At 35.8% G+C, this 56,119-nt stretch carries 57 protein-coding genes, 4 tRNA genes and 1 pseudogene; 23 read left to right on the top strand and 39 right to left on the bottom strand.

Translation table 11 applies throughout. The features are described from left to right. Window positions 1–445: 445 nt before the first annotated feature. Complete coding sequence (locus tag T368_RS16540; protein WP_237022128.1) at window positions 446–1,204, bottom strand: hypothetical protein; 759 nt, start codon at window positions 1,202–1,204, stop codon at window positions 446–448. A gap of 176 nt (window positions 1,205–1,380) precedes the next feature. Beyond that, window positions 1,381–1,644 carry a hypothetical protein gene (locus T368_RS16535; RefSeq protein ID WP_237022127.1) on the bottom strand — a complete coding sequence of 88 codons (264 nt, stop codon included), beginning with the start codon at window positions 1,642–1,644 and terminating at the stop codon, window positions 1,381–1,383. A 350-nt stretch (window positions 1,645–1,994) separates the two neighbouring features. Here T368_RS16535 and T368_RS15325 point away from each other — a divergent pair, with 350 nt between their 5' ends. Next, the gene (locus tag T368_RS15325; protein WP_155116636.1) at window positions 1,995–2,162 is read left to right on the top strand and encodes a hypothetical protein; all 168 of its coding nucleotides are present in this window, start codon (window positions 1,995–1,997) and stop codon (window positions 2,160–2,162) included. Window positions 2,163–2,251: 89 nt separating this feature from the next. Here T368_RS15325 and T368_RS0103725 read toward each other — a convergent pair whose 3' ends face one another. The 14 genes from T368_RS0103725 to T368_RS0103670 form a co-directional block, all read right to left on the bottom strand. Continuing rightward, window positions 2,252–3,133: a homoserine O-succinyltransferase gene (locus T368_RS0103725; RefSeq protein ID WP_004086280.1), complete on the bottom strand. Its 882-nt coding sequence runs from the start codon at window positions 3,131–3,133 to the stop codon at window positions 2,252–2,254. Between the two features lie 18 nt (window positions 3,134–3,151). Beyond that, complete coding sequence (locus T368_RS0103720; RefSeq protein WP_004086279.1) at window positions 3,152–4,441, bottom strand: O-acetylhomoserine aminocarboxypropyltransferase/cysteine synthase family protein; 1,290 nt, start codon at window positions 4,439–4,441, stop codon at window positions 3,152–3,154. Window positions 4,442–4,470: 29 nt separating this feature from the next. Further along, the gene (locus T368_RS15320) at window positions 4,471–4,617 is read right to left on the bottom strand and encodes a hypothetical protein (RefSeq protein WP_155116635.1); all 147 of its coding nucleotides are present in this window, start codon (window positions 4,615–4,617) and stop codon (window positions 4,471–4,473) included. Between the two features lie 470 nt (window positions 4,618–5,087). Continuing rightward, window positions 5,088–6,017 carry an acetyl-CoA carboxylase carboxyl transferase subunit alpha gene (gene accA, locus T368_RS0103715; RefSeq protein ID WP_004086278.1) on the bottom strand — a complete coding sequence of 310 codons (930 nt, stop codon included), beginning with the start codon at window positions 6,015–6,017 and terminating at the stop codon, window positions 5,088–5,090. Continuing rightward, a complete protein-coding gene (locus tag T368_RS0103710) occupies window positions 6,017–7,270 on the bottom strand; it encodes a beta-ketoacyl-ACP synthase II (RefSeq protein ID WP_004086277.1) in 1,254 nt (417 codons plus the stop codon). Before T368_RS0103710 ends, accA begins: the two co-directional genes overlap by 1 nt. A gap of 46 nt (window positions 7,271–7,316) precedes the next feature. After that, window positions 7,317–7,556, bottom strand: coding sequence for an acyl carrier protein (acpP, locus tag T368_RS0103705; RefSeq protein ID WP_004086276.1), 240 nt, complete (start codon window positions 7,554–7,556; stop codon window positions 7,317–7,319). 192 nt (window positions 7,557–7,748) lie between these two features. After that, a complete protein-coding gene (locus T368_RS0103700) occupies window positions 7,749–9,302 on the bottom strand; it encodes a glycosyltransferase N-terminal domain-containing protein (protein ID WP_004086270.1) in 1,554 nt (517 codons plus the stop codon). A 24-nt stretch (window positions 9,303–9,326) separates the two neighbouring features. Further along, the gene (locus T368_RS0103695) at window positions 9,327–10,049 is read right to left on the bottom strand and encodes a zinc ribbon domain-containing protein (protein WP_004086268.1); all 723 of its coding nucleotides are present in this window, start codon (window positions 10,047–10,049) and stop codon (window positions 9,327–9,329) included. A 9-nt stretch (window positions 10,050–10,058) separates the two neighbouring features. Beyond that, window positions 10,059–10,802, bottom strand: a complete 744-nt coding sequence (locus T368_RS0103690; RefSeq protein ID WP_004086266.1) for a Nif3-like dinuclear metal center hexameric protein — start codon at window positions 10,800–10,802, stop codon at window positions 10,059–10,061. Between the two features lie 90 nt (window positions 10,803–10,892). Then, window positions 10,893–10,976 carry an acyloxyacyl hydrolase gene (locus T368_RS17060; protein ID WP_233714080.1) on the bottom strand — a complete coding sequence of 28 codons (84 nt, stop codon included), beginning with the start codon at window positions 10,974–10,976 and terminating at the stop codon, window positions 10,893–10,895. 7 nt (window positions 10,977–10,983) lie between these two features. Then, window positions 10,984–11,295 carry an acyloxyacyl hydrolase gene (locus tag T368_RS13155; RefSeq protein ID WP_051591318.1) on the bottom strand — a complete coding sequence of 104 codons (312 nt, stop codon included), beginning with the start codon at window positions 11,293–11,295 and terminating at the stop codon, window positions 10,984–10,986. 33 nt (window positions 11,296–11,328) lie between these two features. Beyond that, window positions 11,329–11,490, bottom strand: a complete 162-nt coding sequence (locus T368_RS15315; protein ID WP_155116634.1) for a hypothetical protein — start codon at window positions 11,488–11,490, stop codon at window positions 11,329–11,331. Between the two features lie 137 nt (window positions 11,491–11,627). Then, a complete protein-coding gene (dapE, locus tag T368_RS0103675; RefSeq protein ID WP_027338304.1) occupies window positions 11,628–12,824 on the bottom strand; it encodes a succinyl-diaminopimelate desuccinylase in 1,197 nt (398 codons plus the stop codon). Between the two features lie 202 nt (window positions 12,825–13,026). Next, window positions 13,027–14,097, bottom strand: coding sequence for an Mrp/NBP35 family ATP-binding protein (locus tag T368_RS0103670; protein WP_004086260.1), 1,071 nt, complete (start codon window positions 14,095–14,097; stop codon window positions 13,027–13,029). 129 nt (window positions 14,098–14,226) lie between these two features. Between T368_RS0103670 and T368_RS0103665 the strand changes: the two genes are divergently transcribed. Next, a complete protein-coding gene (locus tag T368_RS0103665) occupies window positions 14,227–14,940 on the top strand; it encodes a YebC/PmpR family DNA-binding transcriptional regulator (protein ID WP_004086258.1) in 714 nt (237 codons plus the stop codon). A 357-nt stretch (window positions 14,941–15,297) separates the two neighbouring features. Here the strand turns inward: T368_RS0103665 and T368_RS0103660 are convergent, their stop codons facing one another. The 5 genes from T368_RS0103660 to T368_RS0103640 all read right to left on the bottom strand — a co-directional run bounded on the left by T368_RS0103660 (window position 15,298) and on the right by T368_RS0103640 (window position 20,195). Beyond that, on the bottom strand, window positions 15,298–16,032 hold the full coding sequence (locus tag T368_RS0103660) for an outer membrane beta-barrel protein (RefSeq protein ID WP_004086256.1): 735 nt from the start codon (window positions 16,030–16,032) through the stop codon (window positions 15,298–15,300). Between the two features lie 276 nt (window positions 16,033–16,308). Continuing rightward, the gene (locus T368_RS0103655; protein ID WP_004086254.1) at window positions 16,309–17,916 is read right to left on the bottom strand and encodes a bifunctional anthranilate synthase component II/anthranilate phosphoribosyltransferase; all 1,608 of its coding nucleotides are present in this window, start codon (window positions 17,914–17,916) and stop codon (window positions 16,309–16,311) included. Between the two features lie 56 nt (window positions 17,917–17,972). Further along, complete coding sequence (locus T368_RS0103650; protein WP_004086252.1) at window positions 17,973–19,658, bottom strand: N-6 DNA methylase; 1,686 nt, start codon at window positions 19,656–19,658, stop codon at window positions 17,973–17,975. Window positions 19,659–19,967: 309 nt separating this feature from the next. Beyond that, a tRNA-Met gene (locus T368_RS0103645) sits at window positions 19,968–20,044 on the bottom strand. A 76-nt stretch (window positions 20,045–20,120) separates the two neighbouring features. Next, window positions 20,121–20,195: transfer RNA gene (locus T368_RS0103640), tRNA-Gln, on the bottom strand. Window positions 20,196–20,315: 120 nt separating this feature from the next. Here T368_RS0103640 and T368_RS0103635 point away from each other — a divergent pair. The 7 genes from T368_RS0103635 (at window position 20,316) to T368_RS17375 (ending at window position 27,396) form a co-directional block, all read left to right on the top strand. Beyond that, on the top strand, window positions 20,316–21,380 hold the full coding sequence (locus T368_RS0103635; RefSeq protein WP_004086250.1) for a bifunctional 3,4-dihydroxy-2-butanone 4-phosphate synthase/GTP cyclohydrolase II: 1,065 nt from the start codon (window positions 20,316–20,318) through the stop codon (window positions 21,378–21,380). A gap of 216 nt (window positions 21,381–21,596) precedes the next feature. After that, window positions 21,597–22,649 (top strand): hypothetical protein, encoded by a 1,053-nt coding sequence (locus tag T368_RS0103630; protein WP_230455614.1) that lies wholly within the window; start codon window positions 21,597–21,599, stop codon window positions 22,647–22,649. An 8-nt stretch (window positions 22,650–22,657) separates the two neighbouring features. Beyond that, a complete protein-coding gene (locus T368_RS0103625) occupies window positions 22,658–23,194 on the top strand; it encodes a hypothetical protein (RefSeq protein WP_004086246.1) in 537 nt (178 codons plus the stop codon). Window positions 23,195–23,203: 9 nt separating this feature from the next. Continuing rightward, window positions 23,204–23,752, top strand: coding sequence for a hypothetical protein (locus T368_RS0103620; protein WP_004086244.1), 549 nt, complete (start codon window positions 23,204–23,206; stop codon window positions 23,750–23,752). A gap of 18 nt (window positions 23,753–23,770) precedes the next feature. Then, window positions 23,771–26,551, top strand: a complete 2,781-nt coding sequence (locus tag T368_RS0103615) for a valine--tRNA ligase (protein WP_004086242.1) — start codon at window positions 23,771–23,773, stop codon at window positions 26,549–26,551. 200 nt (window positions 26,552–26,751) lie between these two features. After that, window positions 26,752–27,135 carry a toxin-antitoxin system YwqK family antitoxin gene (locus T368_RS13150; protein WP_004086240.1) on the top strand — a complete coding sequence of 128 codons (384 nt, stop codon included), beginning with the start codon at window positions 26,752–26,754 and terminating at the stop codon, window positions 27,133–27,135. A gap of 15 nt (window positions 27,136–27,150) precedes the next feature. Continuing rightward, window positions 27,151–27,396, top strand: a complete 246-nt coding sequence (locus T368_RS17375; protein ID WP_080628844.1) for a toxin-antitoxin system YwqK family antitoxin — start codon at window positions 27,151–27,153, stop codon at window positions 27,394–27,396. A 301-nt stretch (window positions 27,397–27,697) separates the two neighbouring features. Here the strand turns inward: T368_RS17375 and ribA are convergent, their stop codons facing one another. From ribA to T368_RS13140, 7 genes are all read right to left on the bottom strand, one after another. Next, window positions 27,698–28,279 carry a GTP cyclohydrolase II gene (ribA, locus tag T368_RS0103605; RefSeq protein WP_004086239.1) on the bottom strand — a complete coding sequence of 194 codons (582 nt, stop codon included), beginning with the start codon at window positions 28,277–28,279 and terminating at the stop codon, window positions 27,698–27,700. 221 nt (window positions 28,280–28,500) lie between these two features. After that, complete coding sequence (locus T368_RS16105) at window positions 28,501–28,650, bottom strand: DUF5989 family protein (RefSeq protein ID WP_004086238.1); 150 nt, start codon at window positions 28,648–28,650, stop codon at window positions 28,501–28,503. 176 nt (window positions 28,651–28,826) lie between these two features. Beyond that, the gene (locus tag T368_RS0103595; RefSeq protein ID WP_004086237.1) at window positions 28,827–30,125 is read right to left on the bottom strand and encodes an SGNH/GDSL hydrolase family protein; all 1,299 of its coding nucleotides are present in this window, start codon (window positions 30,123–30,125) and stop codon (window positions 28,827–28,829) included. An 18-nt stretch (window positions 30,126–30,143) separates the two neighbouring features. Beyond that, complete coding sequence (locus T368_RS0103590; protein WP_004086232.1) at window positions 30,144–30,521, bottom strand: hypothetical protein; 378 nt, start codon at window positions 30,519–30,521, stop codon at window positions 30,144–30,146. A 10-nt stretch (window positions 30,522–30,531) separates the two neighbouring features. Continuing rightward, window positions 30,532–32,403, bottom strand: coding sequence for a carbamoyltransferase family protein (locus tag T368_RS17055; RefSeq protein WP_004086230.1), 1,872 nt, complete (start codon window positions 32,401–32,403; stop codon window positions 30,532–30,534). A 5-nt stretch (window positions 32,404–32,408) separates the two neighbouring features. After that, window positions 32,409–32,960: a carbamoyltransferase N-terminal domain-containing protein gene (locus T368_RS17050; RefSeq protein WP_268902573.1), complete on the bottom strand. Its 552-nt coding sequence runs from the start codon at window positions 32,958–32,960 to the stop codon at window positions 32,409–32,411. Between the two features lie 94 nt (window positions 32,961–33,054). Beyond that, a complete protein-coding gene (locus tag T368_RS13140; RefSeq protein WP_210647619.1) occupies window positions 33,055–33,255 on the bottom strand; it encodes a carbamoyltransferase N-terminal domain-containing protein in 201 nt (66 codons plus the stop codon). 197 nt (window positions 33,256–33,452) lie between these two features. On the opposite strand from T368_RS13140, the gene T368_RS0103570 reads away from it, so the two are divergent. The 4 genes from T368_RS0103570 to T368_RS13135 all read left to right on the top strand — a co-directional run bounded on the left by T368_RS0103570 (window position 33,453) and on the right by T368_RS13135 (window position 37,597). Continuing rightward, window positions 33,453–35,201, top strand: a complete 1,749-nt coding sequence (locus T368_RS0103570) for an ABC transporter ATP-binding protein (protein ID WP_004086227.1) — start codon at window positions 33,453–33,455, stop codon at window positions 35,199–35,201. A 323-nt stretch (window positions 35,202–35,524) separates the two neighbouring features. After that, entirely contained in the window at window positions 35,525–35,968 is a 444-nt protein-coding gene (locus tag T368_RS0103565) for a hypothetical protein (RefSeq protein ID WP_004086225.1), read from the top strand. A 140-nt stretch (window positions 35,969–36,108) separates the two neighbouring features. Then, the gene (locus tag T368_RS0103560) at window positions 36,109–36,543 is read left to right on the top strand and encodes a toxin-antitoxin system YwqK family antitoxin (protein ID WP_080628842.1); all 435 of its coding nucleotides are present in this window, start codon (window positions 36,109–36,111) and stop codon (window positions 36,541–36,543) included. Between the two features lie 10 nt (window positions 36,544–36,553). Then, the gene (locus T368_RS13135; RefSeq protein ID WP_004086221.1) at window positions 36,554–37,597 is read left to right on the top strand and encodes a YihY/virulence factor BrkB family protein; all 1,044 of its coding nucleotides are present in this window, start codon (window positions 36,554–36,556) and stop codon (window positions 37,595–37,597) included. Window positions 37,598–37,778: 181 nt separating this feature from the next. On the opposite strand, the gene T368_RS0103550 is transcribed toward T368_RS13135, so the two are convergent. The 6 genes from T368_RS0103550 to eno form a co-directional block, all read right to left on the bottom strand. Further along, window positions 37,779–38,828, bottom strand: a complete 1,050-nt coding sequence (locus tag T368_RS0103550) for an outer membrane beta-barrel protein (RefSeq protein WP_004086219.1) — start codon at window positions 38,826–38,828, stop codon at window positions 37,779–37,781. After that, the gene (locus T368_RS0103545) at window positions 38,816–39,793 is read right to left on the bottom strand and encodes an outer membrane beta-barrel protein (RefSeq protein WP_004086217.1); all 978 of its coding nucleotides are present in this window, start codon (window positions 39,791–39,793) and stop codon (window positions 38,816–38,818) included. The genes T368_RS0103550 and T368_RS0103545 overlap by 13 nt, the downstream gene beginning before the upstream one ends. Continuing rightward, window positions 39,783–40,703 (bottom strand): hypothetical protein, encoded by a 921-nt coding sequence (locus T368_RS0103540; RefSeq protein ID WP_080628841.1) that lies wholly within the window; start codon window positions 40,701–40,703, stop codon window positions 39,783–39,785. The genes T368_RS0103545 and T368_RS0103540 overlap by 11 nt, the downstream gene beginning before the upstream one ends. Further along, on the bottom strand, window positions 40,687–41,487 hold the full coding sequence (locus T368_RS0103535; protein ID WP_004086214.1) for a hypothetical protein: 801 nt from the start codon (window positions 41,485–41,487) through the stop codon (window positions 40,687–40,689). Before T368_RS0103535 ends, T368_RS0103540 begins: the two co-directional genes overlap by 17 nt. A gap of 673 nt (window positions 41,488–42,160) precedes the next feature. Continuing rightward, window positions 42,161–42,298 (bottom strand): 50S ribosomal protein L34, encoded by a 138-nt coding sequence (gene rpmH / locus T368_RS14795; RefSeq protein WP_004086213.1) that lies wholly within the window; start codon window positions 42,296–42,298, stop codon window positions 42,161–42,163. A 157-nt stretch (window positions 42,299–42,455) separates the two neighbouring features. Then, on the bottom strand, window positions 42,456–43,730 hold the full coding sequence (eno, locus tag T368_RS0103530) for a phosphopyruvate hydratase (RefSeq protein ID WP_004086212.1): 1,275 nt from the start codon (window positions 43,728–43,730) through the stop codon (window positions 42,456–42,458). A gap of 288 nt (window positions 43,731–44,018) precedes the next feature. Between eno and T368_RS0103525 the strand changes: the two genes are divergently transcribed. Further along, the gene (locus tag T368_RS0103525; RefSeq protein WP_027338302.1) at window positions 44,019–44,810 is read left to right on the top strand and encodes a metal ABC transporter ATP-binding protein; all 792 of its coding nucleotides are present in this window, start codon (window positions 44,019–44,021) and stop codon (window positions 44,808–44,810) included. A 3-nt stretch (window positions 44,811–44,813) separates the two neighbouring features. Beyond that, window positions 44,814–46,160, top strand: a complete 1,347-nt coding sequence (locus T368_RS0103520; RefSeq protein WP_027338301.1) for an FAD-dependent oxidoreductase — start codon at window positions 44,814–44,816, stop codon at window positions 46,158–46,160. Between the two features lie 303 nt (window positions 46,161–46,463). Here T368_RS0103520 and T368_RS14465 read toward each other — a convergent pair whose 3' ends face one another. The 5 genes from T368_RS14465 to T368_RS0103490 form a co-directional block, all read right to left on the bottom strand. Beyond that, window positions 46,464–47,945, bottom strand: a complete 1,482-nt coding sequence (locus T368_RS14465; protein WP_004086209.1) for a tetratricopeptide repeat protein — start codon at window positions 47,943–47,945, stop codon at window positions 46,464–46,466. Window positions 47,946–48,001: 56 nt separating this feature from the next. Then, window positions 48,002–48,688 carry a phosphoribosylformylglycinamidine synthase subunit PurQ gene (gene purQ / locus T368_RS0103505; RefSeq protein WP_004086208.1) on the bottom strand — a complete coding sequence of 229 codons (687 nt, stop codon included), beginning with the start codon at window positions 48,686–48,688 and terminating at the stop codon, window positions 48,002–48,004. Window positions 48,689–48,703: 15 nt separating this feature from the next. Further along, a complete protein-coding gene (purS, locus tag T368_RS0103500) occupies window positions 48,704–48,952 on the bottom strand; it encodes a phosphoribosylformylglycinamidine synthase subunit PurS (protein ID WP_004086207.1) in 249 nt (82 codons plus the stop codon). Window positions 48,953–49,358: 406 nt separating this feature from the next. Next, window positions 49,359–49,435 (bottom strand) — tRNA-Pro (locus tag T368_RS0103495). A 187-nt stretch (window positions 49,436–49,622) separates the two neighbouring features. Beyond that, window positions 49,623–49,713: transfer RNA gene (locus T368_RS0103490), tRNA-Ser, on the bottom strand. Window positions 49,714–49,964: 251 nt separating this feature from the next. On the opposite strand from T368_RS0103490, the gene T368_RS0103485 reads away from it, so the two are divergent. The 8 genes and pseudogenes from T368_RS0103485 to T368_RS16510 all read left to right on the top strand — a co-directional run. Beyond that, window positions 49,965–50,375 carry an HAD family hydrolase gene (locus T368_RS0103485; RefSeq protein WP_004086206.1) on the top strand — a complete coding sequence of 137 codons (411 nt, stop codon included), beginning with the start codon at window positions 49,965–49,967 and terminating at the stop codon, window positions 50,373–50,375. Between the two features lie 11 nt (window positions 50,376–50,386). Next, window positions 50,387–51,682: a hypothetical protein gene (locus tag T368_RS13125; RefSeq protein ID WP_004086205.1), complete on the top strand. Its 1,296-nt coding sequence runs from the start codon at window positions 50,387–50,389 to the stop codon at window positions 51,680–51,682. Beyond that, a complete protein-coding gene (locus T368_RS13120; protein ID WP_034595111.1) occupies window positions 51,613–52,041 on the top strand; it encodes a hypothetical protein in 429 nt (142 codons plus the stop codon). Before T368_RS13125 ends, T368_RS13120 begins: the two co-directional genes overlap by 70 nt. Continuing rightward, entirely contained in the window at window positions 52,038–52,781 is a 744-nt protein-coding gene (locus tag T368_RS0103475) for a glycosyltransferase family 2 protein (protein WP_004086200.1), read from the top strand. The genes T368_RS13120 and T368_RS0103475 overlap by 4 nt, the downstream gene beginning before the upstream one ends. Next, a complete protein-coding gene (locus T368_RS16520) occupies window positions 52,778–52,936 on the top strand; it encodes a hypothetical protein (RefSeq protein WP_237022125.1) in 159 nt (52 codons plus the stop codon). Before T368_RS0103475 ends, T368_RS16520 begins: the two co-directional genes overlap by 4 nt. Window positions 52,937–52,950: 14 nt before the next feature. After that, the gene (locus tag T368_RS13115) at window positions 52,951–53,811 is read left to right on the top strand and encodes a radical SAM/SPASM domain-containing protein (protein ID WP_237022124.1); all 861 of its coding nucleotides are present in this window, start codon (window positions 52,951–52,953) and stop codon (window positions 53,809–53,811) included. A 211-nt stretch (window positions 53,812–54,022) separates the two neighbouring features. Next, a complete protein-coding gene (locus T368_RS16515; protein WP_237022123.1) occupies window positions 54,023–55,246 on the top strand; it encodes a cache domain-containing protein in 1,224 nt (407 codons plus the stop codon). Between the two features lie 470 nt (window positions 55,247–55,716). Then, window positions 55,717–56,100, top strand: a pseudogene (locus T368_RS16510) (methyl-accepting chemotaxis protein); the annotation flags it as partial. Window positions 56,101–56,119 lie beyond the last annotated feature (19 nt).

Here is a 56,119-nt window from a genome sequence, read left to right as displayed (position 1 = left end):
AAATAGAATCTCATGCGCTAGATTCTATACAAGGTGTTTTGACATAGTCTTAACATGACAAAGTTAAGAGATAATCTCATAGCTTTTGGCACTATGAGTTGTAGTTACTATGCTGTGTTTTGCATAGCCAATAGATACTATTTTTTAACTTGTTTTTCATTTTTAACCTTACCATGTTGAGATACATGTAAAAAAACTCACTCATGATTCTAAATCTTTAGAATCAACAACCTAAAACTTGAAAATTAAACTTTGGAATGTAGCCCATTTGGCTTACTATTAAGCTTATTTTAGCTTTTCTATAGCTTGTCATGTTAAGGTAGGCAAAACACTTTTTTAGTTTTTACTTTTTTTATGACATTATAAGACTTCTTTGTATTTATATAAATTTCATAATAATAGTTTATCGTTTAAAATATTAGTCATTTAATCTTCAATCAATAATCTAATTATAGACTAAGGATTCCAAAAGTCTCTCTTTTGCCTGTGGATATGCCTTAAATAAAGCTTCTAGTTGATCATAATTGCGTTTTTGTGTGCAGTTAATCTCCCAGAGATTTGGTGTCTCGCTAATAGCTACACTAGATTCTTTAGGGTGGTCTAGACTACCTTTGATAAGCACTTTTTCTACACCATTTAGCACACTCATAATAAAAAACCATAAGTCATCGTTATAAGGACAAAGTTGGCGGATATTCCCAATGTTAAAAAACTCGTTAGGGAAGCTTTTTGGTGGATAGAGAATGCCAGAGACGCCAACACCAGCAAGGGCTAAGTGCGGGCAGTCCTCTTTGATGATTGGCTGATATTGCGAAAATGGCACATTAAGCATATCTGCTATCAAATCATCATATACCATATTTGCGTGAATACAATTTGGATACTTCTTATAAGAAGTGAGCAAAAGAGAGATAAGGCTAGGATCATACATTTGATCATCATCAATGGTGATAATTAAATGTTGCGGATAGAGGTCTATCGTATAGAATAGCTTTTTATATGCACGCAGATTCTCTTGCACGAAATGAATGGTGATTAGGTCTAGCTTGGCAAAGATTCTAAGAATGTAGGGGATATTGTGAGTTGGAAACTCTTCTTCACTTAAGAATACTGCGACTTTAAAATGTTTATAGTTTTGTTGAAAGATTGAAAATAATGTATGATGAAGGTAACCAATCCTTGCAGGGAAAGAAGTGATACTCACAACAAGCGGCGGATGGTTTAATGGGTTATTTTCTGTGGTGTTTGACTTGGTTTTTATGTGTTTGTCATTTTCTAAGTTTAGCGTGTCTTTGGGGCTAGTTTGTTTGTCGTTTGGCTCATTGTATGGATTGTTATCTAGTTGGGTTGTGTGGGAGTGGTTTATAGCAGATTTAGCTACTATCTTTTGCTTGTTATGAAGTATGTTGTAGATGATCTTGTGGGATTCTGTATTATATTGCGTTTGGTTATCATGCTGGGGTTGCTGTGGGCTTTGATTTTTACAAGGCGTTTGCCCCCCCCAATGTATTTGCCGTATGCGATTTTTATAACAAACTTTGTGATTTCAAGGTTTCTAATACCTCTTCTTGTCATAAAAAACAGATGTGTTGCTCTTTTTTCACCAAGTAGAACTTTTAATGCTCTCTTAATAACTACTTTCATGTTTATCCTTTACAAAAATTTTAAATTTTGTCATTTTCGCATACGCTCTATAAGCCCATAACAAACACAAATGATAAGATTCTAGAATCTTATCCAAATGGGCGGGTGCAAGGATGCAAACTTTATAGAATCTGGATTCTAAAATAACGCACCCTAAACCCTGCACCCACCTAGTTTTGGTAGAGAATCTAGAATCTTGTCATTTGAAAAATCTTTTTTTAGAATTTGGGTTATTAGATGTTTCGCTTCGCTCAACATGACAATTACTAGAAACTAGATTCTAACCCTTGTCATACTGAGGCGTTAGCCGAAGTATCTAAAACCTTAGAATCTAAAAAGATCTTTCGCCTATGGCTCACACGAGCGAAGCTCTTGCCCACACTTGCAAAAATGATAAGATTCTAGAATCTAAACAAGATATTTCATGTATGACAATTACTAGATTTCAGATTCTAAAAATAATCTCTCATTGTAGCAAAAATGTGTTAAAAGGTGTGTGGGTTGCATTGACTGATTAAAGCGACATGATGATATTTAGGATTTTGTAGGTTTATTAATGCTTGCAGTTTTGCACGACTTTTACTTGATCTGTTTGTTGATATACACCCTATAACACAAAAGGTGTATCCTGATACACAGAAAAGTTAAGCCAATTTGCAAAAAGCACACTCGCACTTGACTTCCACGAGAGTATCGGCTCCCCATCTTCTCCAAAATAATCAAGCGGTTTTGCTATCTCTAAGCCTTTATTTATATCTCGCTCGTATTCTAATCGCAGCGTGTCCTTAGCATATTCTGGGTGGGCTAGGATATAAAAGTCTTTCTCATCTTTTAACGCACTAATGCCACAAATCTCACTCTCTAATAGAATTTTCAAGCTAGAGTTTCTAACCGCATTTTCATCAATCCCAGCGTGCCTTGAATGAGGCATTCTCACAATAGAATCTAGCCCATTTAAAAGCAAATCCTGCGTAATGATTCTGTGTGGAAACACACCAAACACTTTGCTATCTAACATAATCTTTGCAATCTTGTGAAAGTGATATAGCCCTGCCATAGCCCCCCAGCACAGATACATCGTGCTTGTGCAATGGCTTTTGAGATAGTCCATAATCTCTTGTATCTCATTCCAATACGCCACATTCTCAAACTCCAAATGCTCAATGGGTGCGCCTGTAACAATCGCTCCATCAAACCGCCGCCCTTTAACTTCGCTAAAATTCACATAGAATCTATCTAAATGGCTTTTGGGCGTGTTTGTGCCGATGTAACTTGCTGTGGATAAAAGCGTGATTTTCACCTGCAAAGGCGAGTTTGCAAGCAGACTTAGAATCTGATTTTCCGTCTCAATCTTTGTAGGCATAAGGTTAATTAAAAGCACTTCAAGCGTCCTAATATCTTGCGTTTTAGCCCTTTTTGCCCCCATAATAAAGGCATTTTGACTAAGCAAGGAATAGGCTGGAATATCTTCTGGGATAACAATGGGCATTTTCACTCCTTTTAGATTCTACTTTTCTATTGCCTGTTTTAAATCGGCAATCAAGTCTTTGCTAGATTCTAGCCCTATGCTTAGTCTAATCGTGCAGGGTGTGATACCCCCGCTTTGTAGCTCTTTTTCACTAAGTTGTGAATGCGTAGTGGAAGCGGGGTGAATGATTAAAGACTTTGAATCCCCGATATTTACCACCATCGCAAAAATCTCTGTGTTATTGCAAATCTTTTGTGCCGCTTCATAGCTTTGTGCTTCAAAGCTAATGAGTCCGGAGCTTTGAGAATCTGCGTAATATTTTTGCAAAAGGGCGTGATATGGGCTAGATTCTAATCCCGGATAGGCTACACTTTTAACCAAACTATGAGATTCTAAGAATCTTGCTACATCTAGCGCATTTTGACTATGCTTTTTAATGCGAAGCTCTAGCGTCTCTAACCCTTGCAATAGAATCCACGCTGATTGCGGGGAGAGTGTCGCACCGATATTTCTAAGCCATTCAGTGATAAGGCGAATGCTAAAGCAAGGCAGGGGCAGTGAAGCATAGACTAGCCCGTGATAGCTAGAATCTGGAGTATTAAAAGCAGGATAACGCGGGTTATCTCTAAGTAGCTCATTTAGCCCTACTCGCTCAATCACCGCCCCACCTAACGCACTGCCCTGCCCATTGACATACTTGCTAAGGCTATGCACGGAAATATCCACGCCAAAATCAAAGGGCTTGTGTAAAAAGGCAGTAGGCAGGGTGTTATCACAAATGCTTATAATGCCGTGTTTCTTAGCAATAGCGGTAATAGCAGTCGTGTCGGCGATTGAAATAATGGGATTTGAAATGCTTTCAAAAAAAATCGCCTTTGTTTTAGAATCTATCACAGATTCTAAAGACGCGATATTATCAATGTCAAATGTCCTAGCTTCAATGCCAAAGCGTTTCAGCGTATGTGTGAAAAGTGTCTGCGTGCCACCATAGATTTTATTCGCAAAGACGATATTATCACCACTTTCCGCACAATTTGCTATCGCATAGAAAATCGCCGCACTCCCACTTGAAGTAGGCACACCAAAGACACCGCCCTCAACCGCTGCAAGTCTCGCACCTAGCACATCAGTCGTGGGATTTGTCAAACGCGTGTAGATATTGCCTAGTTCTTTTAGTCCAAATCGTGCTGCGGCTTGCTCTAAGCTCTCAAAGCTATAAGCGGTATTTTGATAGATTGGCACACTCATTGTGCGTTGGGTATCATAGGTGTATCCTGCGTGCAGAGCGAGTGTGTCTTGGGTGTAGTTGGTGTGTTTTAAATTTGCCATTGTTGTTCTCCTTATTTTGTGTTTGTCTTTTAGGTGCTTTTTGCAGATTTGCAAGTGTGGATTTGTTGCTCCGCAACTGCATCTGCGGTGTCGGCTCGGTCATTTGCCTTTAGCAAACTCCCTTCGTCTCCACCTTGAAAACTACAAAACGAAGTTTCTTTAGAAAAATCACTCAAAAATACTGCCGCAAATGTTTGTTGTTGTAGTTTCTTTAGTCAAAGATACTTCTACAAAACTATTTTTCGCTTCTTTGGTGCTTGTAGAATCTTTGTCGATTTAGAATCTACATTTCTACTAGCTTTTACCTAAAAAACCTTGTTTTTGCTTTAAAGATTCTAACCTTGTGAGACTTTATTTATTTCACATTAAAGTAATATAGAATTATTTTTAAAAAATATTCTAAACTTTAAAATATAGAATCTTACTTTAGAAATTAAGTTCTAAATTAATAGGCATATTAACACAAAAAAATGAAAATACAATATGTAATATATAAAAAATTACAAAAAATATAAAGAATGTTACTTTTTTAATCTATTGAAATATGGCTAATTAGTTTCTGTGTGTTATTAAAAAAAATAAAAATGTGAGTAAATAGGGGGCGACTCAATAAGTCTAAATGAGTTTGTGATGTTTGCTATTTAAGCTATTGTTGAAAAGAGCCATAACGCATAAGCTTGTCATAGCGTTTTGCAAGATAGTTTGGAGTGTTTCTTATTTGTTCTAAAGATTCAAGAAAATAAGCCTTGATTTTTTCTGCAGCTGCTACTTTATCTCTGTGAGCGCCACTCAAAGGTTCTTGTATGATATCATCGATTAAGTTAGCTCTTTTTAATTCTTGTGGAGTTATTTTCATAGCTTTTGTTGCGGCTTCAATCTTTGTTGGGTCATTCCACAAAATCGCAGCACAACCCTCTGGGGATATAACGCTAAAGATAGAATACTCCATCATGGCTAACCTATCTGCTACGCCGATAGCTAAAGCACCACCGCTTCCACCTTCACCAATAACAATGGATATAGTCGGCACTTGTAGCATGGCAAAATCCTGCAGATTCTTTGCGATAGCTTCGCTCTGTCCTCTCTCTTCAGCTCCAAGCCCGGGGTAAGCCCCTGCAGTATCGACAAGCATAAGCACAGGGATATTAAATTTTTCTGCCATTTTTGCTATTCTCAACGCCTTGCGATAGCCTTCTGGGTGGGGCATACCAAAGTTTCTTGTAATCTTATTTTTTGTGCCACGCCCCTTTTCTTCGCCGATAACAATAACGCGTTCGTTCTCAATCTTTCCCAAAAAGCATACTATTGCCTTATCATCTCGAAAATGGCGATCGCCAAAAATCTCATAAGAATCTTGCATAATCAATTCAATATAATCAAGGGCGTAGGGTCTGTCTGGATGTCTTGCTAATTGTAATTTTTGATAGTCATTCAAATTTGCATAGATTTTTTTCATTTCATCTTGCAAGTCTTTTTGTAGAATTGACACTGCGGCATTATCATTTCGCAATGTCGCTGATTCTATATCTTCTTGTAATAGCTTTAAACGCTGCTCGAAATCTAAATATGTAGCCATTATTGACACTTTTTGAAAATCACAACACCATTTGTGCCACCAAAACCAAATGAATTACTCATAACACTTTGAAGTGTAGCGGAACGAGCGACATTTGGGACATAGTCAAGATCGCAGAGATCATCTTTTTCTTCTTGATTAATAGTTGGTGGTATTACGCCTTTTTCCATAGCCATAAGCGATATAACCGCTTCAATAGCGCCAGCCGCACCTAAACAATGCCCTATTTGTCCTTTTGTAGAGCTGACAGGTGGGATATCATTGTCAAATACACGCTTTAATGCTTGAGTTTCATGCACATCATTATAATATGTGCTTGTGCCATGTGCATTCACATAGTCGGGCTTAATACTTGCCATTTGCAAGGCTTGTTTCATAGCACGATACGCACCCTCGCCTTCTGGAGCAGGGGTTGTAATATGATTTGCATCACCACTTTCACCAAAGCCACATAACTCACCATAAATATATGCACCACGCGATTTTGCACTCCCATAATCTTCAAGCATTAATGCGCCTGCACCTTCACCCATAACAAAACCATCGCGTTTTTTGTCAAATGGTCTTGATGCTTTGCTAGGTGTATCATTGCATACACTCAAAGCTTTCATGGCTGCAAATCCACCAATGCCTATTTCACAAATAGAAGATTCTGCACCTACAACAAGCATTCTATCAGCACAGCCAAGCATGATAGTCTTAGCCGCTTCAATAATGCCATGTGTGCCTGCCGCACATGCGGTAACACTTGAGAGATTTGGTCCTTTAATCCTATGAGCGATAGATACAAAGCCGCCAAGCATATTCACAAGTGCAGATGGAATGAAAAAGGGGCTAATGCGTCTTACACCCTTTGTATGCCATGCAACAGCATTATTTTGAATGTTTTCCAAGCCACCTATGCCTGAAGCAGAGCTAATACCAAAGCGATCGGCAACATCTGGTAAAACTTCTAAGTTTGCATTCGCAAACGACTGCTTACCTCGTGTTATGCTATCTTGCAAGGCTTCCCTAGCAGATAACAAACCAAGCTGGATAAATCTATGTGCCTTTTTCACTTCTCTAGCATCAAGGACAGATTCTGGATCAAAGCCAACGACTTCGCCTGCAATCTGCACGGGAAAATCTGTAATATCAAAAGATTCTATTCTTCTAATGCCACAATTTCCCTTTACAATATTGTCAAATGCAACATCTTTATTTAGCCCTAAAGCATTCACCATGCCAATGCCCGTTACTACAACTCTTCGCAATATGGCTCCTTAAGCACAAATAAGTATAAAGTTTAAGTAACTCGACTTACTTATTCGCAAGAATATAATCTACAACATTTTGCACGGTTTTAATTTTTTCTGCTTCTTCATCTGGAATCTTAATATTAAACTTTTCTTCCAATGCCATGATAAACTCAACAACATCAAGGCTATCTGCATTCAAATCTTTTGTAAAATCAGACTCCGGCTTAATCTCATCTGCTGCAACTTTAAGCTCACTTGCTACTAAATCTTTCACTTGATTATAAACTTCGATAGAATCCATACCTAAACTCCTAATTTTAAATTACTTCTTAAGTCATATTGTAGTCATAACTCACTGCTTAAGAAAAGCAAAATTATACATAATAAGTGTTAATAATATCTATAAACTTAGCTATATAACAAAATATTATAATATTTTCTTGCAATGCTTATTTGTATATCAACTCTTATTGAATGTTTTATTAAGTCTAATTTATTCTAAAATACTCTCAATCATATTATGACACAAATCTTTATTAACCGAAGAAGTCATAAGCTGTTTGTAATGATGAAGTAACATTTGCAATGAATGAGAGTTATCTATCAAATAATAGTTTTGAATATATGCAAACAATGCTTTTTGATTAAAAATCTCTGTGCCACTTATTAGCACATTAGCGAAAGTGGCTGGTTCAAGCGGATTATGCCCCCCAACTTTTGCAAATGCCCCACCAAGTATCACAATATCGCTAATCGCATAGAAATTAATAAGGCAGCCCATCGTATCAACAAGCAAAATATCCGCATGAATCAGATCTAAGTCTAGTGTAGAATCATTTTGCAATTCACCAAGACACATGGTCTTTCCATATTGTTTGCAAAGCTGAAATACAGACTGAAACCGCTCTGGGTGTCGCGGCACAATGACTAATAGATTTTTTTTAGAATCTTTTTTTATTGTTGTATAGTCTTTAGTGGTGTTGTGAAGATGGGTTTTGCATTCATATTCTTTATTGTGATTGTTTATAGAATCTAGACTCTCTACCATTTGGGTGGGTGCAGGGTGCAAGGGTGCAAACTTTATAGAATCTAGATTCTTGTCATTTTGAGTGCGTAAGCACGAAAAATCTTGTTGAGATTCCATGCTAGATATTTCGCTACGCTCAATACAACAATTGCTAGAATCTATATTCTTTTCATTTTGAGTCTCCAAAAAAGGTGAAAAATCTTTTTTAGATTCTGTATTTTTAGACATTTCGCTTTGCTTAATATGACAAAGTTTAGATTCCATATTTTCTAAAACTTCACTATCACTTTCCCATAATGCCTTTGCCTTACTCCACGCATTTAGCACAAATTCTTCCTCGTTTGTATGTGTGCTTGCCGCAACAATGATTAAAGATTCTGGTTTTTTATACGCTATCTTTGGTTTTATAGGGTTTAATAGTTTGAGATTCCCGATTGTTTTTACATTTTTTGCCCCCAAACTCTTTAGCCTTTCTGTGTCTTCATCACTTTGAGATAATACAGAATCAACAAATGAAAAAAAATGTTTATAAAAGATTCTAAGCTTTTGATAGCGTTTTGTGCTACGCGTTGAGATTCTAGCATTAACTAATTTTGTAGTCGCCCCCTTATGCTTTGCATATACAAATAGCATAAGCCAAAGTTCGGCTTCAAACACAAAAAGCTTTTTACATGTCGGTGCAAATAATGGGATAAAGGTCTCAAAAGGCAAATAATCAATGCTAAGATTCTCATATTTTGCATAAAGGTCTTGTGCCTGTTTGTATCCAGTCTGTGTGATAACACTAAGAAATATGCTTTGTGTTTTGGGGATAGATTCTATAAGGGTTTGCAGGGACTGCACCTCGCCCACAGAACAAGCATGTAGCCATATATCATAGCTTTCTTTTGAGTGATTTTTGGGGATTAAAAAACGAAGTGGAATGCTTTTTTTATATTTTTCTCTTAATGATAAAACACAAAGCAAGGGCAATGCAAGAACATGCAAGAAACATAAAAGAGTGTAGTAAATAAAAGTCATTATGCCTTGTCTTTGGTTGGGTCTTTAACTCTTACTTTCAACTAGAGCAGAATCATAAAGAATGCGACCACAATGTGGGCAATGCACGATCTCATCGCCCCTTCTAACATCTGCAATATTTTTATCATTTAGCTTGATAAAGCAACCACCACAAGCCTCTTTATACATGGAGATAACGCTTGTATTTCCCGCCCATTTTCGAATCTTTTCATACAATCTTAACACCGTTGTTTCCATATCTAATGCAGCTTTTGTCCGTTTGGCACTCACCTCATCTTGTTGCTTTTTAATCTCTTGGACTGCTTCATTGCAGCCAGATTCCATGCTACTAATCTCTTCATCAAGCTTTATAACATTGGAATCAAGTGTAGCAATCTTATCTTTTGCCGCTTGTATGCCTTTCTCAAGGGCTTCAATCTCATTGTTAAAGCTTATGCTTTTTTCTCGCAATATACCCTCTTCCATATCAAGATTTTTCATCTCTTTTTCGCTTTTGCTTTCTTGGATTTTATTGCGAATGCGTTCAATATCTGCAGTAATCACAGCAAATTCATCATTATTTTTTGCAAGAGATTCTTCATTCCTTGCAATGAGTGCTTCTAGCTCTTGCTTTTCTTTTAAAGCTTTTGTTTTTTCAGATATTTTTTCGTTCATTGGGGCTTTTTTTTGCTCGATAAGAGGATCATATTTTGACACCTCTAAATCAAGGCGATTTACTTCAATGAGTTTTTCAAGATTTTTATTCATGCAATGCTCCTAAATATAGCAAAATGGATTGTGTGAATTTGTAATTATAGCTTGAATATGGTGTTTTTGTAAAGCTTTTGCTAGTAAATCACTGAAAATACACTCACTTTCAAAGTGTGGAACATCAATAAAGCTAATGCCCTCACTCGCAGCAATCATAGCATCATGATATTTAATATCGCCTGTGATAATGCAATCTCGCTTATTTGCGATTTTATAGGCAGTGGCATTACTCCCACATGTAATGTAGAGGTTATGTATCATATTATCTTTTTGCGTATAGCGAAGTGTATCTAATCCCAATATATTTTTTATATGCGTAGCAAGAGAATAGGTGCTTAATGGTGTGCTTGTGCTATAAATAAGGCTAAAATCTTTCTCACCATTTGGGGTAAAGTTTAGAGATTCTAAGCATAATTTTGTAGCAAAGGCTTTGTTTAAATGCGTTTTATCAAAGTTTGTATGCATGGCTATAACGCTAATTCTTTTTTGCAGACATATTTCAATAAGATTTGCAGGATATGTATCGGTTTGTATGGTCTTTAATGCTTTAAAGATTAAGGGGTGATGCACGATAAGCAAACTTCCATTTTCTATCGCATTAACCACTTGCATATCAAGTTCTAATGCGATATAGACTTGTTTGCACTCTATTTGCATATTGCCGATATTTAATCCACTATTATCCCATTCTGCTTGCATGATAAAAGGACTTATTGAATCGAGTATGTTATAAATTTCTAAAACTTTCATGTTTAACCGCCTATTGAAATTGTGAAATTAAGATAAGATTCTATAACCCAAATAATGCAAAATCTATATTTTATACTTATCATAAAATAGTTAAAAACTATATCCTACACTTGCGCCAAAGAAATTAAAGCCTTTGTTTAAAGGGGTTAAATCGCCATTTGAGTAATGTTTCACAAAAATCTCACAGGATATACCCCCCCCCCCCCCCCCCCTTATTTGCCACGGTATAATTATAACCAATAAAGACTTTTTCCCCAAAAGTAAAAGCAGAGTTCATGCGAGAATCTAAAAGTGTGCGAATGTAGATTCCAATACCAACTCCAGCGTAAAGGTTTGTGCGTGGTATTGATAATACAATATCTTGTGATACACCAAAGATTAATTGATTAAGGGCTTTTTCACTCCCACTACCAAGAAAGCCTTCAAGCTCTAAAACCATTCTAGCAGGTAATCCAAAAAATGTATTAGGCTGTCCATAATGCAAACCCAACACACTAAGGCGTGAGAATCCATTTTCTGAAAAATCCTATGCGAAAGTAAGCTTTAGCAAATGCTTTTTATCGTTAAAATTCGCATTATAATCTATCCAACGAGACTTTTCCTTGCTTACTTCATTATGAGCTTCATTATTTTCTAAAGCATACGCAAAAGCACAAATAGACATAAACAAAATAAAAACACATCTCATACACAAAACCCCAACAATTATTATTAGTTTAATTATTCAAAAAAGGCGGATTATAATTATATTAGGAAAAACTATAAAATACAGCTTAATCTTTACATGCCATTTTTACCAGCATCTTACTCTAAGCAAACAAGACTCTACATCCCATCTTGTAACAATCTCTTCAAAAATGTAGAAAAGATTCTCTCTAGTTGTTCTATATCCTGCAAGGATACCCTTTCATCTACTGCGTGGATTCTATCATTGCATAAGCCAAGTTCTACCACTTCTACGCCATATTCACTCAAAAATCTCGCATCACTTGTGCCGCCACTCGTGCTAAGTTCTGCTTGTATTTGTGCTACTTCGTGGATAGAATCTTGTAAAAGCGTGATTAAAACACTATCTTTTGTATGAAAACTTTTTGAGCTTTGTTTCAGCTCTAGTGTATAGGGAAGTCCATCTAATACAGAATCTACATGCGATTTCACACTCTCTAAGGTCGTCATTGTGGAATTTCGCACATTAAACATAATGACTAAATCATTAGGCGTTACATTCACCGCTTCGATGCCGCCTCTTATATCCGTTATCACAAGCTTTGATGCACTAAATACGCAATCTCCACTATCAAGATTTACCCCCGCTAAAAGCCCTAGCTTACTGCCGAGTAACTCCACTGGATTAATACACTTTTCAGGATAGGCGACATGCCCCTGTTTCCCTAGAATCTTAATCACACCATTAATAGACCCTCGCCTGCCGACCTTTATCGTATCCCCCGCAAACCTCGTGCTTGTAGGCTCTGCGACAATGGCGTATGTAGGTAGCATACCCTTTTCTTTTAGGATTTCTAGCATGTATTGTGTGCCATAGATCCCTTCACCCTCTTCATCACTTGTTAAAAGCACAGAAAAAATCATTTGAGTTTCATTCTCGCCTATAAAATCCTGCAATGCCTTGATAAAACAGGCGATACCGCCTTTCATATCCTGCGTGCCACGACCATAGATATAGCCATCATGTATTGTAGGGGTAAATGGCGGATAACTCCATTCACCCTTATTTTGACCGCTATTTTCTGTGTCGTATATATCCTTTGGCACAGCTGCCCCACCACCGGGCTTTACCACATCAATATGCCCTGCAAAGCAAAAATGATTCAATCTTTCCCAAGCACTCTTTTCATCATATCCTTTTGGAATCTTATAAAACAGCACATTTTTTACACCATTTTTTTCAATATGCAAAGCCTTAAATGAAGGTAAAAGTGTTTGTATATACTCATAGATTCCATGCTCTAGCGGCGTGATTGTAGGATATTGTATAAGTTTTTTTAGAATCTCTAATGCCATGTTTTGCTCCGTTATAAATTTGACTGATTCCAAACCTTGTGTTAAATCTTGCCTAGATTCTAATACATATTCAAAGCTATTCTGGGTTTTAATCAAAACAGAATTTTGCATTAGAATCCAATGCCATTTTGCACCCACCTTAAAGGTATAGAATCTAGGCTTTTGTATGTTTAGAACTATCTGCTTAAGTCATGCGAGAAATCTAACGCGGTTGAATTGTGCTATTATCTGCCTTATTTGATTCTAAAAATTCAATTAAACGCAAGGCACATTCCATATAGCTTTTGCTTGTCCTGCTATCAGGTTCAAAGAAGCTAATTGGCTTACCGCTATCACTTGCTGCTACAATGCTTGGCTCTAATGGAATCTTAGCTACAACTTCTGTGTGAAACTCTTGTGCTAACATATCGCTATTACCCTTTCCAAAAATCTCATAGGTTTTATTACAATCAGGGCATATAAAACCACTCATATTTTCAATGATTCCAAAAATTGGGATATTGCATTTTGCAAACATATCAAGCGCACGGAATCCATCATCAATGGCTACCATTTGCGGTGTCGTTACATTTATACCCGCGCCAACAGGCACACTTTGAGCTAGTGTAAGCTGTGCATCGCCCGTTCCCGGTGGCATATCAACGACCATAATATCAAGCTCTCCCCACTCCACATCTTGCAACAACTGCGTAATGATACGCATAACCACAGGTCCTCTCCATATAAAGCTCTGCCCTTTACCATAGATAGATTCTATACTTATCATTTTGACACCATACTGCTCTAAAGGTAAAAGCTTTTTGCCATCTTGGCTAGTCTTTGGCTCAACGCCATCTAGTCCAAACATACGCGGGACATTTGGTCCATAAATATCAGCATCAAGTAAGCCTACTTTTTTACCGCTTTTTGCGAGTGAAATGGCGAGATTCACGCTTGTTGTTGATTTACCAACACCGCCTTTACCGCTGCTTACCATTACAAAATGCTTGATTGATGGGGCTAGATTCTTAGGGGATTGCTCTGATTGTGCCTTTTGTATATTTGGCGTTACAATCTCTATGTCGATATTTGCAAGTGGCAGGGATTTTGTCTTTTCTAGAATCTCTTCTTTGACTTTTTTAATGACTTCTTCATTGCTTGATGGGATATTTATCTTAAGATAGCATACATTATTGTTTATCTCTATCTTACTTACAAAGCCAAAGGTTACAATGTCTTTCTCAAAGTTTGGGTAAATCACTTGTTTTAATGCGTCTTCGACCATTTTTTTCATATTTTTCCTTTATATTGTGTTGTGTGTGAAATTATAGCGTATTTGATAGAAGTTCATAGATTCTAAAACATTTAAATGCGTATGATATAATGTCGCCTTTTATTTTTAGAATCTAGCAGGGAGATTATTATGGGTAGAGCGTTTGAATATCGTAGAGCTGCAAAAGAAAAGCGATGGGGCAAAATGAGTAAAATCTTTCCAAAGCTTGCGACAGCTATCACAATCGCCGCAAAAGAGGGCGGACTAGACCCAGAAATGAATGCAAAATTACGCACGGCTATCGCTAATGCAAAGGCACAAAATATGCCAAAAGATAATATCGATGCGGCAATCAAGCGTGCAAGTGGCAAGGACGGACATTTTGAGGAAGTAAGCTACGAGGGCAAAGCCGCAAATGGTGTGCTTATATTTATAGAATGTGCGACTGATAATCCAACAAGAACCGTTGCAAACATAAAAAGCTATTTCAACAAAACGCCAAATGCAAGCTTGCTTACAAATGGGGCGATTGACTTTATGTTTGAGAGAAAGGGCGAGTTTCAAATCACTTTAAATGATGATAATGTTGATGAAGTAGAATTAGCACTTATTGATTGCGGACTTGATTTATTAGAGAAAAATGAAGAAGAAAATAGCTATACAGCATATTCTAAATATGAAGATTTTGGCGCATTAGCACTTGGTTTAGAGAATCTAAATATTGAAGTAAAATCCGCAAAACTTGTAAGAATCCCAACAAGCCCCATAACCCTTACAGAAGAGCAAATGCAAGAACTTGATAAACTGCTTGATAAAATCGAAGATGATGATGATGTGCAAGCGGTTTATACAAACCTTGCGTAAAGTTTTTTAATGCGATTAGCCTAGAAAAAGGCATGTATTTACATAATGTTATAGGCTTTTATGGCAATGTTTGCGGGGTTGATGAGATGAAAATAGAGTTACTATCTTATCCCATTTTAGAATGCAATATAATTTAGGGTCTTGTTATATTGAGCTTTTTAAAAAGGCGAAATATCTTAAAGATTAAAGTCTGTAAGAGATTTTTCGATACTTTCAAAATGACAATATTTTAGATTAAAACAAGGTTTTATATTTGAGAAGTTATAGTTTATATTTAGACTCTTAGGCGTTTATTTAAGAGCAAGGCATGATTAAAAGCATTATCTCATCAAATCAGCCTTTGTTTGCAATAAAAGTCTATTTCAGTTTTGGGCGATAATGTTTAAAAGCTTCCATACCCCAGTATCCACCTCTTTTATAAAGATTTAAATGATATGTGTATCCTAGCATTACCATGTATGTCTTTATCTCTTCTTTGTTTGGTATGCGTGAGCTTATATAATCTTGACTAAGAAGTGGAATCTTTGCACCAAATGTTATAGTGTGATTATCTTTGATATTAAATTGGAATCCAGCGTTAAAAGGCAAGGCAAAAAATGTGTGCATTCTATCACTTTGATTTCTAGCACCAAAAGTATTATTTGATATTGCAAAGTCAGGTTGCAGTGTAGTAGCACCCGCACCTAAGCCAAAATACACACCAAAAGAGCGAGTAAAATTATAGAAAAAATCCACATTTGCAGCGATTAATTGCTGATTTAGCGTTGTATCCATGCTGTAGCTATTACCACCGGTTCCTCCCCTGCCAGAGTTACTAAAAGTTTGCATATAGTTATAGCTTACATAATATTTAAAACCAAATTTATTGCCTAAAAAATGTCTATATCCAGCTTCAGCCCCAATTGTCCAACCAGCACCTGTGCCTATTCGAAAATTATTATTGAGTTTCCCACTTGTCAATGTGCTATCAGTAACTGATGCGCCCACATTTCCCCCTACAAATAGACTCGAAGCCCTATCATTCGCAAATGCGTTAAAACTTACAAGTGATATGCCAGACAGCATTACAAGATTCTTTAATATGTTATTCATACTATTCCTTTAAATTAAAATAATGAGTGATTGTAAAATACAAAAAAAAAAAAACAAGTCAAGCATATTTTAATAAATGGCTAAATATTAAAGTTTAAAGTAGAGAATAGAAACACATTTTATTATCGTGGGCTTTGTGTTATAAGTATGGGGGTGCAGCATTTATAGAAATATGTGCTGAATGGCTAAATGCGTGAATCTTGTGATACAAAATTTGTTTTTCTCAAAAAGAGGCAATATAGATTCTAATATGAGTAACTATATGATAAAACAAAATTACTTGCAGCTTTCTTCACATTGCATATTACTTTGCAAGCGAAAAGATTCTAAAAGATTTAATGCTTTTTTGCTTTGTAAATGCTCTCTTGCTAGATGAAATCCAGCTTCAATGCTATCAGCATAGCCATAGATATAAAGGCTTACACCAGCATTTAGGGCGACAAGATCGGCTTTTTTACTTGCCTTACCGCTTAGTATATCAAGTGTGATTTCTGCGTTCATAGCGACATCGCCACCGCGTAATTCTGCGTGATTAGCTAGTTCTATACCTAGCTTTTGTGGTGAGAAAATATAAGTGTGAATCTCTCCATCTTTTAGCTCACTAACTTGTGTTGCTGCACAAAGGCTTATCTCATCAATACCATCTAGCCCATGCACGACCATTGCCCTTTCAACGCCTAGAATCTTTAGGGCATTTGCAAGAAGTTCTGTATAATCTTTGCTAAATACACCTATAAGCTGATGTGTGGGTCGCAATGGATTACTTAAAGGACCAAGTAGATTAAAAAAGCTTTTAAAGCCTAGCTCTTTACGCACACCTTGCACATGTTTTAGGGCGTTATGAATATTTGGTGCAAACAAAAATGTAATGCCTAGCGTCTCATAACATGCCTTGCAAGTCTGCATATCCATATTGATATTAATGCCTAGATTTGTGAGTAAGTCTGCACTTCCGCTTTTACTTGTAATGCCGCGATTGCCATGCTTTGCCACTTTTAAGCCCATACTTGCTAATAATAGGGCAGTTGTCGTTGAGACATTAAAGGTTTTTCTCGCACTCCCACCTGTGCCGACAATATCAATGCGTTTAGAATCTTGTATTTCAAAATGCTTTGCCTTTGATATAAGAAGACTTGCGAATGCGGCAAGTTCCTCCCCGCTTGGTCCTTTGTGATAAAAGCTTGTGATAAGGCTGCCTAGTTGTGCTGGTGTGAGATCATTTTCTGCGATACACTCCATTAAATCATAGCTTTCTACAAAGCTTAGATTCTCTAAATGGGCTAATTTTTGCAGGTAAAGCTTTATAGGTATGCTTCGCCTTTTGTAGTGAATGAAGTTTAGAATCATCTTTTCACCATATTGAGTGCCAATAGATTCTGGGTGAAATTGTAAGCCAAAAAGTGGATATTGTTTGTGTGTTACTGCCATAACTTCGCCATCATCACTCACTGCATTGATGTGAAAGCAATCTGGTATTTGCTCTCTTTTAGCGACTAAAGAGTGATAGCGAGTGATTTGGACATGCTGAGGGATATTCGTAAAGATTCCATCTTCTGTGTGTGTGAGTGGAGATACCTTTCCATGCACTATATTTTTTGCATTGACAATAGGCACATCAAAGGCATAAAGAATAGCTTCATGTCCAAGACAGATACCAAGAATAGGATATTCACCTTTTAACTGCGTAATAATATCAAGGCAGATTCTAGAATCTTTAGGGCTATTAGGTCCGGGTCCTAGTATGATATGTGTGGGCTTTAACATGCGGATTGTTTCAATATCAATAGCATCATTGCGTTTCACAATGACACTAAAGCCTAGCCTTGCTACAAGCTGGTAAATATTATATGTAAAAGAATCATAATTATCAATTAAAAGTATCACTCTATGCTCCATTAGAATAAAGATAGAATTGTAACGAAATTTAAACAATTATATTTTTATGTTTGTTTTAAATCTTGCAATTTTGTCTCAAGCGATTCAAACTCATGCTTTAGAGATTCTATCTCTTGCATTCTCTCTTTACCTTCTAAAAGATAGCGTGGCGGTATAGAACTCGCTAGTAATTCATTAATATATACCATGCCCTCTCCACTTTGCTCATAAATCCTTTTTAAATGTGTAAAGCCCTCATTTGAAAAGAAATAGCAATAAAGTCCAATAGCTTTATTTTTATCTGCTAATCTTAGAATCAAAATCCCCGCATTTGCCACAGCGATATGATCTTTTATACATTCTCCAAGTATGGTAACTTTTGGGATAATGCTGCGAAGTGAGAGTAAAATATCATAGGGTTTTAATCGATATTTCTGTATCTTTTGCTTATCCCCACTCATCTTTTTATGACTAAACTTTGTGCTAAATCCACATACAGAAAAATCTGCTATGCCTACATCATAATATGTAATTTCAGAATCTTTACTACTCCCATGCACTCTTTGCCCACGAAAAATTGTTGCCCCCATATCAGCTAATAATAATTCATTTGTATGTATCATCTTAGAGGCAAGATAATAACTCGCTCTTAAATCATGCGTTTTTACATCTTTTATATTTGTGATTTTGGAAAATTCACTCTCTTTTTTTTGTTTAAATAGATTAGCAATTTCATCAAGATGTCTTAGTCGATTATATTTGCCATCTTTGGTGTAAAAATGTGGATTATTTGCGTTAATATGCAGAATCTCTTTATTATTATGAGAGATAACAAGCACAGAAAAATCACAGGCTTGGTGTGGGAAGATATTTTTAGGTAATTCAATAACAGCTTCTATCATACGCTCTTTTACAAGCTTATCGCGAAGCTTTTCTTCTAAAAAGCTTTTTTGCAAGGTTTGATTACGAACGATAAAAACTCCCCTTTGCTTTAAATGTGCTAGGGCATGTGTTAGAAATACTAATTCTGGGTAATTTTTAGCAAGTATGCCAATCTTACTGAATCTTTCATCACCTTTTAATTGTTCCACTCCCATGTGTGCGTAAAGCGGTGGATTGCAAATGACTTTATTAAATTGTCGCAAGATACTTCCCGCTTTAAAGACAGGTTGCTTTAAAATATCATTGACATAGAGTTTATAGTCTTTTATTTGTGTGAATCTTGCGATTAACCTTGCGATATTTGATAGCCTTTCATCTAACTCTTCTCCATATAAATGGATATTTGGATTAAGATTCCCTAAGGATAAAAAGATACTGCCAATACCATAGCATGGATTATATACCTCATCATTATCTTGTAAATCTAGCAGCAATGCTAATAAATCATTAACTTCTCGTGGTGTGGAATAATAATAAAGCTTATTTGTCGTGCGTTTCTGTGAGATAATATGTAGAAATTGCGTGATATTATGTAATTCTGTGCTACTTTGTAAAAGCGTTTTTAGAATCTTAGAGATATTTGCATTACTACTTATTGGCACATATAATTCTTCTCCTATGAGATTGTGTAATATTGCGTGAAAGTCTTCTTTAATCGTCTTTCTTTTGCTGGATTTTGCAATCACGTCTTCTAGCATTTTAGCATTTTCCCTCTTAAAGATAAAAAGCTCAAGCATAATGCTTACAACATCAAGCAAATCAGAATGATAGCGTTTGAGATAGTCAAAACAATCAAGCAATTTTTTCACAATATACCTTTTGGTCTTATGGGTTTGGTTTTAATGATTCTCATTTATATGATTTTAAATGAATGGGTAAAAACAAGAGTTGCATTATAGCTAAATTTTATGGATAAAGATTCTAAGGTAAAACTAAGATAATAAAGAAAAATAAATGCCCTACTTAAAATAAATACCTTACTTGGTGCCATCTTGTAAGGGGAGAAATAAGATAAAACGCCAGTAAAGTCAATTTCATTTTGAAAGGATTAACATGAGAACAATTTTCACTTGGAAAATCAGTATTATTGCATGAGAATAAGCTTCACTTGCAGAGAATGGTTGCGGAGGAGGGATTTGAACCCCCGACCTTTGGGTTATGAGCCCAACGAGCTACCTGGCTGCTCTACCCCGCGTTACTCAAAAATATCAAAGATAACTCCACATTAAGCAAATCTATTAGAAGTAAATTTATGTAGTAATTTGCATATTTGGCTGGGGTACAAGGATTCGAACCTCGGAATGCCTGGACCAAAACCAGGTGCCTTACCGCTTGGCGATACCCCAACGCTTTGCTTCTTTTGCTTGAAGTTAGAAGTTAAAGGCGAAATCATATCATAGTTTTGCTAAAAAGTCAAATAAAATTGATATAATTTTTAAAAATGTTATTACGGAGTATGTAATCTAATGTATCAAACGCGTATGAAAGACGCCATAGAGGCGATTAAAAAAGGTGAAATGATTATTATAATGGACGATGAAGACAGAGAAAATGAAGGCGATTTGGTAATGGCTGGAATCTTTTCCACACCAGAGAAAATCAATTTTATGGCACAAGAGGCAAGGGGGCTAATCTGCGTATCTATCACGCAAGAGTTAGCCCATAAGCTAGACCTGCCCCCAATGGTAAAAAGAAATGATAGCAACCACGAAACCGCCTTTACCATATCCATTGACGCTAAGGAAGCAAAGACGGGCATTTCTGCGTATGAGAGAGATTTGACAATCCGCCTAATGTGTGATAGTAACGCAAAGCCAAGCGATTTTGTGCGTCCGGGGCATATTTTCCCACTTATTGCTAAGAGTGGTGGCACACTTATCCGCACAGGGCATACAGAAGCCAGTGTAGATATTTGCCGCCTTGCAGGGCTTTCGCCCATTAGCGTAATATGTGAGATTATGAAAAAAGATGGCACGATGGCAGGGCGGGGGGATAAATTCCTGCTTGATTTTGCTAAGACTCATAATCTAAAGATTCTTTATGTCAGCGACATCATTCAATATCGCTTAAATTTTGAAAATCTCGTGCGTGAAACTTTACGAGAAAAAGCCGAGTTTATGGGGCAAAAATGCGAGAAAATCACATTTTTAGATCATTTGCAAAATTGCCATATCGCCTTTAGCTTTAGCCCACAGGCTACAACGCCACTCATTAGATTCCACAATACAAGTAGCGATATTGCCCTTTTGACAGATTCTAGTGAATGGCAAGCCCTGCAAAAAAGCATAGACTTACTTTCACAGCAAGGCGGCTATCTTGTATGCCTAAATAGTGAGAATATGGCAAATAGTGGAAATATCGCAAAAAATTGTGGCGATATGAAAGACTTTGGAATCGGCGCACAGATTCTAAAATCACTTGGTGTGAAAGACTTTACACTTCTTAGTTCTCATTGTGCCAACAACGCAAATAAAAGCTACAATGCCTTAAGTGGTTTTGATTTGCATTTGCAACAAAGCATTGAAGTATGAGGATGGAAGCCATAATTCTAAAACAACCTATCGTATTAAAATGAAATATCTACAAATTAAATTCTAAAAGAGTTAGCTTCATCGCCTTAAGCTACTCCAAATTTATATTAGCATTAGTAAATGGAGCGACTTTTGCTTTATGATAAATGGTATCCAAAATTTATATGGCTAAAACTATGCTATAATACTAGCAAATTTGAATAGATGAGGTTTATTGTGAGCATTCTTGGTATGCTTTTTCGACCACTTTTTGCGACTGTGCTTATCGGTGTGAATTATAACACGACTGCGTGTAGCATTAAGGTTGTGAAAAAACGCGGTGGTCATATCGTAGAAGAGATTGATAAAGAATTTAAGATTCTAGATGGGAATCTCTCTGCTGAAGTGATTAAGTTTATTAAGAAGCTAAAGTCTCGTTACGCATATAGCTATGTTGCCATACTCTCTAAGAATACAGAACAAGTCTTAGTCCCCGGTGTGAAGAAAAATCAATTCGCCGCATTTAATGTAAATGAGAAAGAATATAAGTTTATAAAGCTGCCTAGCGCCTTTGCCTTTATACTAAAAGATGATATTACACAATATCAAAATATGTTTAAAAAAGCTATGGGATTAGACTTTTTATTCTCACCTTTTGTATTGCTGTTTTTTAAAGCAAAAACTTTTGTGGGCGATAGACCAAAGCTTTTTGTGTTACAGGAAAAAGAGGATTTATCAGTATTAGTTTTAACAAGAAAGGCTATTTTATATGGCTCATTTTTACCTATGAGTGCAGGAGAGAGTGTAACAAATGTAAGAGATTCTCTGCCTTCTTCTCTCTCTGAAGATACGCTAGTATCTACTACAAGCACACAATCTGGCTCTACCGCGCAAGGCTTAGATGATTTAAATACAGAGCTTGGTGGGCTAGAAGATGAGTTAGAAGATTATGAAAACTTTGATTTTGATAGTCTTACAAGTGAGGCAAGTGAAAATGTAAGCGGCTCAAGTGATGATGACGATAGTGGTGGCTCTAGTATGGATAACCTGCAGGATTTAGGACGATCTACGACTATTATTAATCTTTTACAAGCCGCAATCAAGGATTTTTATAATAATTCATTATATGAAAGCGATTTTATTGAAGAGATTGTATTCTTTGATTGTTATGGTATCTCATCTCAAGCAGTGGATAATATAAAGTCAAATCTTATGATAGACTTTTCACTTGTTGGGCTTGATTTATTGAGAGAATTAACAAATGTTATGCAGATTGAGTTAGATAGTTAGGAAATATTATGACTTATAGTTTTACAAAAGCAACAACAAAGCATGTATTAAAACCAGCTACAAAGATTTGGGGATTCTACTTTATACTTGCTTTTGGCATTTTAATCGTCTTTAAAGTCCAGCTTTTATTACAAGTAGAGAACCTAAAAGAAACACAGAATCTAGCAAAGGCAGAGCAAGAAAGAATAGTGCAATCAACAAAGAATCTAGAACAAGAAAGCGAGAGATTATACTATGAGCTTGAAGTCGCACAAAAGATTAATGTAAGAGATGAAAAGCTGCGTATGCAGATACAAAATATTATAGCTATGATTCCACAAGGGGTGCAAATAAGCACGATAAGATTTGAGAATAATCAGCTTTTTATGCGTGGGACTACTATCAGTAGAGAGCTTTTTGAGACCTCATTGCAGTCGCAATTACGCACAATTTATGCAAGAAGTAACGCAAGTTTTTATGAACTTCCAAGCGGTTGGCTAAACTTTGAATCTATCAGTCAAACCTTAAGCGATGATGGCTTGATTGAGAGAATTGATAATATATAAGGCGTAAATATGGCAATATTAAAAGATGTAGAACCAGATATTATTTTCCGTCATATTGTATGGAGTGTGCTATTTATTGCCGCTGTTGCTTATTATATCAATGTAGATATTATGCCAAATGTTGATAGCTATAAAGAACAAGTGCGATTTACTCGTGTAACACAAGATGTGCTTGCTAGCACAAAGGCAGTGAGAGATAATGCACAAGCAAAGATTAATGCCTTTTCAGGTGCTAATCATGAGAAAATAAAAGTCTTTAATGGCGTGATTAATGAATCTGTAATACGCAAAAACTTACCTAAAGGCTTTTTACGCATAAATGTAAAAAAGATGGGCGAAGAGCTTATACCACAAGACCAGCTTAAAAAGCAGTTTTATGCTATCACAGGCGAAGTAGGGATTAATAATCTAGCCTTAATCCTTGATATTGTGCCGCGACTACATGCAAAAAATATCAGTGCGATACTTGAGCTTCCATTTGTAGTGCAAAAGACAAAGAAAGGGAATCTATCCTTTGAACTACGCATTGCTATCACTCAAAGCACATATAAACGCTAAATATTATAAAGGAATTATATGGCAGAACAAAATATTAACGACAAAAGGGCATTTACTAGCGATTGGGAACAATTAATCTATAATGAATGCGAGAAAAAAGGCTATTTTGAGTCAAATTGCCATGAAATCTATAATCCACATTATAAAGATTCTAAACCATTTTGCATTATGATGCCCCCGCCAAATGTTACAGGTGTGCTGCATATAGGACATGCCTTAACTTTCACACTGCAAGATATTATTACGCGTTATAAGAGAATGGATGGCTTTAGAGTGCTATGGCAGCCCGGGCTTGATCACGCAGGAATCGCAACGCAAAATGTCGTAGAAAAAAAATTATTAGAGCAAGGCATAAAAAAAGAAGATATAGGCAGAGAAGCCTTCATACAAAAAGTATGGGAATGGAAAGAAGAAAGCGGCGGTAAAATCCTAGAGCAAATGCGGACTATGGGCTTTTCTCCAGCTTTTAAACGCACAAGATTCACAATGGATAAAGGGCTTATAAACGCAGTAAAAGAGACTTTTTGTAATTGGTATGAAAAGGGCTTTATCTATCGTGGCGAGAGAATGATTAATTGGTGCACACATGATGGAGCATTAAGCGATATAGAAGTAGAATATGAAGAGAATAAGGGTAAGCTATATTATTTGCGGTATTACTTGAGTGAATATATAGATTCTAAAGGATATATTATAGAAGATACCCTAAAAGATTCTAATACAAAAAATCCTTACATCATCGTTGCGACAACAAGACCAGAAACATTTTTTGGCGATACCGCCCTTATGGTGCATCCACAAGATTCTAGATACACGCATTTAATCGGCAAAACACTCACACTGCCTTTAATTGGCAGAAAGATACAAATCATCGCAGATTCTATTGTAGATATGGAGTTTGGTAGTGGTGCGGTGAAAGTAACACCAGCCCATGATATGAATGACTATGAAGTCTCACTAAGGCATAATCTAGAGCATATAATAGTCTTTGATAAGAATGGAATCTTAAATGAATATTGTGGCGAGTTTAGCGGTATGGAGAGACTTCAAGCAAGAGATTCTATTATCGCGGCATTAGAAAAGGCGGGATTTGTAGAAAAGATTGAAGACTATACAAATAAAGTAGGCAAGTGCTATCGTTGCGGTAATATCATCGAGCCTTATATCTCAAAGCAGTGGTTTGTAAGCAAAGACGCAGCAAAAGGGGCGATAGAGAGAGTAAATCAAAACGAGACAAGATTCTATCCTAGTCAATGGAAGAATAACTATGATGCGTGGATGCGAGATTTACGCGATTGGTGTATCAGTCGTCAGCTATGGTGGGGACATAGAATCCCAGTGTTTTATTGTGAATGCGGGAATGAATTTGCAAGTAAAGATGATAACCCCGTGTGTCCTAAATGTGGTAGCACAAACATAACACAAGATAATGATGTGCTAGACACATGGTTTAGCTCTGGACTTTGGACTCATAGCACACTAGGCTTTGGGAATGGCGACTTTGGCAGGGGAGAGTTATGGCAAGAGAGTGATTTAAAAGATTTTCATCCTAATTCCTTGCTTATCACTGGCTTTGACATTCTCTTCTTTTGGGTAGCTAGAATGCTTTTAAGTGCGGATATTAACTGCAAAGAAATCGCATTTAAAGATATATATCTACACGCCCTTGTGCTTGATGAAAAGGGACAAAAGATGAGTAAATCAAAGGGCAATGTAATAGACCCCTTGAATCTTTGTGCGACTTTTAGCCCTGATGTCGTGCGGTTTAGCCTTGCGTTTTTATGTGTGCAAGGCAGAGATATACGCCTTTCACAAAAGCAGCTTGAAATCACGCGTAATTTTACAAATAAGATTATAAATGCCATGAGTTTCTTAGAGCTATATGCAGGGCAGCTAAGAAGCGAGTATAGATTCTGTGAAAAAGAGAGTTTAGATGAGTATAAAACCCCGCTTGGAATCTATATGAAATCACGGCTAAATCTAGCTATAAAAGAAGTGCGTAACGCCCTTGATACCTATCGATTTGATTTATATGCGAGTATTTTATATCGCTTTTTGTGGAATGAGTTTTGTGATATTGGTATAGAATGTGCGAAAGCCGATAAAGAAAGCGTGTTTGAATTAGCAAGCATTCTTATAGAATCTATGAAGCTTTTACACCCTTTAATGCCATTTTTAAGTGAATATGTATTTCAGCGACTTCTAAGCCGAGATATAGAATCTGGACTAAAAGACAACCGCTCCATTATGATAGAATCTTTTCCAAAAGATATAGCGAGAAATACCGCATTAGAAAAAGGCTTTGAAATCATTCTAGATTCCATTACTACCATTCGCAGAATGCGTGCAAACTTAGGAATAAGCAGCGATATACTCCCGCAAGTTTTCATAGAATTACAAAAAGATGATAAAGACTTAGTACAATCACTCTGTCTAGATTCTAAAGAATCTTCTATAAATTTTGAAGTGCTTTTTATATCATTTGTAGCAAAACTTGCTAAAGTAAAAGAGGTTATATTTGTAGATTCTAAACCAGCCCAATGTATCGCTGACATTGGCAAAATGACAAAAATCTATCTTGCTGCAAGTAACTTTGATATAGCAGGGATACTAGATAGACTAGACAAACAAGCCCAAAAGATACAAAAAGAGATAGCAAAGCTAGAAAATATGCTAAATAATAAGAACTTCATCGCAAACGCCCCAGAAGCCGTTGTAACTCAAAATAAAGAGAATCTAAACGACTTAAAAGAGAGACTTGCTAAAGTGCTTGATGAGAAGAAAGCTTTACAGATTTAAGCTTGTAAATCTATGACTTATCTAGTTATAGAATCTAGCTAGATTTATGAATACAAACCCCTAACAACTTATAATGTATTCTAACCCTAAGCTGTGATTCTAAAAGTTTCATCAAAGTATAGAATCTAACTAAAATATACTTGATTTTGTTTTTTTTGTAAAATCGCAACATTTTTTTTTAGATTTTATAAGGGGTTAATATGATTAATTTTAAGAAAATGGCAATAGGCTTTGGATTAGTAAGCGTGATTACATTACAAGGATTACAAGCAAATGAGCTAAAAGAGTGTAAAAGCGAAGCAGATAAAAAGACAGGCTGTGTTAAGATGAAATATTATGCAAATGGTGATATAAGAGAAGAAAGACCATATAAAGATGGTAAAGAACATGGCTCTATAAAAAGTTATTATGAAAATGGTAAGCTTAAGTTTGAAATACCAACTGAAAATGGCGAACCAAATGGTATCGCAAAGTTGTATTATGAAAATGGGATTCTTAGATTTGAATCGCCATTAGAAAATGGCAAGTCAAATGGTATTGTAAAAAGGTATTATGAAAATGGGAATCTTCAAGGTGAAGGATAGGTTAAAAATGGCAAACTGCATGGTATTGCGAAATGGTATTATGAAAATGGACAACTTCAACAAGAGGGTAACTTTGCTGAAGACAAAGTGCATGGTGATTATAAAATCTACTCTGAAGATGGAAAGCTTTTAGGCACAGCTCGTTATAGTCATGGTGAAGCACAATTTGTAAAATGTGCGACAAGAAATCTCAGCAAAGAGGACGCAAAATATCTTCTGGGAGACATGACGATTGAAAATTTTGAAACATATTGCAAATAGCAAAATCTTAGAATCTTTATATTCTAAACAATAAAAGAATATAAAATAACCCCTTTTTATAATATCCTTTCAAAGATAAGTAAAAGTAAAATAAAAACAAGGGGCTAGATTCTAAACCACCCCTTAAAATAATATAACAATACATTTATAATCTATCGAAATCCACTAAAACACAATCTATAAAATCTACACTTCACCACAAACACAAATCACAATAAAGCAATTAAAGCAAAATTAAAAACATAATCTAATACAGCCAAACCCCTTTAACAATAGAATCTTTTAAAAGATTAAAAAGCCCTTACAGCAAATGCCCCAGTTTTGCCTTTTTGATTTGTAGATAGTCTTTATTATATTCGTTTGGTTCGATGATGATACTTGCCCTTTCGCATTCGACATATTTATTCATAGATTCTATTTTACGCGGATTATTTGTTAGAAGTCGTATCTTTTTGATATTAAAATGCTTAAAAATCTCATTTACAATCTCATATTCCCTCGCATCTTTTGCAAAGCCTAGTGCCTCATTTGCCTCCACCGTATCCATGCCTTTATCTTGCAGGTTATACGCATTAATCTTATTAAAAAGCCCAATACCCCTGCCCTCTTGACGCAGATAAATAAGCATGCCACCCTCTTTGTGAATCTGCTCCATAGCAAAGGCAAGCTCAGGACCGCAATCACACTTCCTAGACCCAAACACATCGCCCGTCAAACATTCTGAATGCACCCTAACTAGCGGCGTATTCTCAAACTTTTCTGTAAAAACGACAAGATGTTCTCTTTTTTCACCATTGGGCATGTATTCGCGAAATGCTTTTGTTTTGAAATCCCCAAAGCGAGTAGGCAGATTAGCCTGTTGTGAAACCTCAATTTGTAACATATTTATCTCCAAATATTTTCATTGCAAAAACCGAAATTATAGTATAAATCTATGATTATGGCAACATAGAGTTTTGTAGCCTTTTGGTTTAATGGGAATTTTATGCCGATGATACCTTAGAATCTAAACACAACAATTTTTTGCAGCAAAGCACAAGGCATATAAACGAGACTGGGGCTATCGCTAACTCTCTTTTAGTCTGTGCTTTGTGGCTTAATATACTAGAATATAGTATAGATAAAAGGTGCGACAGCTGAGCCTTTTGCTAATACAATCAATACACCTAAAAATAGCATGATAATAATCACAGGAAAAAGCCAAAACTTCTTGCGTTCCTTTAAAAAAGCCCATAATTCTTTAATGATATTCATATTTGCTCCTTATTATGTGTTAGTTGGGTAACCTTGCGGTGTAAAAAGATGTTATTTGTCATTCTTGCCCCTTTTTGTTTGGATCGTCATGTGTAGAATTAAGATTGTGTAATTTACTTGGTTTTATTTGCCATTTTTAATTTGTGTGGCAATAAACTCTGCGATTTTCTCATTTGCTAGGGCATTTGGGTGCGTATCCCAACGCGAGATTCTATATTTAAAATGTTCAAAGTCCCCATTTTTACGCGTTCTAAATCTTCTTTATAATCATCACCGATAATTTGACTTATCGTAAAAAAGGGGATATCATCGTTTTTAAGTGTAGTTTGTATGACTTTATCGTATTTGTCTAAAAATTGTGTGTGCATATCATAATCCCAATAAAGCACATAAAGTTTTGCATTATATTTTTCTTTTAATATCTTGTTTATCTTTCGTATAATGTCAAAGTAGATGTGGTCTTGTGAGATATTTAGCTTCACTCTATCCAAATTGGAGGCAAACCCTTTTTCATAAACTTCGTTTTGTAGTAAATCTTTTGACTTGGAACCGGGTTTAATAAGCGGAAATAAATATTCTCTTGTATAAGATTCTGCAAGTTGGTCCTTTGTCTTTTTGAGTGTGCTTGCCATACGCTGTATAAAAGATTGTCGCGGTTTGTTTTCTATTATTTTATTTTTTTCTGTGTCATCATCTTTTCGCCAAAATACCGCCTGTTCTTCATCGCTAAATGTGCCTTGATAAATAATTTCACCATTAATATTTTCATATTTTGGTCCTTTAAATACGCCTTTTGCTCTGTAAATATGGTGCGGTATAGCCTCATAAATAAAGATATTTTCATCACATTGTCCCAATTCTTTAGAATCTAAATCAAACTCTAATCGTGCCAACATTTGATGCGCTCCAGCTGCACCTATACCAAAATTTTTGACATTATATTGTGGTAGATTGTTTTGTAAATATGCGGTTATAGTTTCAGAATCTCCAACACCAGAACCATAGACAAATGAGCCACCATAGATATTCAAGCAAGTGCGTGAGTTGGTATTATTATTCGGTGTGAGTCGCAAAGCATTTTCATTATGCGTATAGACAATATCATAAATCACTTTGTCATCTACAATCAATTTGCCTTTTTCAGAAACTGCTGGGGCAAGGGCATAGCCTAGAATCTTATGTGGCTGTATGAGTATATCTTTTTTATTTTGAATCTTATAATAAAAAACCCCTTCACTTATCACAACACATATAGGCACAATCGCTATATAAATAAAAGCGAGTTTTAAGCCTTGAGATGTAGCCCTTTTCGCACAAATAAGTAAAATAATCGCAAAAGCACCGCCAATCCACGCATAAGGCATACTAAAACCAAAATCACGCATACATAAACGATCTAGCTTCAGCAAAATCATCATTAATACAATAAGCCCGATAATCCACACAACAGACTTTATCCATTTGTTTTGTAACATAGAATCTCCTTTCATTTTCTAAAATTGATTTTTCATACTTACAGGTTGCTTTTGACGAGAGATAAGATAACTATCCTTTTCTTTGTCAAGTCTTGCTCCCAAAACATTGCGTCCTATTAGGTGAAAGACTAGTCCTAAAGGCACAAATACGCAAAAATACAACACCACCAAAGTTGCACGAGAAATGCACCAACCAATCACACTGCCAAGCTTAACTTGTGTAATGTAAAGTGGCACACTAGCTTTAGGATAAACTTGCAAGGCTAAAGCTATGCCAAGCCCCACAATTGCCCAGATTCTATAAATGTCGTGCAATAAGATTCCAGAGAGTAAAAACACTGCAAAAATCCCCGCCCAAATGCCTAAAAATACGCGTAAATCACTATTGTTTGTCATAACTTCTCCCTTAATCAAGCTCATATTTGTCTTTAATATCTCTAAACTTTGCGATATGCTCTTGTGGTTGTTTCTCTTTATACAGGATAAAATCCTCAATCACTAGCATATCCATCTCCGTCCCCATAAAACACGCATAAGAATCATAAGGGCTACACACCATAGGCTCGCCCCGCACATTAAAGCTCGTATTCACTAGCACAGGCACACCGCTAAGTTTATAAAACTCTTCTATCAAAGCGTAATAACGCGGGTTAGTCTCTCTATGCACGCTTTGGATTCTCGCAGAATAGTCAATATGCGTTACACTTGGGATCTCGCTTCTAACGATATTAAGCTTATCTATACCAAAAAGCTCTTTTTGCTCTTGTGTGAGTGGGTAGCATTTCTCCCTTTTCACAGGGGCTACAAGCAGCATATATGGGCTAATGTAATCACACTCAAACCACTCATTTATGGCAAAGTCCAGCACACTTGGGGCAAATGGGCGGAAAGATTCTCTGTATTTAATCTTTAGATTCATTGTCTTTTGCATTGTGGTATTGCGTGGGTCGCCCAAAATTGATCTAGCCCCCAACGCCCTAGGTCCAAACTCACACCGCCCTTGATGCCAACCCACAACTTTGCCTTGTGTTAGGGCTTTTGCAGTAAGTGTTTTAATCGTGTCAAAATTATGCTTTTCATAGACTGCGTTTAGGGAATCTAGCGTGGCTTGGACTTCGTCGTTAGAGTAAGACAATCCTAAATAGCTTCCTTGCATAGAATCTTTTAGCAAAGGCGTTGGCTTTGCCGCGCTTTTGCGGGAGTCTGCGCGGTGGGCTTGGCTCTCCGCTAGGTAAATCCCTTCGCCCACCGCTCGCCGTGCGCAACCCACAAAATCATCGGCAAATCCTTCCGCCTGCGACCCTTTTATATTTGTGGCGTTTGAAAACCCCGATTCTAACTCCAAAATCTTAGAATTGCTTGGGCTTATCTTTGGCGTTGGCTTTTTGGCTAAAAATGGCGATTGCTTCGGCTCAGCTTCGGTCATTACCGCTTTAGGTAATTCCCTTGCTTCGCCTTGCAAAGCCCCATTTTTATCACAAAAATCCTGCCGCCTATCTGCTTGGTTACAAAACACATTTTCTGCGTTTTGGGTGAAACTCCTAGAATCCTTTGTTGGCTCACTTACATTTTGGGTTTCATTGCGAGAATCCGCTTTTTCACACTCGGCTTGTTTTTCTTCACGGATTCTAGGAATTGCGGTGGGGCTTTGTAGGCTTTGCTGAAATTTGGGGGCAGTCATTACCGACAAGGTAACTCCTGCCCCCAAATTTTGGCAATCGTGCGAATGCTCACCCAAGACCGAATCCACGATTCTAGGCTGTTGGCATTCTATATGGTAAAACGCTAAGGCACACCCCACCGCACTCCCCGCATCTCCACTTGCTGGCTGTATCCAAATATGATCCAAAATCTTTTCTTCTTTGATAAGCTTTTGATAAATCTTGCCATTACCCACGCAGTTTAGCGCGACACCACCACTTAAAACAAGATTCCTACTGCCACTAAGTTTTGCTGTGGTGCGAGCTAGGGCTATCATTATTTCTTCAGTTACTACTTGCAAGCTTGCGGCTATATCCATATGGATTTGTTCTAGCTTAGATTCTGGGCTTCTCTGTGCGTGAAAAAGGCTGTCAAACTTGGCATTTGTCATCTTTAGCCCATAGGTGTAGGAGAAATACTTCATATTGAGTGAAAAGCTCCCATCAGGCTTCATATCTACTAAATGCGTTTTGATAATATCTACAAACTTTGGCTCTCCATAAGGGGCTAAGCCCATCACTTTATATTCACCAGAATTGACTTTAAAACCTAGATAATAAGTAAAAGCAGAATACAAAAGCCCTAGAGAGTGCGGAAAATGCAGCTCTTGTAAAATCTCAATATGATTATCTTACCCCTTAGCAATAGTCGTAGTCGCCCCTCGCCTATGCCATCAAGGGTTAGAATTCCAGCGTCCTTAAAAGGACTTGGGAAAAATGCGGAACTACAATGGCTTAAATGATGCTCACTAAAGTAGAGATTATTAAGCACTTTTTGTTTAAAGGCTTTAATTTCTTGCTTACTTTTTTGCGGATAGAGTTTTTTATACAAAGATTCTAGCTCTCGTGCGATGGTTTCTTTTAAGAAAAGCTTTGTTGAAAGCCATACAGGGATAGCCTTTACAAAGCTTAGAAAGCCCTTTGGCGCGGTGGCAAAGTAGGTCTCAAACAGGCGTTCAAAGGTTAGGAAGGGTTTGTCGTAAAAGACAAAGGAATCGATGGAATCTAGTGTTAGGGGTGTTGGCTTTGGGAGCGATTCAGCTTTGGGTGAGCAATTTGACGCGATTGGGGCAATTTGTGGGTAGTCATTACCTTTTAGGTAACTCCTATCCACAAATTGCCCCAAAACACGCAAAGCCCCACCGCAATTCTTAGAATCGTCTTGGGCTTGGGCGTTTTCAAAAGTAGATTCTAAGTTGGTTAAATCTTGTGGAGTGATTTTGGGGTATTCACCCCCCCCCCCCCCCCATATAATCGTGGCAGTTGTTATTTATATAGTTTAATGCCGCTTCAATGGATAGTTTAGGAAATGTGCTATCAGCCTTAATGCGAGATAGTCTCTCTTCTTGCAAGGCAAAAAGGATTCTGTCATCTTCTAATAGGGCTATGGCACTATCTTGGTAAAAGGCTGAAATACCTAAAATTATCATTGCTATCCTTTTTGCTAATATCTAATATGTGGTAGATTTGAGATTCTAATCGGCGTATTCTAGCATAAAATTATTAAGACTTATTATTTGTTTCTGTATAACATTACACGCTTTTACCTTTTGTCATAGTTTATTCAAATATGTTAGAATCTTGCTTTATTTTTTTGTTAAACAGAATTATTAAGGAAGTATAAGAAATGACTGATGATAAGCAAACACAATCCCTTAATTTACGCAAAGATTTTAAACTTGTTTATAAACGATTTGGACCCTATGTGAAGCAGCACAAATGGCAGTATTTTATGGTGCTTGTTGGCATGGTGCTTGCTGCGCTTGGATCTGGTGGCAGTGCGTATGTGATACAACCTTTAATTGATGATGTGTTTAAAGATAAGAATGAAGCAATGCTTTATATCATGCCTTTGGTTCTTATTACAATATTTTTTATTAAAGGGCTTGGGATTTATATGCAGGGCTATTATCTCTCTTACATTAATGCAAATGTTGAAAATCTAGTAAGACAAAAGGTGATGAAGCGAGTTTTGGGGTTTGAGCTTGATTTCTTTAATCGTATGCGTAGCGGTGAGATTCTAGCGCGTATTAGTGATATTTCTGTGGTGTCGTATTTTGCTACGGGTTATCTTATGAATTTTTTAAGCACGATATTAACGATTGTTGCATATAGTGCGGTTATTGTATATAATGGCTCGTTTTTAGCCTTGCTTGCATTAATGATTATGCCTTTATCTATTATCCCCATTCGTTTCATTGCAAAAAAGCTAAGATCTCTTGCGAATCAAAGCTTTCAAACAAGTGTTAATATGAATTCAAGGGTATTTGAGATTATTAATAATATAGAGATTATTAAGGCAAGTAATGGGGAAAAACTAGAGTTTAAACAATATAAAGATTATAGCAATGAGATGTTTCGTTTGGGACGAAAATCAACAAGAGTAGGACTACTCACTTCACCGCTTATGGAGCTTTTTGGCTCAATAGGCATGGCGATTGTCATTATCATAGGTGGGCTAGAAGTATTGCGGGATAATATGAGTGCTGGGCAGTTTTTCTCACTTATGGCGGCTATGTTTTTACTCTATAAGCCATTAAAGGGATTAAATGGAAGCTTTGCAGGGGTGCAACCAGCCCTTGTGGCAAATGAGAGATTATCAGACATTATTGATAGGGAGTCAAAAATTATTGATGGCAAAGAGATTCTAAAGTCTCCTATAGAATCTATTGAGGCACAAAATATTACGCTGAAATATGATGATTTCACTGCGATTAATAATCTCTCTTTGAAGTTTGAGAGAAACACAACGACAGCTGTTATTGGCAAAAGTGGTAGCGGAAAAAGCTCTTTAATGAGTCTTTTACTGCGACTTTATGAGCCAAATGAAGGCAAGATTCTCATTAATAATTATGATTTAAAAGATCTTTCACAAGAGAGTTTGCGTAAAAATATATCTATTGTAACACAAAGAATTTTTATATTCCATGGAAGTATTGCAAGTAATGTTGCCTATGGCATGGAAATTGATGAAGAAAAAGTGATTGATGCGCTAAAAAAAGCACAGGCGTATGAGTTTGTATCACAACTTGATGATGGTATAGAAACTATCCTTGATGAGTTTGGGACAAATTTAAGTGGAGGGCAAAGACAGAGAATAGCTATCGCAAGGGCAATTTATAAGAATCCAGATATTTTAATACTTGATGAAGCCACAAGTGCCCTTGACGAAGAAACAGAAGAATCTATTAAAGATGCACTTGCTACATTGCAAAAAGATAAAATTTTAATCGTTGTAGCACACAGACCAAGCACCATTGAGTTAGCTCAAAGAGTCGTGCAAATGAGTGAGGGTAAGATTCTAAACATTTGGACACAGCAAGAATATCAAGAAGAGAGAAAGAAGGGAAGAGTAAAAGATGAAGATCTTGCATAGGCGTTTATTGTGTGAATGAGAGAATCATTGTAAAACTATATGCGTTTAGTCAAGTTACTTTAAGCATATAGTTTTGATTATTCTTGGCTTGACATGTAGAATCTAGTCTTACTATAAATGAATGCTAGTGTTGTGGCTGTTATAAGCATTATATGTTGATTTTGCAAAGATATTGAATATCATGTAGCAAGGTATTTCAATAGATTTGGTAACTAACAATAAACCAAAATATCTATTTTTTACAAAAATTATGTTTAAAACTCATTATATTTCGTTATAATGCCATTCATAATTTTTATTTTTTCTATGCCAAAGGAGAAGTTATGATGGTTCTTAAGAAGTTGATGTTTGTTTCTATAGCAACAAGCGGGTTGCTTTTCGCATGTCCTAATATGGCTCACCATGAGCATGTTATCGGTGCTTCTGTTGCACCTAAAGGCGTTGTAAAAGAGCTTTATGCGACTGCAAACTTAAAACAAAAAAGAGAAATTGCACAAATTGAGTTTGATACTCTCAAGGCAGTTAAAGCACAAACAGAGAAGTTCAAACAATACAGAGATGCGGTGGAATTTGATGTTAAAAATTTGCGTTTAGACTTAGAAGAAGCACAAGCAAATAGAAATGTTTCTAAAGCTACTGAAATTCTTCATAGAATCACTAAAAAAGAAGAAGAGTTTAGAAAAAGCAAACAAGATGAACGCAATTTACGCTATCTACTTGAAGAAGATAAATTGAAAAAAATCAATGCGGTGCTTAAAGTAAAGTAACTTTCAGCCATTTGGACTATTGTGAAAATTTGGCTTCATGCTGGATTTTCGCTTAGTCTGCCTTTTGTGGCAATAAACTCTTATTATAGTCTCACTCTTATTTCTTTTTTCACATTTTTTAGGGTATTTTCTTGTTGGGAATGAATGTTTTCAGGTATGTTGTTTTAGTGTTTGCATTTTCATTGTTTTATGCACATACTAAAATGACTTCATGTAAAACTATTATTGATGGTATTGTTATGCAAGGTTCATGCAAAGGAATATTAAAGCATGGCAAATTTGTGGGTTATTATCCAAGTGGCATACTTGCATGGGAAGTTCATTATAAAGATGACAAATTGCATGGAAGATTCAGTCATTTTTATCCAAATGGTAGCCCACATTTCACAGGTTTCTACAAAGACGGGGTGTTGCATGGAGATTTTACGCAGTATGCAAGGGATAATACAGCTTTAAAAACGACTTTTAAAAAGGGAGTGTTGCATAACTGGCTATATGTGATAACTGAGGGGAAAAGGATACAAGCATTGCAGTATTATTATGGTAAGCTAATAGCCCAAAAATATCTTAATTAAAGGTTTATGCGTGCAAGATACAAAGATTCATACTACAACAAAATACACAGAATCTTTAGATACTTCTGCTAATACGATAGCAGAAGAAAGCACATCGCAAAACGAGTCAATCTCTCAAGCACACAATCCAAATAGCGAAACTTTAACAGAACAAATGCAAAAAAATAATCTCACACATGAAACACAAAACAATAAAACACAGCAAGATGGCTATTTGCAAAAACTACAACATTTTTATGCAAACATAACCAAGCATCGCTATTTTATCAGTGAAAAAATCTCATATTGTTGGCATGCTGTAACCGATAATGATAGAATCTTTCATTATGCGGCTTCTTTAAGTTTTTATAGCATTTTTTCTATTATCCCTGCTTTTTTAATGTTTTTTTCTCTTTTTTCACTCTTTCCAAGTTTTCAAGATCAATTACAGATTCTAAAACAATCTATCCTTGATAATATTTTGCCTGACAATGCCCATGAGTTCGCAAAAATCCTAGATAACTTTTTATCAAATGGCAAAGAGATGGGCTTTGTAGGCTTTCTCATTTCGCTTATTAGCTCTTTTATATTCTTTAGGAATTTTGATGATGTTGCTGCACGCATTTTTGAGGCAAAAAAACGCGGTTATTTTGACTCTTTTATCATATACTGGCTTTTAATTACGCTTATACCCATGTTTCTTGCTACTTCGATTTACTTTAATGCAGTGATTGTAGATATATACTCTGATGCTGTGATTACAAAATATTATTCTTTTGTGCCTATGCTTGCTACTTGGATTGCATTTGCTATGCTTTTTCGTGTAGCAGCTAATAAGCCATTGCGATTTTTTGTGTTGATACTAGCGAGTTTGCTTGGTGCAATTGTGTGGTATGGTTTAAAAATCATATTTTTTTACTACATGAGTTATAATAAGTTTTATAGCAATATCTATGGCTCAGTCTCAATCATTATGTTTGCATTTTTGTGGATTTATGTGTCATGGCTTGTTGTGCTTTTTTCTATGCAGTTTTGTAAATGGCTTGATACAAAATATCCATGTAATGAAAGCTAGATTCTAAAGTAGCAGAGATTAAAAATAAGATACATTTATTACCTATACTTTAAACAAGTTTAGATATAGAATCTAATTTAGATTCTTGTTGTATTAAGCATTACTAAAAAGGTAAAAATGCCTCAAGATTAAAATGTGTAGAGGGATTTTCGCTACACTCAAAACGATAATATTTTAGATTCTAAAACTTTATCAACATGCGGTAGTTTGCTAAAAATACCGCACTACGCCAAAAGTTTGAGGGTATTTTCTCAAGCACATCAGCACTTTCTGCAAAGCCCGGTAGTGAGAGATATGAGAAAGGTATGCCAAGTCCTACTTCTACTCTATGTATATTATTAAAAGTGAGACTCATGCCAAGATTAAAGGAATAATCTACTTGCAAGTTGTAATTCCATATATATTTTGCAGGGTAATAATCGCCTTTTTGTGGGTGTGAAGCATAAGGGCGATAATACATAACGCCGATATTTAGCCCCATAAATCCACCAATATAGTTTTTAAATGTATTGTCAAATGGAAATTCAAACAACACATCAGCACTCATAAAGGCTAACATATAAAAACTTTGTAAATTCCCATCACCACCATAGGGATTTTTCACAGGTGCAGTTGTGCCATTTTTTATATCATAGGTATAAATATCATTGAAAAATGAAGTAAAAAGCCCACCATAAAGCCTTGTGCCTACATAATGGTTGAAAAACTTTTGATAGCCACCACTACCACCATATACAAGCGGTGTAATACGAGTTATCACAAGATTGTTATCAATATAACCGCTTGTATAAATATCTAAAACCCCCATACTTACACCAGCAAATAAGCCACTTTTTTTCAAGGCGTCATTATAGCTTTGTGTTAGGGCATTAAATCGTTGTGCGCTTGTTTTGTCATCTACATAATGCCCATAAGGCACACTGACTTGAAAATCATCACCGATTTGCTCTTTTAAACTCATCACTTCATAACGCAAGGATTGTAAATAGCGAAGTTTATCTTCATAGCTTTTAGTAGGTTTTTGTACCTCTTTTTTTGGTTCTTCTTTTTTGACTTTTTTTGTTGAGTTAAGATTTATGGTAGTAAAATTATTGACTTTATAATTACTTCGTTTATCGTCATTGACATGAATGCGTTTTTTCACATTTGTTTCGCCAGAATCTACCCCATAAAGATAAGGCATAAAACATACACATAACAGAATATAAAATAAAGCTTTTAAAATACCCATGAGTAACTCACTATATAGCTAGGTTCAAAAGTCTCTGTTGTGCCATTTGAGAGTGTTGTAAGTGGGGAGATAAAAATATGCTCAATCTCTACCCTATGATGTTTTGCATAAGTCCAGCTCACACCTATGTTTAGATTCAAACTCATATTATGTATGTTTGTCAAATAGTTATAAGTTTCTATGCTTTGATGTTTTTTTGAAAAAATATAGCCGCCAACGCCAAATCCCGCAAAAAAGCCAAAATAATGCTCTTTAAAAAATACAGGAATATCATGCAAGATAGCAAGTCTAAATCCATAATAGTTATACAGCAAAAGCTCATTATTATGCGTGTGATTTCCATAAATATTAAATAGCTCTGCTTTTAAGCCCAAATGATTATAGAGATAACGCAAATAGCCAAGCTTTAGAATCCCACCAGCACTAGCCCTGCTTACATCTATACCCAAAGAGTTTTTATTATGTATAAAGCCTAGCATTACACCAATGCCCGCATAATATCCACTCGCTTTAGAATCTATAAGCCAATTTCGCTTTTTCTTTTCTTTCTCTATGATTTGAGACCTTAACATATAGGCTTCTTTCTCAAGCTCATGAATCTTAAAATCGATAAAATACTCATCTTGTGTCGTATCCATATTTTTTAGTTGTGAATAGTCATAGGTTGTAATCTTTGGTTTTATAGGCTTCATCGCATCATCAAATAGAGAATCTTTCTTGCTACTCTCTCTTTTTAGATAATTATGCGTTTTGCTGTAAGGTAATGAAAAATAGGGCAGGGGCAGTGAAGAATCAAGTATATTTGTCGTATCTTGTAAAAGCATATTGGGGATAAAGCTATCTTCTTTTTTTTGCTCTCTTTTTGTTGTATCTGTTTCTTTTGCATATATGCAAGTAGTAAATGTCAAAAACATAAGCAAATGAATAGCTTTTTTTATAGCATGTATATATTTTTTAAAATACATATACCCATCCTAAACTTAGATTCATAGGCTTTGCAAAATCGCTTGAGAATATATCAACAGGATTCTGTGCTACGCCCTCAAGCTTTCTAGTAACATAGCTCCCATAATGATAAATAAAGGTCTTAAAGCTTAACTCAAGCTTATGTTTCTCATAAAATGAAATATAAGTAAGGAAAGCGATATTTGAAGCAAAGCCATTCAGTTTATCCCAATACTTGTCACTATAAGCCATATAGCCCACACCAAAACCAGTTCCAACCCCAAACTTCATATCTTTAGAAATGGGAATCTCATACATAACTTCTGCATTAACATTTGTCGCACTAAATGTGCTAGCTATAAAATCTGCGTAAGGATCGTTTTTTAGCGATGATAAAATATTGCTTGCTACAAGTGTATCAAGGTAGATTTTAAGCCCCACCTGCTTACTTGATATGCCAAGAAAGTTTTGGAATCCAACCTTTAGATTTAAGGTCGGCAAAACATTTATATTGTCTGCTACCGCAGCTATTGTAGTGCCAAGTTGCACACCAAAAAATAGTTGAGTTTTATATTCACTAGATTCTAATTTCTTTCTAGCTTGTTCTCTTTCTGCTTTATTTTGTGCATCGCTAATACCAATTTGTAAATCTTCAATGGAATAGTTTTGTGGCTCTAGAGTATAGATTTTCTCTCTTTCATACACCTCTCTTATAGAATCTTTTACATGCTGCATTCTGTCGATAGATTGCTTTATTCTTTCATTATGTTTATCTTCGACTTCATCAAACATATCTGTATGATCTTCATCTAGCCGCATAGAATCTTCTGCATGCTTATCTTGTGCTACTTCACTTTCCTTTATATCATCTGCGTATATAAGGCTAGATAATAGAAAAAGAGATAAAAAGATTCTAAAAAACATAATCATATCCAATCATCATTGTATAGCCCAAAAAGCCTCTCTCTGTCCCTTGAGTGCTTCCAAAGTAGATTCCAGCTTTATGGTGAAGTTGTGGATAACGCACACTTATACCAAGATTTAGCCTATATGCTGCCTCATATTTATCACCATAAGGGCTTATGGCAAGTCCTGTAATCTTGCTTGAGCCAAGCCCAACACCAAGATTCATACTCCCAATAAAACCATGCAATTCCAAAAAATCCCACAGCATATCCGCATTAATCCCGGTAAAAAATAACCCACTTTTTCCAAGACTCACGCAAAAATCAATATAGATTTGATACCCAAAATGATTGATAGGCAACATTTTGCCTGTGTATTTTTGATACCCAACGCGAAATTCAAAGAGACTAAAGTTAGGGGTAGCTGACTTTGTATTTTGTGTGCCTATTATACCCGCATCAACAAAAAAGGGCAATGCTACATTAATATTAAAGCCATAAGCTGCACCGACAAAAAAGGCATTTTTCGCTTCAGCCCTATCCACATTTTCTATAATCTTTGCTATATCTTTATCATAAAACTTATTGCGAGAGCGAATGTATGGATAGTATTTAGAATCTAGATTAGGATAATCTATATTGTATGGATTTGCCTTATTTGTTTTAGATTCTATATCTTTATCTGTGCTATTTTCTGTTGCATAGAGATAAAAAGACATGAAAAAGCACAGACAAATATATCTCCAAATATATTTTGTAAAATAGCAAAAATTAATAATATAAGTATGCTTTGTAATATTTTGTCTCACAATATAGCCTTATCTTTTATGTGATTGCGATATGCGATATGTTGCAGGAAAAATGAATTTGTGCGATAAAAATGAGTGATATCTCAAAGATCTTTTAGAAATATCGTTTTTAAAAGCGTATAGAATATAAAAAAACAAAAATGATAAAGAAGTATAAATTTGCATAAAGCCCCCACAGCACCCACAACAAACTGAAATGCTAATTTTAGCAAAAAAATGTGTAATAGCAAGAAAAAATGCCTAAGCAAATATTATTTATAATCCACTTAAACAAGATTCCATACTCAAACTTTCCATAATGCTACAATGTATTGAAAAGATTGAATAAGACCCTAATCCAGCACAATATGAATAAAAATCTTAAAATCTATATCACTTGTTTTATGTCAATTGTATGAAGTCCTAGTCCAACAATCAACTAATGGGCTATATCGCAATACATGGAATCTTAAATAATATAAATCACGCGAAGCTATATTGTTAAAATACACATTTTAGAGATATGCTACGGGGCAAGATATTGGGATATAAACACCCAAAGAGATACAGCGACACTTAAGAATCAATATGATATATTCTCAAATATCACATTTATTGCAATATACACAAAATGTCAAATATACAATAAATTACACATTATTATAGAGCGATCATCACACGGCTAAAAGCAAGATTACGCGACACTTAGTCGTTTTCTGCCTTTAGCTCGTCTTGCATTAATCACTCTTCGCCCATTCTTTGTTTTCATTCTTGTGCGAAAACCATGAGTTCTTTTTCTCGGTGTATTATGTGGTTGATATGTTCGTTTCATTATCTGCTACCTTTTTATAGAATTTTAATAAACAAAGCCTGCAATAATAGCATACTTTTGTTATTTTTGCAAGATTTAAAGCTTTTAGAATCTAGCCTATTTATGAGGCTTATTGCCCATACAAAACACTTTTTCAAAAAGTAATCTCATTGCAAAATCACTTTGCAAACAAACTTTTTGCATCATAACTTAAAAATTTATGTCCATGTCGTAATTCTAAAAGGCGATTGTATTTCGCATTTCTCTCACCTCTTGCAGGAGCACCTGTCTTTATTTCTCCTGCATTAACGGCAATGCTTAAATCCGCTATAAAAGAGTCTTCACTCTCGCCACTTCTATGGCTGATAATGGTTTTGTATCCACTTTTTTGAGCTAGTCTTATGGCTTCCATTGTTTGTGTGATTGTGCCGATTTGATTTGGTTTTATAAGGATTGCATTTGCAATGTTTTTATTAATACCATCTTGTAATATCGCTGTATTTGTTACAAATAAATCATCGCCTACAAGCTGGATTTTTTTACCAAGTCGCTCTGTCAAATACTCCCAACCATTCCAGTCATCTTCACTTAATCCATCTTCTATGGATACAATGGGATATTTTTTTACTAGCTCTTCATAGTAAGCAACCAAGCCTTTAGAATCTAGCTTTTTATTCTCACCTTTTAAATTATAGATTCCATTCTCATAAAACTCACTACTTGCAATATCAAGGGCTATGCTTATATCTTCCCCTGCTTTATATCCGGCCTTTTCAATAGCTTGAATGATATAGTTAATAGGCTCTTCATTATTTTTTAGATTCGGTGCAAAGCCGCCCTCATCACCCACACCCGTGCTTAAACCCTTATCGTTTAGAATCTGTTTTAGCGTATGATACACTTCCACACTTGCACGCAGCGCCCGTTTAAAGCAATCAAATCCAAGCGGCATAATCATATATTCTTGAAAATCCACATTGTTATCAGCGTGACTCCCACCATTAATAATGTTTAACATAGGGGCGGGCAGCGTTGTTGCATTGATACCACCAAGATACCTAAAAAGCGGAATCTTTTGTGAATTTGCACTAGCCCTTGCTATCGCCATAGAAACGCCAAGTGTAGCATTTGCTCCAAGCTTTGAGTAGTTTTGTGTATTATCGATATTTTTTAGCATATAATCAATGCTTGTTTGCCTATATGCTTCCATACCTACAATATCTCTTGCTATCTTTTCTGTTACATTCGCACATGCTTGTAACACGCCCTTGCCTAAGAAACGCATATTATCCTTATCTCTAAGTTCTAATGCTTCCTTTTTTCCTGTGCTAGCTCCACTTGGGACAATCGCACTACCTACACTGCCATCACTCAAAACCGCCTTAACGCAAATTGTGGGATTGCCACGACTATCTAGCACTTCAAACGCATCAAGTTCTTTAATAATTGCCATTTATATCCTTTAAACCTAATAAAACTTTAATGTCGCTTATTTTAACATATTGAATGTGGTTTTTATGTTTTCATTTGAGATTCTGCATTTTTTATATGTGTTAAAACTACAATGCTAGATTTTTATTTTAGCCTTATTGTTATAGCAACAAACATGTTTCGTAGAAGTATTTATGTGGTATGATTCGACTTAATATCTTTTCTTTTTGCAATATAAAATGATAGAATTTTTACTTAAATTATAAATTAAAAATTATATGCAATGTAGAATCTTGACTAAGGGGAGAATATGAAACAAACATATATGCAAAAAGATGAGAACGATTCGCATACAATAGATAAACCACCTATTATTATAGGTAAAAATGTTTCTTTTAGTTACAATGGGGAAAAAATTTTTGAATCTGTAAATTTCGAGATTTTACACAAAGAATTTCTAGGAATCATAGGTCCAAATGGTGGCGGAAAAACAACTTTTATAAAAATTTTACTTGGACTTTTACCAGATTTTACAGGCGAGATTCACTATCCAAATAGAGATCTTTTTGCAAATAAAAAAGAGATAGGTTATGTGCCACAAAACACACAAATCAATATAAATTTTCCCATAATGGTAATAGAAATAGTAGAAATGGGTATATTAGAAACAAGAATATTTGGATATAGAGTAAATAAGAAACAAAGAATGCGAGCTTTTGAGATTCTAAGCAAACTTGGTATTGAGAATCTTGCATATAAAAAAGTCAGTGATCTAAGTGGCGGACAAAGACAAAGAGTGTTTATAGCCCGTGCATTAATCGGCAATCCAAAGCTGTTAATTTTAGATGAACCAACATCAAATATAGACACACAAACGCAACTTGAGATATATAAAATATTAAAAACAATTAACGAATTTCATACTATAATTACGATCAGTCACGATATACCCATAACTTTAGAGTATGCGACAAGAATTTTGCATATTAATAGGGCAATTCATAGCCATGAAACACCACACATTACGCTGAATAAAGATGGGCATATTTGTGAAATAGATATTTTTCAAGATTTTGCAAAGAATTGTAGCGAAAGGAGATAGGTAATGAATGAGTTTGATGTCGTCATTATTGGCGGTGGAGTGAGTGGTTGTTGCACTTTTTACACATTAACAGAATATAGCGATATAAAGAAAATCGCAATCATAGAAAAAGAAACAAAACTAGCACAAATAAGCTCAAGCCATAAGGCAAATTCACAAACAATACATGATGGTTCTATAGAAACAAATTATAGTGCTGAAAAAGCCAGAAAAGTAAAGTTATCCGCACAAAAAGTTCGCAATTTTTGTTTGAAAGAAAACCTGCAAAACAAAGTCATTTATAATATGCAAAAAATGGCAATAGGTGTGGGTGATCATGAGTGTGAAGTTATGACGAAAAGACATGAAGAATTTCAACATATTTTTCCCGGGCTAAAATTTTATACAAAAGAAGATATTAAGGCTATGGAGCCAAAAGTTATAGAAGGGAAAAGTGGTCGGGATAGACCTGAAAATGTAGTTGGTTCTGGTTTTGATTCTGATTGGTGTGCAGTAAATTATGAGGCTTTGAGTGAGTATTTCATACAAAAAGCAAAAGAGAAAAATCCACAAAATGAAGTATTTTTAGGTTTTCGTGTCAATAGGATTGAAGCAAAAAATACAGGTTATGCCATCATTGGTGCAGATGGCAGAGAGGTTTATGCAAAGTTTGTGCTTGTTGATGCTGGTTCATATTCATTGCCTCTTGCTCAAAGGGCTGGTTATGGTTTAGATCTTGGCTGTTTGCCTGTTGGCGGTGAGTTTTATTTCGCACCAAATCTTTTAAAGGGAAAAGTGTATGGTGTGCAAAATCCTAAGCTTCCATTTGCAGCATTGCATGGTGACCCTGATGTATTCGTGGAGGGTAAAACAAGACTTGGACCAACCGCACTTGCTACACTGCGACTTGAGAGTAGCAAACATTTCTTTGATGTCCTTAGCCCAGATTTATTAAAGCTTGATCTACACCTAGATGTGATTAAAGTTACTTATGATTTATTGAGTGATTCTGAAATTAGGAATTATATCTTGCGTAATATTTTCTTCCATCTGCCTTTCTTTGGCAAAAGGCTTTTCATAAAAGACGCACAAAAGATTATCCCATCACTGAAACTAGAAGACATTACATTTGCAAAAGGCTATGGTGAAGTGCGACCACAAGTCGTTGATAGGACAGCTAAAAAACTTGAGTTAGGTGAAAAGAAGATACGCACAGGAAAAGGCATGACTTTCAATATGACACCTTCACCGGGTGCGACCTCATGTTTGCAAAATGCAATGATAGATTCTGAAGAAATCGTTGCGTTTTTACACGCAAACTTTGATAAAGAAAGATTCTTAAGAGAATTATCGCCAGAAGAATTGCAATAGATTTATATCTGTCAATCTATGTGGGAGATTGTAATCCCACAATCTACTTTTTCTACTATTTTTCAAAGACTGATAAAGCACAAGCATATCGATATACATAAGAGAATGAATGTATTCTCTTACTTGTAGCTTTTTACATTGATTAAAAATTTAATGATTGTCGCAGCTCACTTAAAATGCGAAAGTTTTCTAGAATCTTGTTTGCAAATTGACTTTATATCTATATGCGTTTTTGTTGAATTGTGAGATTCATTTTCTTTGTGCCCCAAACCTTGCACCCCATACGAAGACAGAAAATCTAAATTATCCCCCAACCTTTTTCTTTAGATTTCTGTAATTATCACAGCCATTTTGTAATCCTGCTTCACATGCAAGGCTATACATTTGCAAAGCTTGTCCTGCATTCTGTGTAATGCCCCTGCCCTGCTCGTATAAAACACCTAGATTATTACAGCTACTTGCTACACCGCCCATACATGCGGTATTAAAGTATTGTGCCGCAAGTCCATAGTTAATCGGCGCACCCTCAAGCCCTTGTGCGTAAATATAACCAAGATTTGCACAGCCTACAATATCCCCTGCATTACATGCTACATAGTTTAAATCCGCTGGATTCATATTTGCATTATTGATTCCATACGCACTGCTTGCATTATTGAGTAAGCCTAGATTATAGCAACCCAACTGACTACCTGCATCACACGCAAAGCGATAGTATTGCAAGGCTTTATTCAAGTCTTTTGGCACACCCGAGCCATTTGCATACGCCCAGCCGATATTATTACACGCATCGACATCGCCACCAGCACAGCCTGTCATATACATTTCTGCAGCTTTTTGCTTATTATTCCCCATATTTGGTGCTTCATCATAAATCATACCAAGATTCGCACATGCAGTTGGATCGCCACCAGCACAGCCTTTTTGATAGTATTTAATCGCTTTTTGTGTATCACTCTGCACGCCAGCCCCATACATAAACATTACACCCACACCAAAGCAGCCCGCAGGATTACCTTGATCACATGCAGTATTAAACATACTCAAAGCTTGTTTATAATCGCCCTTTCTTGCCGCTTCAACCCCTGCATTTAGTGTGGCACTTGCACTTTTTGGATCTGCTAGCGCGTTTTCTGTCGGGCTATTATCTGGCTTAGGGAAATTATAGCTTGGTTGCACGATATTAATGTTATTTGGTGTATAAGGCATTGGCGGCACACGCGGTGCATAGCTTATAGCAATATCACTTGGTGGTGTTGGTGCGATTTGAATCTGATTCCCACCACCTTCGTCAAACCATGCTTGATTTTGACTTGGCACGACACTTGGGGCTTGTGGTTTCTCTTCATCGCCATTATACACAGGTTGCCCTTGCCCATAGCTTGGTATAGTTTGTGGAATCGAGGGTGTAGGATATGAAGGCACAGGGTAATAGAAGTTATTACCATAATAGTATCTCTCATAGGTTCGTGGATCGTAAGGGTCATAATATCGCTCATAAGTCCTTGGATCATAAGGATCATAGCGATAGTAGCCACCATAAGGTGCATAATATTGCTGTGGATAATATCCACCCTGCATATTATATTGTCCGCCATAATATCTTGGATCGCGTAAATCATAACCGCCATTTGCAGGCACATTTGTTACAGGACTTTTCCCCGAACTGCCTGTATTTTGCTGTGCTTTTGGTTGTGCGGCTCTTGTCTCTGCTTGCTCTTCATCAGCAGCATACACGCAAAGAGAAAAGCTAATTAAAGCGAGTAAAAATATCCTTTTTTTCATCATCATATCCTTAATCTAGCAGTTTTGTATTAAAAGCAAAATATATACCAAACAATTTATGCTTCATTATAGAGTGAATGAAGCATGGCTATACCCATAGCATTTTTGCTTGAATTATCCATTGAATCTGCATTGATTGACTTTGTATGCACCGCTCTTTCAGGGTGTGGCATAAGCCCAAAGATATTGTGTTCTTTATTGCAGATTCCAGCGATTTTATCCACACTGCCATTTATATCATCAGCGTATTGCAGTAACACTTGATTATTATTATATAGTGTTTCTAAGCCTTTAGAATCTATTTGATAATTCCCTTCTGCGTGTGCTATAGGCAGCATAAATTCTTCATTTTCCCCATAGTCTTTAAGCATAGCATTATCTCTTGCTTTTACACGCAAAAGGGCATTTTTAGAGATAAATTTTAAGTCTTTATTCCGCATAAGCACGCCGGGCAAAAGCTTTGACTCACATAGAATCTGAAATCCATTGCAAATGCCAAGCACCCTACCCCCATTCTCCGCATATCGCTTTAATGCTTTCATGCTTTGAGCTTGAGCGGCTATTGCCCCACATCTAAGATAGTCGCCATAGCTAAACCCACCTGCAATAACGGCTAACTTTGTTTCTTTTGGCAAAGTGCTTTCTGTGTGCCATATAAGCGTATTTTCTATGCCTTTCCCTGTATAGAAGTTTGCAACATCATATTGGCAATTTGTCCCTAAAAAATGCAAAATCGCTACCATAACTACGCCCCTAAATTATGCTTCTTGCACTTCTATTGTATAATCTTGTATGATTGGATTTGCTAGAAAATCTTCACACATTTCTTTTGCTAGACTCTCTGCCTCAACCTTATCTTTTGCTTCTAAAGTGAGATAGAATCTTTTATTCATAGTGAGTTTTGATACCGCGAAATCATGCCCTTGCAATGCTTGTAAAATCGCTTTTGATTCTGGATTTAAAACACCATCTCTTGTGCTAACTTCTATGGCTATATCATAACGCATTGCTATCCTTTTTTGCAATCTAGTAAAGGCGTATTATAGAATATTTTTTATAAAGTTATTGTTTATAAAGTGAAAAACTCGCTATCCTTTTAAGTTGCGTGAGACTAAACGATTCTAGATTTGTGTCATTTTGGGCTTTTGTAAAAAGTGAAACATCTTTATTTGAATCTATTTTTAGATTAATCTTTACTTAGATTTCATATTAGATATTTCGCTTCGCTCGATATGACAAGCTGTTTTGGACTCTAGACCCCAAACCCCGCACCTATCTAAATTTGATTGAGTTTCTAGGATTATTCCTTAAACTTTATGGAGTCTCTATAAAGCTCTCAAGATTCCATAAAAGCAAACAGATTTTAATATGGATAAATAAAAATATGTAAGTCTTTAAGTAGATAAAAAGTAATGGTCGGAGTAGCGGGATTCAAACCCACGACCTCACCCACCCCAAGGGTGCGCGCTATCAGGCTGCGCTATACTCCGATAAAAAATCTAATTGAACTAGATTCTAAGTCAGTATCAATTCCATATATTAAGTGAATGACTAAAGCAACTAGGCAAACTTTATTCTTGAATGCAACACATTAACGAGAACTTAGATTCAATAAAGTCTATGAATGAGTGCCTTATACAAACAAATAATCAACATAACAAAATTTTATACATAGAGTGGCGGACAGGGAGGGATTCGAACCCTCGGTAATCTTGCGACTACGCATCCTTAGCAGGGATGTGGTTTCAGCCAACTCACCCACCTGTCCTTGTTGTAGATTTCCAATAAAAACAAGTCTGCCAAAAAACAATTTTCAAACAGAAATAAAAGCAGAATTCTATCTAATAAAAGCTTAATTTTTACTTAAAAATCTAGCTTCTGTCTTGTGTAAAGATATATAACTTTGTCAAAGTTTAGTTTGCAGAGTTATTTATTTTGTTCTATTTACATAAAGAATTTATAGTTTGCAATTATTTTGTTATAATCTCTACCCTAAATAACACATAAAGATAAGAATAAATGAAAAACATCGTTATTGACCTTGATGGAACACTTACAGAAGATATAGATGTAGAATATAGTGATAAGCCTGTGCGAGTTGAGGTTGTGAAAAAACTAAAAGAGTATAAGGCAATGGGCTTTAATATTATCATTTCAACAAGTAGAGGCATGAGAACTTATAATGGTGATATAGGCAAGATTAACGCTAAGGTGTTGCCAGATATTGTAGCATGGTTAAATAAGCATAATATCCCCTATGATTCTATTATGGTGGGTAAGGCTTGGTGTGGCTTTGATGGATTCTACATTGATGATAAGGCAATTCGCCCATCTGAATTTGTGCAAAAGAGTTATACAGAAATACAAGATATGCTATCACAAGAAGTAGCTTATAAACAAATAATATGCGATAAAAGTAAAAATAGCTAAAGGGATAAGCAGTGATACTTATTACATCGGCACAATATTTGGTTGCAGAATTTCAAATTGAGTTTGGAAAACTGCCACCTGCATTTCTGCCGCTTGGGCAAAAAAGATTCTATGAGTATTACGCACGGCTTTTTCACGCCTATAATGAACCTATTGTTTTAACATTACCTGAAAGTTTTACACTCCATAGCTTTGATATTGCAAATCTAGCAAAATATAATATAGAGATTCTATTTGTCCCCGATAATTTAGGCTTGGGTGAATCTATTGTCTATGCGTTGAATATGAAATTGCCCCTTAATCAGTCTTTACATATTCTACATGGCGATATTTACTTAGAAAAGATAGATAGCACAGAAAATGCCATCGGCGTTATGCATGTGGATAATAATTATGAGTGGGAATATTTAAGTAGCGATTATCGTATTGCCTGTGATTCTAAGCAATCATGTGGCGATCAGCTTGCTCTAAGTGGTTATTTTCATATACAAAATCCTTACACACTGATACAATCAATAGTGTGTAGCAAGTATGACTATATTAGCGGTTTAAAGCTATATTCACAATCATATCCATTTCGTGTTGTAGAGCAAAATGGTTGGCAGGACTTTGGGCTACTTTCAAGTTATTTGCATGCTAAACAAATTATTACCACACAAAGAGCGTTTAATCAATTAGTCTTTCAAGATGGCTTTTATCTCAAAACATCATCATTACATAAAAAGCTGCAAGGAGAAATTAACTGGTTTTTAGAGTTTCCAAAAGAGTTATCTTTGCATATCCCACTATTTATGCAGTTAGATAAAAATAGCTATAAGGTTGAGTATTTGTATTTAAATACTTTGGCAGAGCTTTTTGTATTTGGGCGATTAAGTATAATTGTATGGAAAAATATCCTTAATTCCCTGCATTCTTTTCTCTCTAAACTCCATGCAAAAACTTCTACTAACCAAACAAATTTTAATTATACGCAAAAAACATTTGAAAGATTAAAAGATTTTTGCAAAGAACGCAATTTTTCATTCACACAGCCTTTTTGTTTTGTTGATAGCAATGCCAAAACACCCCTAGCGACAACTCTATCAACAACTATGGGGGGGGGGGGGGCGATATGCCCCTATTTAGCACTGCCGCATTTAGCGTTACTTTGCAAGACATGCTTACAGATATTGACACATATATTACCCCATCTTCTCATGTTTGTTTTATACATGGTGATTTTTGTTTTAGCAATATCATGTTTGACTTCCGCTCAAATCGCATTAAAACCTATGATCCACGAGGTATTGACTTTAGCGACACAATAACTCCTTATGGTGACAAAAGATATGATTATGCAAAGATATTTCATTCGCTTGTTGGATTATATGATTTTATCATTGCTGGTTTTTATAAATGTGAAATCAGCAAGTCTCACATTTACTTTGATATACAAGAACCCAGCATAGTTTCAAGTTTGCAACAATATTTCATTGAGTTGTTTTGTCCGCAAAATGCCGCAGAAATCTATGCGATTACAATCCATCTCTTTTTATCCGCACTTCCACTGCATGCTGATAATCCAAAAAGACAAGATGCTTTATTTGCAAATGCTTTTCGCCTTTACAAGCAGTTTAAAACACTCTATCCCAATTCACTCAATACAGATAAAAAAGGCAAGATATGATAATTGTTATCCCAATGGCAGGACTTAGCTCCAGATTCAAACAAAGCGGTTACAATGAGCCAAAATACATGCTTTCCTTATGGGACAAAAGCGTATTTTATTATGCGATACATAGCTTTAAAGCATATTTTAACCAAGAAAAGATTCTATTTGTATGCCGTGATATTTGCAATACAAAGGCATTTATCGATGGTGAATGCAAGAAGTTAGGATTGCAATTCTATGAAACAATAACACTCGAAAAAGAAACAATGGGACAAGCCCATACTACGCTGCTAGGCTTAGAAAAAAGTGAGACTAAAGACACAGAATCTTTACTCATTTTTAACATAGATACCTTTAGACCAAATTTTTCTCTACCCATAACAACTGATTTTAGCGAGATTGATGGCTATTTAGAAGTCTTTCACGCTGAGGGGAATGAATGGAGTTTTGTTTTACCTGATAAAAATAGCAATAAAGTCTTAAAAACAAGTGAAAAAGATAGAATCTCATCATTATGTAGTAGTGGTTTATACTATTTTAAACACACAAGAGATTTTAAAGAAGCCTTGAAGTTTTCCATGCAAAACAACATAACAACAAAGAATGAATACTACATTGCCCCACTCTATAATATATTGATAGAATGGGGCATGGATATACGATTTTTCACAATCAATCTTAGCGAAGTAGTGTTTTGCGGAACACCACGGGACTATGAGAGATTGAAACAACTTAACAAAAAGGATATTGTATGACAGAAATTAAACGCGACATGACATCTTTTACCGGTGTTTTAGGTAGTGAAAGCTTTGATAAACTTGGTGAATTAAAATTTGCTAATATGGGGGGGGGGGCAACCCTTGGCATGAATACAGAAGTGCATGGAGTAAATCCGCACGCTTTGAGATAGAGCCTACATTTCCATTGCAAATAAATTTTGAGTTAAATGCAACCTGCAATTTAAAATGCCCCATGTGTCCCATATCGCTAGAATCTAATAGCGATAAAAAGCAATTTGTTTTTCCATTTGAGATTTATAAAAAAGTCATTGATGAAGGCGTAAGTAAAGGTTTAAAAGCAATACGGCTAAATCATGTCAATGAGCCACTATTACGCAATGATTTAGAAGAATTTATTGTATATGCGAAACGCAAAGGAATTTTAGATATTTATCTTTCCACAAATGGCTTACTTCTTACACAACAAAGAGCAAAATCACTTATAGAATCTGGACTAGATAGAATCCAAATTTCACTCGATGCTTTTTCAGAATCTATTTATAAAGAAATGCGACCGGGTAGCAATTATGCAAAAGTAAAAGAGCATGTATTACAACTCATTGAGCTAAAAAAGCAAATGCAAAGCATAACTCCGCTTATTCGCGTAAATTTCGTAAGAACGGAAATTAACGAGCATGAATTAGATGACTTCATAGCCTTTTGGCGTGATAAAGTCGATATGATTGGCGCACAAGAGATGATAAAGATAAAAACCGCGCGAGACCTTAAAAGCCACACTACAACCAAAATGAAAACATTTCATTGTGCCTATCCCAATCAATTGCTTGTAATCACGGCTGAAGGCAATGTCTTACCATGTTGCACTTTCCATGCAGACACTATGCCTTTAGGGAATCTCTTTAAAGAGCTTGAAAAAGATTCAAACTTTTCTTTGGAATCTTTTTGGAATCACAAAGACATTCAAAAACTACGCATATTGCATAAGCAAGGTGCATATAAAAGTCATGCAACTTGTAAAAAATGCGTGGAAGATTCTCAATATTAATGTATGTAAGTTTATTGCCATTTATACATAGCAATAAATAACACAAAATTTACTGCTTTTTGATATTCATCTTAATAAGAGAGTATCAAATATGTAGCGTTTTGATACGCTAAATTTATATTTTTATATATTAATTGTGTTTTTTGATATATTATTGCCTATTTTTCATTATTATTTCCAGACATTCTTTATATTGCCATTAGGAGTTACAATGTCGGTGTGGTCAAATCTTAAAATTGGAACAAAGATAATTTTAGCCATTTTGGTTGCAATTTTCGTATGTATGTTGGGGTTAGTGTATGTGGTGAGTAGTCATGCTGAAAAGATACTCTTTAATGAATCTCATAAGCTTTTAAGCAATGCCGCAAAGCGTTCTGCAAATCTTATGCAAGGCTATATTAACGAAACTTATAGCATGTTATTAGCAACACATGCAAATGTGCAAGATATATTAAACAGCGACACACAGACACTAGAGCAAGAATTAAAACACAATCTTATGAATATGCTTGATCAAAATAACTTTGGCACCTATGGCTATATCATCTTAAAAGATGTGGATAGGCAGTCAAAATTTAAAGTTGGCAATGACTATATCATGCTTGCACTAGATAGTAATCCAAGAAATGAAGGCGGTGTAAATATGCTTCCTTCAGATTCTACAATTTTAACACTAAAGGGTGTGCAAACCGCACTTGCAAGTGGCAAACCAAGCGTTGGAACACCGCGTAAATTTAATTTTAATAATAAAGAATTGTATATTTTATCTCTCAATATCCCTTTGCATAATAAGCAGGGAAAAGTTATAGGCGTGATTGGCATGCTTGTTGATATTGATGAGCTATCAGCAGATTTTCGCAGTGATAGACTTTCTGTTTTTGCTAGAGATTATAGGGTATTGCTGAATCAAGATGGCATGGTAATTATGTACGCTGATAAAAGCTTTGAGGGCAAGATTCTCACAGAGGTGAATAGTTCGCCTACTGCACTCAATGTTACAAATGCTATTAAGAACAAGCAAGAAGGTGTAGTGGAATATTATAACTTGCGTGGTGATCTAAGCTATACTGGAATTGCCGTATTTGACATTTGGAAAGATTTGGGCGTGTATTGGGGGATTGCCGTTACTGCACCGGAGGGGTCTATTTATGCACCACTGCGTGATTTGCGTAATAACATGATTATTGGAGCGATTGTTTTTATGCTTGTTGTGGTTTTTGCTATATGGTGGGTAGTAAAGGTAAATGTTACGACAAGAATACACGGGCTAGAATCGCTACTTACATCTTTCTTTCAGTATTTAAATCATGAAACAAGTAAAGCACCAGATCTTTTGAAACCGCGTGCTAATGATGAGATAGGACACATGGCTCGCGCCATTAACGACAACATTAAAAAACACAAAGGTCATTGCAGCAAGATTCTGTGCTTGTAAATGAAGTTATGGAGATTGTAGATGAAGCAAAAGCAGGGCGATTTGGCAAACATATTACACAAACAAGCCCTAACCCACAGATTAATAAACTAAAAGATTCTTTAAATGAAATGTCGCACACTCTATATCTTTTGGTTGGAGATAACCTAGCCGAAGCCAAAAGAGTGTTTGACTCGTTTGACAACAACGACTTTACTCCAAGAATCCAAGATCCTCAAGGGCTAGAACAAAGTGTAAATAAGCTTGGAGATTCTATTACTACAATGCTTCAAGTATTAGCCCAATATGCAAGAGAGCTAGAGATTAAATCAAAAGATTTAGAAGAAGCAGTAACCACTCTTACACAAAGCTCAAACACACAGGCAAGTTCTTTGCAGCAAACTGCCGCTTCAGTTGAAGAGATTACAAGTTCAATGCAAAATGTTTCAGGCAGGACAAGTGAAGTTATCACACAAAGTGAAGATATTAAAAATGTCATTGAAATCATTCGTGATATAGCCGATCAAACAAACCTGCTTGCACTTAATGCAGCAATAGAAGCAGCAAGGGCAGGGGAGCATGGCAGAGGCTTTGCAGTCGTAGCAGATGAAGTAAGAAAACTAGCAGAGAGAACTCAAAAGTCTTTGGGTGAAATAGAAGCAAATACGAATATACTAGTCCAAAGTATCAACGACATGGCAGAATCTATAAAAGAACAAGCTCAAGGCATAGGACAGATTAATGAATCTATCTCGCAACTAGAGCAAACCACACAGCAAAATGTAGAGATTGCTAATAAATCACAAGAGATAAGCAACGCCCTAGACCTAGTCGCAGCAAAGATTCTAGAAGATGTGAATAAAAAGAAGTTTTAAGGTAGTTTATCGGTATTTT

The organism is Helicobacter bilis ATCC 51630 (genome assembly GCF_000686565.1).
GTDB lineage: Bacteria > Campylobacterota > Campylobacteria > Campylobacterales > Helicobacteraceae > Helicobacter_A > Helicobacter_A bilis.
The sequence above is the reverse complement of the archived record's forward strand: the minus strand, read 5'-3'. Positions and strand labels throughout refer to the sequence as shown.

Bases quoted from the DNA above. Each gene is read 5' to 3' on its own strand.
- T368_RS0103620 (WP_004086244.1), top strand. From the start codon at position 23,204: ATGGCAATATTAAAAGATGTAGAACCAGATATTATTTTCCGTCATATT.
- T368_RS0103700 (WP_004086270.1), bottom strand. From the start codon at position 9,302: ATGACTTTTATTTACTACACTCTTTTATGTTTCTTGCATGTTCTTGCA.
- accA (WP_004086278.1), bottom strand. From the start codon at position 6,017: ATGGCTACATATTTAGATTTCGAGCAGCGTTTAAAGCTATTACAAGAA.
- T368_RS0103665 (WP_004086258.1), top strand. From the start codon at position 14,227: ATGGGTAGAGCGTTTGAATATCGTAGAGCTGCAAAAGAAAAGCGATGG.
- T368_RS0103590 (WP_004086232.1), bottom strand. From the start codon at position 30,521: ATGACAAACAATAGTGATTTACGCGTATTTTTAGGCATTTGGGCGGGG.
- T368_RS0103475 (WP_004086200.1), top strand. From the start codon at position 52,038: ATGATAATTGTTATCCCAATGGCAGGACTTAGCTCCAGATTCAAACAA.
- T368_RS0103520 (WP_027338301.1), top strand. From the start codon at position 44,814: ATGAATGAGTTTGATGTCGTCATTATTGGCGGTGGAGTGAGTGGTTGT.
- T368_RS16515 (WP_237022123.1), top strand. From the start codon at position 54,023: ATGTCGGTGTGGTCAAATCTTAAAATTGGAACAAAGATAATTTTAGCC.
- T368_RS0103660 (WP_004086256.1), bottom strand. From the start codon at position 16,032: ATGAATAACATATTAAAGAATCTTGTAATGCTGTCTGGCATATCACTT.
- eno (WP_004086212.1), bottom strand. From the start codon at position 43,730: ATGGCAATTATTAAAGAACTTGATGCGTTTGAAGTGCTAGATAGTCGT.
- T368_RS0103690 (WP_004086266.1), bottom strand. From the start codon at position 10,802: ATGAAAGTTTTAGAAATTTATAACATACTCGATTCAATAAGTCCTTTT.
- T368_RS0103485 (WP_004086206.1), top strand. From the start codon at position 49,965: ATGAAAAACATCGTTATTGACCTTGATGGAACACTTACAGAAGATATA.
- T368_RS0103615 (WP_004086242.1), top strand. From the start codon at position 23,771: ATGGCAGAACAAAATATTAACGACAAAAGGGCATTTACTAGCGATTGG.
- T368_RS16105 (WP_004086238.1), bottom strand. From the start codon at position 28,650: ATGAATATCATTAAAGAATTATGGGCTTTTTTAAAGGAACGCAAGAAG.
- T368_RS14465 (WP_004086209.1), bottom strand. From the start codon at position 47,945: ATGAAAAAAAGGATATTTTTACTCGCTTTAATTAGCTTTTCTCTTTGC.
- T368_RS13150 (WP_004086240.1), top strand. From the start codon at position 26,752: ATGATTAATTTTAAGAAAATGGCAATAGGCTTTGGATTAGTAAGCGTG.
- T368_RS0103560 (WP_080628842.1), top strand. From the start codon at position 36,109: ATGAATGTTTTCAGGTATGTTGTTTTAGTGTTTGCATTTTCATTGTTT.
- T368_RS0103695 (WP_004086268.1), bottom strand. From the start codon at position 10,049: ATGAATAAAAATCTTGAAAAACTCATTGAAGTAAATCGCCTTGATTTA.
- T368_RS0103565 (WP_004086225.1), top strand. From the start codon at position 35,525: ATGATGGTTCTTAAGAAGTTGATGTTTGTTTCTATAGCAACAAGCGGG.
- ribA (WP_004086239.1), bottom strand. From the start codon at position 28,279: ATGTTACAAATTGAGGTTTCACAACAGGCTAATCTGCCTACTCGCTTT.
- T368_RS0103720 (WP_004086279.1), bottom strand. From the start codon at position 4,441: ATGGCAAATTTAAAACACACCAACTACACCCAAGACACACTCGCTCTG.
- T368_RS0103545 (WP_004086217.1), bottom strand. From the start codon at position 39,793: ATGTATTTTAAAAAATATATACATGCTATAAAAAAAGCTATTCATTTG.
- T368_RS0103670 (WP_004086260.1), bottom strand. From the start codon at position 14,097: ATGAAAAAAATGGTCGAAGACGCATTAAAACAAGTGATTTACCCAAAC.
- T368_RS15315 (WP_155116634.1), bottom strand. From the start codon at position 11,490: ATGAGATGTGTTTTTATTTTGTTTATGTCTATTTGTGCTTTTGCGTAT.
- purS (WP_004086207.1), bottom strand. From the start codon at position 48,952: ATGCGTTATGATATAGCCATAGAAGTTAGCACAAGAGATGGTGTTTTA.
- T368_RS13120 (WP_034595111.1), top strand. From the start codon at position 51,613: ATGTTTGACTTCCGCTCAAATCGCATTAAAACCTATGATCCACGAGGT.
- T368_RS0103550 (WP_004086219.1), bottom strand. From the start codon at position 38,828: ATGGGTATTTTAAAAGCTTTATTTTATATTCTGTTATGTGTATGTTTT.
- T368_RS16535 (WP_237022127.1), bottom strand. From the start codon at position 1,644: ATGAAAGTAGTTATTAAGAGAGCATTAAAAGTTCTACTTGGTGAAAAA.
- T368_RS0103595 (WP_004086237.1), bottom strand. From the start codon at position 30,125: ATGTTACAAAACAAATGGATAAAGTCTGTTGTGTGGATTATCGGGCTT.
- T368_RS13140 (WP_210647619.1), bottom strand. From the start codon at position 33,255: ATGATAATTTTAGGTATTTCAGCCTTTTACCAAGATAGTGCCATAGCC.
- T368_RS16520 (WP_237022125.1), top strand. From the start codon at position 52,778: ATGACAGAAATTAAACGCGACATGACATCTTTTACCGGTGTTTTAGGT.
- T368_RS0103525 (WP_027338302.1), top strand. From the start codon at position 44,019: ATGAAACAAACATATATGCAAAAAGATGAGAACGATTCGCATACAATA.
- T368_RS0103540 (WP_080628841.1), bottom strand. From the start codon at position 40,703: ATGATTATGTTTTTTAGAATCTTTTTATCTCTTTTTCTATTATCTAGC.
- dapE (WP_027338304.1), bottom strand. From the start codon at position 12,824: ATGGCATTAGAGATTCTAAAAAAACTTATACAATATCCTACAATCACG.
- T368_RS0103570 (WP_004086227.1), top strand. From the start codon at position 33,453: ATGACTGATGATAAGCAAACACAATCCCTTAATTTACGCAAAGATTTT.
- T368_RS0103625 (WP_004086246.1), top strand. From the start codon at position 22,658: ATGACTTATAGTTTTACAAAAGCAACAACAAAGCATGTATTAAAACCA.
- rpmH (WP_004086213.1), bottom strand. From the start codon at position 42,298: ATGAAACGAACATATCAACCACATAATACACCGAGAAAAAGAACTCAT.
- T368_RS0103725 (WP_004086280.1), bottom strand. From the start codon at position 3,133: ATGCCCATTGTTATCCCAGAAGATATTCCAGCCTATTCCTTGCTTAGT.
- T368_RS0103635 (WP_004086250.1), top strand. From the start codon at position 20,316: ATGTATCAAACGCGTATGAAAGACGCCATAGAGGCGATTAAAAAAGGT.
- purQ (WP_004086208.1), bottom strand. From the start codon at position 48,688: ATGGTAGCGATTTTGCATTTTTTAGGGACAAATTGCCAATATGATGTT.
- T368_RS15325 (WP_155116636.1), top strand. From the start codon at position 1,995: ATGGCTCACACGAGCGAAGCTCTTGCCCACACTTGCAAAAATGATAAG.
- acpP (WP_004086276.1), bottom strand. From the start codon at position 7,556: ATGGATTCTATCGAAGTTTATAATCAAGTGAAAGATTTAGTAGCAAGT.